This is a genomic window from Coprobacter fastidiosus, assembly GCF_030296935.1.
In the GTDB taxonomy this organism is placed as follows: Bacteria; Bacteroidota; Bacteroidia; order Bacteroidales; family Coprobacteraceae; genus Coprobacter; species Coprobacter fastidiosus.
The window spans coordinates 2,998,914-3,056,584 of sequence record NZ_AP028032.1 but is presented as its reverse complement, the minus strand read 5'-3'; the positions used below and the strand labels follow the sequence as shown (position 1 = coordinate 3,056,584).

Genomic DNA, 57,671 nt, shown 5'->3' with positions numbered 1-57,671 from the left:
CGTTCGGATTTGAAAAATCTGGAAGACGGATTTAAACATATACAAGAGGTCTTTCCCGAGTTCAAAGTTTGTATGGTACATGGCAAAATGAAACCGGCTGAGAAAGATGCTGAAATGCAGAAATTTGTTTCAGGAGAAGCCCACATTATGGTGGCGACTACTGTAATCGAAGTAGGTGTAAATGTTCCGAATGCCTCGGTAATGATCATAGAAAATGCCGAACGTTTCGGATTATCGCAATTGCACCAATTACGAGGACGTGTAGGACGGGGAGCAGATCAATCATATTGTATCTTGATGACTTCGCACAAGCTCTCCCAAGAAACACGAAAACGACTCGAAATCATGGTACGCACAAACGACGGCTTCGAAATATCGGAAGCCGATCTGCAATTGCGAGGTCCGGGTGATATGGAAGGTACTCAACAAAGCGGCATCGCTTTCGACTTAAAAATCGCAAACATCGCTAAAGACGGACAAATATTGCAATTAGCCCGTGATATTGCGAATGAAATTTTAGATAAAGATCCTGAATTGTCTCTGACAGAAAACTATGTCCTGAACCGCCAATTACAAAAAATATTCAAAAAGAAAATCAATTGGAGTCTGATCAGTTAAAAGTCTGTCCAAATCTTCATTTCTTAAATTGTTCAAACATGTTGCAAAACATATTTTGATACAAACATCTAAAATACAAATAATTATCATCAAATAAAGCATTATTTTTCTTTCCGCTACCGTAAAAGATGTTAATCAGAAAATCCTTTTTCCGGACAAAATCATTACCTTTGAAAATGTGAGCCTAAATCTAGGCACATAGCGTATCGATTACGATATCCACATTTACATTATCCATGTTCCGGGAAATCCGGAAAAGTAAGACAAAAAATCATCGGAATGAAATTGATTGGATTAAAACAATTTATTATTACAGGCTTATTCACAGTGATCCCCTTTGGTTTAGTTTCAGCGCAAACCTCAAAGCCGGCCACTAAAAAACATACCTCCATTCAAGAAGACCTTATCGCCTACAATAAAGTAATTCCCCGCATTATGAATGTGGTGGATTCGGCCGCTCTAAAAAAAAGGCTGGAACAGGAATATAACGAATACCCCGCTCTTGATCTTTACGGAGATAATTGGAATACAGAATGGGTAAATCCTTATAAATCGACTGTGCAATTTCCCGACTCGTTTTCAATCGACGTCTCTAACTATTGCATGCCAGTTCCGGGATACAAAACCTCTGATTACGGTCCTCGCTGGCGCAGAATGCACAGAGGAGTAGATTTGAAACTTCAAGTAGGAGATACCGTAAGGGCCGCATTTTCCGGAAAAGTAAGAATTACGAAATATGAAGCCAGAGGATACGGCTATTATGTCTTATTAAGGCATCCAAACGGATTGGAAACAATTTACGGGCATCTTTCAAAAATATTGGTTCGCCCCAATCAAATTGTCAAAGTAGGTGATCCTATTGCATTAGGAGGCAACACCGGAAGATCAACAGGTCCTCACCTCCATTTTGAAACGCGTTTTTTAGGTTTGGATATAAATCCGAACGAAATTTTCGATTTTGTCAATCAAGTTCCCCATACCGATACTTATGTATTCAGAGCAAAAACATCCGTAAAGAATGTTTATTCGGCACGCACTGCAGCATCGAAAAGCGGAAATAACGGAAGCAAATATGTCACTTATAGAGTGAAAAAAGGAGATACGCTCTCTTCTATTGCCGTCAAATACCGTACAACAGTAAATACATTATGCCGATTGAACGGTATCAGTAAAAATAAGATATTGCGATTGGGACAACCTATTCGAGTAAAATAAAAGAAGTGAAAATTTGACATTCTGATTAAAAGCTGTTATCTTTACCGAGATTTTGAAAAACAGGAAAGATATGATAATTAATATTTATCTGAATAGTGGCATACCGCATTCAAGCATGTCGAATCCCGACAGCAATTTCCCGTTTTTCGTAGACAATGAACTTAAAATTTTTATTATATAATGCGTTGGCTTTATTGCTAACGCATTTTTTTTGATCGGACAACAAGAATTTAAATAATATCCATTTATGCAGAAATCTATTAAAAAAGTACTGGTATTAGGATCCGGCGCTTTAAAAATCGGACAAGCGGGAGAATTTGACTATTCCGGATCTCAAGCGTTAAAAGCATTAAAAGAAGAAGGAATCAAGACAGTCCTTATTAATCCTAACATCGCGACAATACAAACGTCGGAAGGGATTGCCGATCAAGTATATTTCTTACCTGTAACCCCTTATTTCGTAGAAGAAATTTTTAAAAAGGAACAACCCGACGGCATTCTTCTCGCATTTGGCGGTCAAACAGCACTGAATTGTGGTACAGAACTATATAACAAAGGGATTCTGGATAAATACAATGTAAAAGTATTGGGTACTTCGGTAGAAGCGATAATGAATACCGAAGACCGGGATTTATTTGTTAAAAAACTAAATGAAATCGGAGTAAAAACACCGAAAAGCATCGCTGTAGAATCTATGGAAGATGCTTTCAAAGCAGCCGAATCGATCGGATATCCTCTGATCATACGTTCGGCATACGCTTTAGGCGGTATGGGTAGCGGTTTTTGCTATAACGAAAAAGAATTAAAAGAACTTGCCGAAAACGCATTCTCCTACTCAAACCAAATTTTAGTAGAAGAATCCTTGAAAGGATGGAAAGAAATTGAATTCGAAGTTATCCGAGACAAAAACGATCACTGTTTTACCGTTGCGAGTATGGAAAACTTCGATCCGCTGGGTATACATACCGGTGAAAGTATCGTTGTAGCACCGACTTGTTCTCTTGACGAAAAAGAACTGGCTCTATTACAAGACCTTTCTAAAAAAACTATCCGCCATCTGGGTATCGTCGGAGAATGCAATATACAGTACGCCTTCAATTCCGAAACAGATGATTATCGGGTAATCGAAGTCAATGCCCGGTTGAGCCGTTCTTCAGCTTTAGCCTCAAAAGCGACCGGTTATCCTTTAGCATTCGTCGCTGCAAAACTCGCTCTGGGTTATTCCCTAGATCAAATCGGAGAAATGGGAACTCCCAATTCGGCATACGTAGCACCGAGTCTCGACTACTATATCTGCAAAATTCCCCGCTGGGATTTGAACAAATTCGCCGGAGTATCCCGACTGATCGGATCGAGCATGAAATCGGTAGGAGAAATCATGTCTATCGGTAAAAGTTTTGAAGAAATCATTCAAAAAGGTTTAAGAATGATCGGACAGGGAATGCACGGTTTTGTAGGAAACAGCGACCTGAAATTCGACAATCTGGCAGAAGAACTCTCCCACCCGACCGATATGCGTATCTTCGCCATTGCCGAAGCATTCGACAAAGGTTATACGATCGAGAAAATACATGATCTGACAAAAATAGACCCATGGTTTCTCGGTAAGCTGAAAAATATCCACGACTATAAATTAAAACTTCAGACATACGATCATATAGAAGATATTCCTGCAGACGTAATGCTCGAAGCAAAACGTCTCGGATTCTCCGATTTCCAGATTGCCCGTTTTGTAGAAAACCCACAAGGGAATATGGAAGCTGAAAATATCCGTACCCGTAACTATCGGAAGAAATTAGGAATACTTCCTTCGGTAAAACGGATTAACACGGTTGCGTCAGAACATCCCGAATTGACCAACTACTTGTATTTGACGTATGACGGAAGCGATCATGACATTCCCTACTACAAAAACGACAAATCGGTTGTCGTGCTCGGATCAGGAGCATATCGCATAGGTAGTTCGGTAGAATTCGACTGGTGTTCGGTAAATGCCGTGCAAACAGCTCGTAAATTAGGATATAAATCGATAATGATCAACTACAATCCTGAAACCGTATCGACAGACTACGACATGTGCGACCGGCTTTATTTCGATGAGCTGACCTATGAACGGGTACTCGATGTGATCGACTTGGAATCTCCTAAAGGGGTCATCGTATCGGTAGGCGGACAAATTCCGAATAACCTGGCAATGAAATTACATCGTCAGCAAGTACCTATTCTCGGAACATCTCCAGTCTCCATCGACCGTGCAGAAAACCGTCACAAATTTTCCAGCATGCTCGATCAATTGGGTATAGACCAACCGGCATGGAAAGAGCTCACCAGTATGGACGAAATCGATGCTTTTATCGAAAAAGTAGGATTCCCGGTATTGGTACGTCCGTCATATGTACTTTCCGGAGCTGCCATGAATGTTTGCTACGATAAAGAAGGATTGAGAAACTTCCTCGATCTCGCTGCTCACGTATCAAAAGAATATCCCGTTGTAGTTTCTCAATTTTTGCAGAACGCCAAAGAGATAGAATTCGATGCCGTAGCCAAAAACGGAGAAGTTGTGGAGTATGCCATCTCCGAACATGTCGAGTTTGCAGGAGTACATTCAGGAGATGCGACTCTGGTTTTCCCGGCTCAGAAAATCTATTTTGAGACTGCCCGCCGTATAAAGAAAATCAGCCGGCAGATCGCAAAAGAATTGAATATCAGCGGACCTTTCAACATTCAGTATCTTGCCAAGAATAATGAAGTGAAAGTTATCGAATGTAACTTGCGGGCATCTCGAAGTTTTCCGTTCGTTTCTAAAGTATTGAAGCGCAACTTTATCGAAACGGCAACCCGCATTATGCTCGACGCCCCATACTCACAGCCCGATAAATCGGCTTTCGATGTTGATTGCATCGGCGTCAAAGCCTCACAATTCTCTTTCGCCCGGTTACAGAATGCCGATCCTGTATTAGGTGTGGATATGGCATCTACCGGAGAAGTCGGATGTATCGGAGAAGATTTCAATGAAGCTCTTTTGACTTCTATGATTGCAGTAGGGTATAACATTCCCCAAAAGAGCGTAATGGTCTCTTCAGGATCGGCAAAATCTAAAGTCGATTTATTGGAAGCTTGCCGACTACTCGATCAAAAAGGGTATGATTTATATGCCACAGCCGGAACACAAAAATTTCTAAAAGACAATGGCGTAAAGAATGTGCAAGTTGTCTCATGGCCGGATGAAAATAAAGAAAACAACGTCATGGACATGATCTCGGAACATAAATTCGAATTGGTCATCAATATCCCTAAAAATCATACTAAACGGGAACTGACCAACGGTTACAAGATACGCCGTGCTTCGATAGATCACAATATTCCGTTACTGACAAATGCCCGTCTGGCAAGTGCATTTATAGAAGCATTTTGTAACATAGGAATGGAAGACATAGAAATCAAAAGTTGGAAAGAATACAGATAAAAGATTATTTCAAGAACCTTTTAAGTACAAAACTTAAAAGGTTCTAAATCATACGATAAAAAGTAAGGCAGATAAAATATCCGCCTTACTTTTTATCGTATGATTTAGAAAACTCCACTACAACACGCCTTGTGCCATCATTGCTTTTGCAACTTTCATAAATCCGGCAACATTAGCACCCTTGACATAGTTAACAGTACCATCCTCTTGTTTTCCATAACGTACACATTGAGTATGGATGTCGAACATAATCTGTTTCAAACGAGCATCGACTTCTTCTGCCGTCCAGTTTAATTTGATAGAGTTCTGAGTCATTTCGAGACCACTAACAGAAACACCTCCGGCATTAGCCGCTTTACCCGGAGCATAAAGAATCTTCGCTTTCAAGAATTCATCGATAGCCTCAGGAGTCGAAGGCATGTTCGCACCTTCCGACACGGCAAAACATCCATTTGCAAGCAAAGCACGAGCATCATCTCCATCCAATTCGTTCTGAGTAGCACTCGGCATGGCGATGTCGCATTTTTCTCCCCAAGGACGACCGCCTTCTACATACTTGCAACCATACTGTTCTGCATATTCCTTTATACGTCCGCGATACAGATTTTTCAATTCAAAGATATACTTCAATTTGGCTTCATCAATACCGTCAGGATCATAAATATAACCGTTACTATCAGACATGGTGACAACTTTAGCTCCGAGACTGATCAATTTTTCTACTGTATATTGAGCTACATTTCCCGATCCCGATACCGTAACGACTTTACCTTTAATATCGATATTCCGGGTTTTCAACATTTCAAGGAGGAAATATACATTACCATAACCGGTAGCCTCAGGACGAATCAAAGAACCTCCGAATTCAAGTCCTTTACCGGTAAAAGTCCCTGTATTTTCACGAGCCAGTTTTTTATACATACCATACATATAACCGACCTCACGTCCTCCAACTCCGATATCACCGGCAGGAACATCAGTTTCCGGTCCGATATGACGCCACAATTCAGTAACAAAAGCCTGACAAAAACGCATGATTTCCGTATCGGATTTTCCTTTCGGGTTAAAGTCCGAACCTCCTTTACCACCCCCCATAGGCAATGTTGTCAAAGAGTTTTTAAAAGTCTGTTCGAACGCAAGGAATTTAAGGATAGATAAGTTTACGGATGAATGGAAACGAATCCCCCCTTTGTACGGTCCGATTGCATTATTATGCTGTACACGATATCCCATATTGGTTTGTACCTTTCCCTTATCGTCCAACCAAGTTACACGAAACGAAAAAATACGATCAGGAATACACAATCTTTCGATAAGATTGTAACGGTCAAACTCAGGATGTTCATTGTAGGCATCCTCGATAGTTGACAACACTTCTTCCACAGCCTGATGATATTCAGGTTCATTCGGGAAACGTCTTTTCAATTCACTCAGTACGTTTTGCGCATTCATTTTCTTAATAATTTATAGTAGTAAATAATTCAAATTACGATCCCATTTTTGCATAAAGCAAGCCTTTATTCCCTTTTCGCTTCTGACTTTTTACTTTTCAACTGCTCATTAGTAATAAAAACGCAAGAAATAGAGGCTATATCTTTTATTTTGACGCAAATTTAAAACAAATAATTTGATAATTGCAAGAAATAACAGAAAATAAATAACAAAAAGCGCAATAAAATTATTTTTAATGGCAAAAAGTTTCGTTTTTACTTATTTATTAGAAATTTTGACACAAAGGGAAATACAATATACTCAAATATTCTGTCTAAATTTTCTTACAACATTGTTTTGTCGGAAAATTTAAGCGGGCTCTTAATCGGTTATTAAATTATATTTCATATCTTTAATGCATCTGGAATTATTTTATAAAGTCATAATATGCCATCATCTAACTACACATAAATTACACACTTATGAAAAAAATTTTTCCAACACGCAAAAAGGGCATTTCCTTTCTACCAAAAAAATGGATATTAGCAATCTGTTTAGTAAGTATTGCCGGAAATACTCCGGCTACACAGCCCCCAAAATCAGGTAAGGCATACGTTGTCTCCAACGCACATCTGGATACCCAATGGTTATGGACTGTGAGGACATCGATCATAGATTATATTCCTCGTACCATTTATCAGAACTTAGCGCTTATACACGACTATCCCGATTATATTTTCAATTTTGAAGGAGCTGTAAAATATAACTGGATGAAAGAGTACTATCCCCTTGACTACGAAAAAGTAAAAGAGGCTATAAAAAACGGGAGATGGCATGTATCCGGTTCTTCTTGGGATGCCAATGATGTAAATGTTCCGTCTCCCGAATCCAGTTTCAGGAACATATTGCTCGGACAAGAATTTTATAAAAAAGAATTCGGACTGAAATCGACTGACATTTTTTTACCCGACTGTTTCGGTTTCGGTTACACGCTTCCTTCTATTGCCAAACATTGCGGCCTCATAGGCTTCTCCACTCAAAAATTGGGATGGCGCAAAAAACCGTTTTACGGAGACTCGAAAATACCTTTCACCATAGGACGCTGGAAAGGTATTGACGGAGCAGAACTGATATGTGCTTTAGATTGTGGTAGTTATGTACATAATTTTAAAGACGATGATCTTACAAAAGATAATGATCTGATACAAAGTGTAGAAAGAGATCCGATGCATACGGCATACCGCTATTTCGGTGCCGGAGACAGAGGGGGTTCTGCAATGCCTGTCTCCGCTATGGCAATAGAAAAAGCCCAAGTTTCAGGAGACGGACCGATAGAAATTGTCTGCGCATCTTCCGACCAACTATACAAGGACTATCTACATTCCGGAAAAGTAAAAGAGTTACCGGTATTCGACGGCGAATTGCTAATGGACGTACATGCTTCGGGATGCTACACCTCCCAATCGGCAATGAAACGATTCAATCGCAGAAACGAACAATTAGCAGATGCAGCAGAACGGGCATCCGTAATGGCCGAATGGCTCGGCGCTTTACCTTATCAAAGTAAAACCTTGACCGAAAGCTGGCAGCGTTTCATTTGGCATCAATTTCATGACGATCTTACAGGAACAAGTATTCGGGAAGCATATCCTTTTTCTTGGAATGATGAGATTCTTTCCCAAACTCAGTTTATGCAGGTGATGAACACGGCAAGCGGTGCAGTTATTTCAGGAATGAACACAAAAGTCAAAGGTATTCCGGTCGTAATCTATAATCCGGCTGCTTATGCCCGTAAAAATATTGCCGAAGCTTTTATCCCCACAGATAAATTTCCTTCAGGTATAAAAGTTTACACTCCCGACGGAAAAGAAACTCCCGCACAAATACTCGGATATACCGACGGAAAAGCCCACATCTTATTCACGGCAAATGTCGATCCGGTGAGTTATAGCGTATACGACATTCGTTTATCCGGAAAACAAAAAAATACGAAAACTCTGATAACCACTGCAAACTCTATCGAAAACAGTATTTACAAGGTCACTCTAAACTCCAATGGCGATATATCTTCGATCATAGACAAAAGAGTCGGCAAAGAACTTGTTAAAAATGGAAAGGCTATACGTCTCGCTTTATTCCGAAACAATATGTCGAACGAATGGCCGGCATGGGAAATCATTAAAAGCGTAATAGATGCCGAACCCGAATCCATAAAAGAAGATGTCAAAATCACAATAGAAGAAAATGGAGGTTTACGATCTGTGCTGAAAGTAGAACGTAAATACGGTGACAGTAAATTTACTCAACGCATTTGCCTCACCGAAGGTGCTGCTGATGATCGCATCGACATCATTACCGATATAGACTGGGCAACAAAGGCTTCATTATTAAAAGCCGAATTTCCGCTATCTGTATCCAATAAAGAAGCTACTTATGATTTAGGATTAGGAAACATAAAAAGAGGCAACAACACAGAACTTGCTTATGAAGTTTACGCACAACATTGGGCTGATCTTTCTGATAAAGACGGATCTTACGGTGTCTCAATTCTAAACAACTGCAAATACGGTTGGGACAAGCCTGACGATAATACGCTTCGCCTGACTTTGCTGCACACACCGGGTTCTGACAAACGATATGCTCATCAAAGAACTATGGATTTCGGACACCACCAGATCATTTACTCCATAGTAGGACATACTCAATCTCTCGAAAATGCAGGAATCATACAAAAAGCTGAAGAGTTGAATCAACCGTTAATAACTTATATTGCACCTAAACATAACGGAGTATTAGGAAAAACAATATCATTCGTAAATTCAGATACACCTCAAGTAGCCGTCAAAATGCTGAAAAAAGCCGAAAACGGGAACGGATACGTCTTACGGGTTTATGAAACAGCCGGAAAAGAAGTGAAAGATGCACATATTTCTTTCCCGACAGATATAGAATGGGCTCGTGAGGTGAACGGGATCGAAGAAAATGTCGGAGATGTACCTGTATCCGGGAACTCGATTTCTATCAGTTGCAGTAAGTTCCAGCCTAAAACTTTTATTGTGAAACTGAAAGATCCGAACCACAAATTACAATCGGCAGAGAGCAAAAGTATTGCTTTGAGTTATAACGCAAACGGCATATCGACAGACTATTTTGCCGAAATAGCTGATGTAGATGGAAATAAATGCTCTTATGCTGCAGAATTATTACCTGCAGTCTTAGAGGTAAACGGGATACCTTTCAAAATGGGAAAAGCCGGGATAAACAATATAATTAAATGTAAAGGCGACACAATCGACATACCTCAGGATAAAACATACGACAAAGTGTATATACTTGCTGCCGCAACAGACAAAGATCGTACAGCCACATTCCATATAGGAGATCAAGCTGTCGATCTGAAAATCCCGTACTATAGCGATTTCTATTCACAATGGGGATTACAGAATTTCAGTGAAGGGTATGTAAAAGACGGTGTTATCGCCCATGTAGGCACACATCGCCACCATCAGGTATTAGGACTTGAAGGTTCTAACCAATATGTATTCCGCAACGAACCGTATCAATTTACCTATATCTATCGTCTGGAATTAGACATACCGAAAGGTGCGTCCCAAATTATCCTACCCGATAACGAAAATATCGTTGTATTTGCCGCAACAGCAAGCATCGATCCTGCTAATAATATAAAACAGGCAATAGAACCGAGAGCTTTGCCTAAACAAACTCGGGTAATCGAATATGCTAAGAATTAAGTAAAAGGAAAACTTCAAGACCAGACACCCTGATGGAATAATTCATCAGGGTGTCTGGTTTTTATTATATATTCACAAGCATTTCTTATACAGGATGTTGTGTCTATTCCCATTTTATATTAATTTTGAAGCCCAAAATAATGTTGATTTTTCATCACTTTAGATTAGAATAAATTGTCTATGTATAAATATACGGACAATCAAAAGATAAAGCCAACATTCACAGAATAGTTATATCTATTTAGAGCCTGTTTAAACTTTATTCGGGTCAGTTTTGAGAATTTCTTCCGAGTATGTTTTTCTGTTTTTACGAGGAGGATAGCGGGCTATCTGACAAGGGAAAACAGGGGAAAAGACCGGAAGAGAACACAAAAAAAGACCTGATAGTATTTTTTTATTGGAAAATTTAAACAGGCTCTTAATCCCACTTAAAAAGATAAATTTTAGTGCGTAATTAATACTATAATATTATAGTACATCTAATAATATATTTATATTTTATTGATTTATAAACTAATATGAACATTGAATTTTTCAAAAATATAAATTTTAGACTTTTGCTATTTTATTTTCTGACTGCAATTTGCGCTGCAATATCCATAGAAATATTACAATACAACATAATGCAAAACGAAACATCTGCATTTACATTAATAGTCAGAAAATTCAGAAGCCTGTTCGATGCGTGTATGCTCATGCTTCCTTTTTTTCTCATGAACAAACGGAAATGGATAATTTTCATTTTATTATTTCTCTTGGATATATTTTGTTTATCTCAAATATGGTATTTCAGGACATATCAGACTCTAATGCCCTTTTCATCCTATTTTTTATTCGATAACATTTCCGAGTTGCTGATAAAAAGCATTATCGGATCTATTCATCCGGGAGATATATGGGTCATTCTACCCACCATACTACTATTACTTTTGTACTTAGGATTTTATAAAAACAATATCGGCGCATACGAACCTCTCCCAAAACGTATTGCTTACGGTGCAATGATATTCATAATTTGTTCTTTCGGGTATCTTGCAACACCATTAAAAGCAGCGATAATAAAAGATCCGAACCGACCGTCTCCTTGGATAAGATGGACTGCATCTTTCGGACCGTCATTCTATGTCGAAGCAAACGGACTTGTTCCTTACTTTGTTTATACTTTAACTAAAGCGACAACAACTTCAAAAAAAATAACACCAGAAGAAAAAAACTATATCGACCGGTTCATTTTGTCAAAAGAAAAAAAACAAATACACAATACGATTCTTGATCATCCCCGAAAAAATCTGATCATCATTATCGTCGAGTCTCTCAATTCATGGCTATTAAACAGAACCATAGACGGAATCGAAATAACTCCCAACCTAAACCGTTTTATAAAAGAAGATTCTGTTATTTCGGCTTTGCATATTCTTCCCCAAGTAAAAGACGGCAGATCAAGCGACGGACATCTTATGATCAATACGGGAATTCTACCTCTGCAATTAGGAGCAGCGGCAACAACCTGCAAAACAAAACATTTTCCGTCATTAGCCGATGCCCTAAAACCTTATGGTTATTATAGCCTCAATATTATCAGCGATGCCGGAAACTTTTGGAATCAAAAAGAAATGTCTAAAGCCTTCTCATTCGACACGCTTTATGACAAAAAATGTCTGGAAAAAGACGATATGATACGCGGCAGTATCAGCGATAAATCTCTGATGCAACAAAGTTTTAGAATTATAAAAAATTTGCCCGAACCCTTCTTCTGTCAGATCGTAACCGCCTCGACACACATGCCTTACGACACTCCTATAAATAAAACCCGGATATCCGAGTCCAAGCAATTTACTTCTACGGTAAGAAACTGTATGGAGGCATTCCATTACACAGATCAGGCAATCGGTTCTTTTATCGATTCTCTGAAAAAGAACAATTTATATAAAAATTCAACGATAGTCATCGTCTCCGATCATGATGAATTAGGTAAAAACGTTTTAGACGGCAGAAAAAAAAGAAAACTATCTGATAGAGAAACCGCGATGATTATTCTAAATGTCCCACTTTCTCTAAATTATAAAAATATTATGGGACAAATCGACATATACTCGACTTTACTCGATGTCATGGGCTTGAACAATTATTCCTGGAGAGGAATGGGACACAGCATTTTACAATATCCCGTATCCAGTGCCGTACACTGGGACAAAAAATCGATATACGGAAATAGCGACTCTCCTCTTATACCTGATCAAATAAAAGCTTGGGACATATCAAATCTTATTTTATCCAAAGACTATTTCGGGTCTTTTGCCTCTCGTCCAAAATAAAAAGGTTCAAGATATTCTAAACGACATAGTCTTCTACCAAGAGCTTATTCAAAATTTTCGATAAGAAAATATCATCAGGTCATTTCTGTATTTTCTTCCGGTCTGCTTCTCATTTTCATTTTTCAGATTGCCCGCTATCGTTCTTATAAAGAACTCAAATAAATTTATTACCGAAAATAAAAAGGGAGAACATAATGCTCTCCCTTTTTCAATATAACATAGATGAAAATCAATCTTCTACTTCAACACCCCACTGTTGTTTTGCAAGACGTTTGTAGTTATTATATCTCCATTTTGCATTATCTTGAGCAGCTTGGAATAATTCGGCGGCTTCGTTCGGATACTGTTTCATTACAGAAGCGTAACGAACTTCTCCCTTCAGGAAGTCTTGGAACTTATCCCATTGCGGTTCTTTGCTGTCCAATGTAAACGGATTTTTGCCTTCTGCCTCGAGCATAGGATTATAACGCCACAAATGCCAATATCCGCATTCAACAGCAGCAGCTTCTTCGGCCTGAGCTTTACCCATACCTTTCTTCAAACCGTGGTTGATACACGGAGCATAAGCGATAATAATAGAAGGTCCGTCGTAAGCTTCAGCTTCGCGAATAGCTTTCAGAGTCTGAGCCTGATCAGCACCCATAGCGATTTGTGCGCAATATACATAACCGTAAGTAGAAGCGATCAAACCGAGATCTTTCTTGCGTACACGTTTACCGGCAGCGGCAAATTTAGCAATAGCTCCTACCGGAGTCGCTTTAGAAGCTTGACCACCCGTATTCGAATAAACTTCTGTATCCAATACGAGGATATTTACATTCTTACCGGATGCAAGAACATGGTCGAGACCACCGAAACCGATATCATAAGAAGCTCCGTCACCACCGATAATCCATTGAGATTTCTTGATGAGATATTTGCTCAATGAAGCGATCTCCTTACAAATTTCACACTTATCGGCTGCAGCTTTTACCATCGGTGTGATCTTAGCTTCCAGTTCGATAGAACGTTCGGTATTTTCCTTATCGGCGATCCATTCGGTAAACAAAGTCTTCATTTCTTCGGGACAACCGCTTTCGATAGCCTGATTCATCAACTTAACGATACGTTCACGCATTTTGTCAACGGCAAGATACATACCGAAACCGAATTCACAGAAATCCTCGAACAAAGAGTTCGCCCATGCCGGACCGTGACCTTTTTCGTTTGTCGTATAAGGAGTCGAAGGGATAGAACCTGAATAGATCGAAGAACATCCTGTTGCATTAGCAACCATCTCACGATCACCGAACAATTGAGAAATCAATTTCACGTACGGAGTTTCACCGCAACCCGAACATGCACCGGAGAATTCGAAGAGAGGAGTAGCGAACTGTGAGTTCTTCACATTAGCTTTGATATCTACAAGATGTTGTTTGCTCTTCACGTTATTAACGCAATATTCCCAGTTGGCAGCTTGAGGCAATTGAGATTCAAGATCGGTCATAGCCAAAGCTTTACCATTCTTATTACCCGGACATACGTCAACACAGTTACCACAACCCAAACAGTCGAGAACATCTACCTGCATGCGGAATGTCATGCCGTCAAAAGCTTTTCCCACCGCTTTAAGCATCGGGAAATTCGCACCTGATTGTTCTGCCGCATCAAGAACGAACGGGCGGATAGAAGCGTGAGGACAAACATAAGCACATTTGTTGCACTGTATACAGTTTTCAGCTGTCCATACCGGAACAAAAGCTGCGACACCACGTTTCTCGTATTTAGCTGTCCCCTGATGCCAAGTACCGTCTTCAAGACCTTTAAATGCTGATACAGGAAGCAGATCGCCATCTTGTGCATTGATAGGACGAACAACTTCGTTGATGAACGCCGGATCATTGTTCGGCAGCACTTCATCATCCGGCAGATTCGCCCATGCAGGATCTACGGTAAGTTGTTTATATTCACCGCCACGGTCAACGGCAGCATAATTTTTGTTTACGACATCTTCACCTTTTTTACCGTAAGATTTTACGATGAACTTCTTCATCTGTTCGATAGCCAGATCGACAGGAATTACACCAGTAATACGGAAGAAAGCAGATTGCAGGATCGTATTGGTACGATTACCCAAACCGATTTCCTGAGCTATCTGAGTCGCATTAATATAATAAACACTTATGTTTTTCTGTGCGAAATAGCGTTTTACTTTATTCGGCAAATGCTTTGCCAGTTCTTCCTCGTTCCAGATCGTATTCAACAAGAAAGTTCCGTTCTCACGAAGACCGCGAGTCACATCATACATACGCAAATAGGCCTGTACATGACAAGCGACAAAATTCGGAGTATTTACCAAATAAGTAGAACGAATAGGGCTATCTCCGAAACGAAGGTGAGAACAAGTGAAACCACCCGACTTCTTAGAGTCATAAGAGAAGTATGCCTGACAATGCTTATCGGTATTGTCACCGATAATTTTTACGGAGTTCTTGTTAGCACCGACTGTTCCATCAGCGCCCAATCCGTAAAACTTAGCTTCAAACATACCTTCGCCACCCATGGCGATTTCTTCTTTTTGAGGTAAAGATGTAAAGGTTACATCATCAACGATACCGATAGTAAAGTTATTTTTCGGCATCGGCAAAGCAAGATTCTCAAATACGGCCAATATCTGAGACGGAGTAGTATCTTTAGAACCCAAACCATAGCGTCCGCCTACGATTTCAGGAGCATTTTCTTGTCCGTAGAACACATCTTTAACATCCAGATATAAAGGTTCTCCGGTAGCGCCAGGTTCTTTTGTACGATCCAGAACGGCAATACGTTTTGCAGTTTTAGGAACAGCGGCCAAGAAATGTTTTGCAGAGAACGGACGATACAAGTGTACCGAAACCAAACCTACTTTTTCACCTTTGGCTGTCAGATAATCGATAGCTTCACGGGCAGCTTCCGTTACAGACCCCATAGCGATAATCACACGGTCGGCATCTTCAGCTCCGTAATAATCGAACAGACCGTATTTACGTCCGGTAATTTTCGAAATTTCATTCATGTATTCCTCTACGATAGCCGGAACAGCTTCGTAATAGTTATTACATGACTCCCGATGTTGGAAGAAAGTATCCGGATTTTCAGCCATACCGCGAGCCACCGGATTTTCGGGGTTCAAGGCACGGTTACGGAATTCTTGAAGAGCTTCTTGATCGATCAACGGAGCAAGATCTTCATTTTCCAACATTTCTATTTTCTGTATCTCATGAGAAGTACGGAATCCGTCAAAGAAGTTGACGAAAGGCACACGAGCTTTAATAGTCGATAAGTGAGCGACTCCGGCAAGATCCATAACCTCTTGAACCGAACCTTCTGCCAACATAGCGAATCCGGTCTGACGGGTCGACATTACATCTTGATGATCTCCGAAGATACAAAGTGCATGAGATGCCAACGTACGGGCAGAAACATGAAATACACAAGGAAGGAATTCTCCGGCAATTTTGTACATATTCGGGATCATCAACAATAATCCCTGAGATGCAGTATAGGTCGTAGTCAAAGCTCCGGCCTGTAAAGAACCGTGTACAGCACCCGCTGCACCGGCTTCCGATTGCATTTCTTGAACTAATACGGTTTCGCCGAAGATATTTTTTCTTCCGGCAGCAGCCCACTCATCCACGTATTCTGCCATGGTTGAAGAGGGTGTGATAGGATAAATAGCAGCCACTTCACTGAACATATACGAGATATGTGCAGCCGCTTGATTACCATCACAGGTCAACATTTTCTTTTGTTTGGTCATATTCTAAATATATATTTGAGAATTTAAAAATGCAATTACAATATTACTGAAATTAATATAAAAATCCGAACAACCACAGCGGAATTTTATTCTCCCTGCCGATTTCGGTACGATCTATCGTATAATAAATATCGGGATTTATTCTTCCCCGTATGTTTTCGCTCTCTATCTTAAAATTATACTTCTGATTAACAAGGAAATGCGTATTCTTTTCACCTTTATTCAACCGGTTATCCTTATGCAAAGTATTATAAAAGAATGTCTCCCGAACCGCTTGCTCTTCTACTTGAGCCGGACGAATCGGGTACATCAGATTCGTATTGTGCATATATACCATTGCCGGCTTTTTGGGAAATTCCTCATCAACAGGATACAACATATTGATAAGTCGGGCATCTTTCAGATATTTGATATAGTTCACAACTGTAGCCCTCGACGTCTGTATCTCTTTGCTCAACTGACTCACATTCGGAGCAGAAGGTGCATTTACGGCTAACAAATATAAAAGCTTACGCACTTTCGGTAAATAAGTAAGTTCTATCTGTTTGATGAAAAGGATATCTACCTCCATCATCATATTCATCGTTTTAATCAAATTTTCCGAGAAATTACGCTTCTCCAGAAAAAAAGGATAAAAACCGTGATGCAGATAGTCTTGAAAATATGCCAAAGGTTTCACCTTATTACATATTTCCGATGCAATAACCGTATGATTGCATAACAACTCGTCCAACTTCACCGAAGGGAAATCCGTCCCCGCCATCAGGTTTAAATATTCCCTAAAAGAAAATCCCCTCAGATTATAAGAATCCGCGACACCCGAAAGCAAAGGATTTTCCTCTTTTAACCGCATCACAGAAGAACCGGAAAAAACAATCTTCAACTCCGGAAAGTGATCATAACAATATCTCAACTCTTCTGACCAGCCGGGATATTTAAATACCTGATCGATCAATAAAGTTTTTCCTCCCTTTATTCTGAATTCATCGGCAAAATCGATTAATGTCCGTTCGGTAAAATAAAGATGGTTCAGATTGATATAAAGGCAAGAACGATCGGTACCGAAATTTTCCTTAGCATATTGCAGCAAAAACGTAGTCTTTCCGACCCCCCGACTGCCTTTGATACCTATAAGCCGGTGACTCCAGTCGATCTCCCGCATCAGTTCTCTCTTTACAGGAGAGTTTACATGCTCTACCAGATATTTATGTGTTCTAAAGAATGCTTCCACGCTATTGTTCTGTAAGACGGGGCAAAGATAAGAAAAAATTGATTTTTTGCAAAGTAGAGATTACAATTTGTACTATTTTTTCTGAAAGTTTTTCGTCTCTCCTCTCAAAAGAAAAAGAGAAGAAAATATTACATTTTGCTTGTTTTGGTCTATTTTTAATTTCAAATGTTCTTTTATTCATCTTATTGAGTTTCAATATTTTATTCACCAGCTCGAATATTAAAAAAATTTGTGATTTCAAACATATCTTCTTCTTTGCATCAAAAACGGAATCACTTTTTCGAAACCCCTATAATGACAGATATTTATCTCTATTTATATAATAATTTACTCCTTTCAAAATCACTTGTTTATAAATATTTTATTCAGTTAAAAAATGTATTCAAAACCACGCTCCGTATTTATTGACCTATCTTTGCATCAAATCTTAATTACATTAATTATGAATAAGTTTACTCGAAAAATGATGCTTGCAATCGCATGTATAATTGCAGGTTGTATAAATGTTCAAGCGCAATACCAATTGCCGAATCCCGGATTTGAGGGAACATGGAAAGAAACAACTTGGGGAGGCTTTCTCGGCAAATCAACAGAAAATGCCCCCCAATATTGGCATTCTTTCGGGACTGCTGCCGGAAATCTACAAAGTATGACAAAAGCCTCTGTTTCTCAAAGTACCGACACCCGTACAGGATCAGGCAGTTGCGCAAAAATTTCCGCAACAAACCCTATAGGTAATGTCGTAGGAAATGGAACACTTACCACCGGCAGAATGAATGCCGGTAGCATGACTCCGACTGACGAAACGGGGAATTACAATTTTACTGATCTTGAAAATGAAGAGTACCAACAAAAATTTACCGGTCTCCCTGATTCCATCTCATTTTGGGTAAAGTCGAAAATGGCAAGTTCGACCGAAGAAGCCCGGATGGCAGCAATCCTGCATGACAATTTTCGTTATCAAGATCCGACAAAAGACGAGACTATTCTCAGCCACAAAATTGGATCTGCAGAATTGAACTATACAACGACCAATGAACAATGGGTACAAAAGACCGTTAATTTTGAATATACTCAAAATGCTACACCCTCATTTTTATTACTAACTTTCACTACAAATAAAACTGCGGGTGGAGGAAGTAAAGAAGATGTAGTATATATCGATGACATCGAATTTATCTACAATTCAAAATTAGAATCATTGAAAATCGGAGGCGTAGCGGTTGACGGATTTGATAAAGATACCTATAACTATACGATAACAGGTGACGGAGTCGTTCCTACCGAAGACCAAATAGAAGCCGTATCGGACGGTAAAGGGGCATCGATAGAAACTACAATTAACGAAAATGTCGTTACAATCGTTGTAAAGGGAAACGATTACAGCGAAAACAATAATAATACTCATACGTATACATTGACTTATCAAGATACTCGCTCTCAATTATCTTCGTTAAGTATTAACGGCACAGCATTAGAAGGATTCTCTAAAGACAAATATGATTACACCGTCAGCGGAGAAGTTCCTGCAAAAGATCAAATTATTGCAGAAGCTGACGGAAAAGGAGCTACTGTAGATATAGAAATCAACGAAAAAGTAGTCACGATTACCGTATCGGGCAGCAATATCGCAACCGATCCCGAAAATAAACACGTATATACGCTCACTTTCGATTATGAACAGGGAATCGAAAATAACGGAACAATCGAAAACTTAAAGATATATAGTATAAACGGAAATGTATTTGTTCAAGGCTATACAGGTACTGTCGAGATTTATCTCTTAAATGGAGGTAAAGTTGCTCAAAAAGAGGTATCCGGAAGCGCAACATTCTCATTAGAACCGAATACGTACATTATCCGTACCGGAACTAAAACAACAAAAGTAATAGTAAAATAATAACATCGTGTTTATCTTAATATAATAGAAAAGGCGTCAAATGACGCCTTTTCTATTATATACCTCTCTGCTTTCATAACTATCAAGAATCTAATATCTCCTCCTTTTTAAAAGGGAAAACTTCAATACGACAGAATCTGCTATTGAGAGCCTGTCTAAGTTTTCCAATAAAAAAAATACCATCAGGTCATCTTTGCGCTTTCTTCCGATCTTTTTTCCCGTTTTCACTCGTCAGATAACCTGCTATCCTCCTCGTAAAAACTAAAAACACTTTTAAAGAAGCTATTCAAATAAATTGTTAAAAAACAATTTTGCAATGTTCATATTACAATTATATACTATTTTTGCAAAGTCAAGATTACAATATTTATTTAAATGGAAACAAAAGATCTCAAATTCGGAGAATTAGACGAAGGTTTTACCATAAAAGAAGCCATAGAAGAAGCTAAACGATGCCTCAATTGCAAAAACCCCTTATGTATTAAAGGCTGTCCCATCGAAAACAACATACCGGGATTTATTCATCAGTTATCTATGGGAAACATCGGTGCAGCGATGCACATCATCAATGAAAAAAGTAATCTTCCGGCAATATGCGGACGAGTATGTCCACACGAAAAACAGTGTGTCGGTCATTGTGTTTTAAATGCCAAAAAACGTCCGATACAAGTAGGAAAGTTAGAGCGATTTGCAGCAGACTTTGACGGAAATATGGGTTTAATACGAGACAAAATACCCCAAAAAACGAGAGGAAAAGTTGCCGTTATCGGATCAGGTCCGGCCGGTCTGACCGTAGCAGGAGACCTGGCAAGAGAAGGATTCAATGTCATGATTTTTGAGGGAGAACAAGAAGCCGGGGGTGTATTGATGTACGGAATTCCTGAGTACAGGCTGCCTAAAGATGTAGTGCGCAAGGAAGTAAAAAAAATCGAAGCCTTAGGAGTAACGTTTATTACGCAATGTATGGTAGGTCAAGCTATTACGGTAGATGACATGTTCGAACAAGGCTTTGATGCCGTATTTATCGGTTCGGGGACAGCATTGCCCAAATCTCTCGATACTCCGGGATATACACTAAGAGGCGTCACACAGTCTTCCTACTTTCTCCGCATGGCGAGTTTGTGCAACACCGGAAGTATAGGAAGAGAAGAAGTTCCGGTAAAACAAGGCGACATAGTCGGCGTCATCGGAGGGGGAAACGTAGCTATGGATGCCGCCCGAACAGCTCTGCGCATGGGTGCAGGAAAAGTATATGTATTGTTCAGAAGAACAATAGACCAAATGAGTGCACTACAAACAGAATATAACGAGGCAGTCGAAGAAGGCGTCGAATTTTTATGGGAAACCACAGTTACCGAATTTATCGGCTCTAACGGTAAACTGGAAAAGATCAGAGTCAAAACTCCGGAAGGTGAAAATTTTATGCCGATAGATCGGATTTTGTTGGCAATAGGTTCTCGTCCGGCAAATAGGATCGTTTCCACGACGTCCGGTATAGAAGTCGATGACACAGGATATGTCATTACCAAAGAACGCCCTTACGGAATGACTACCCGAAAAGGTGTATTTGCAGGCGGTGATGTCGTACACACTCCGCAAACCGTCGTTCTGGCAATGAAAGAGGCGAAACAGGTTGCTAAAGGTATTGCCCAATTTGTAGATGCTAAAAAGCTTTTAGAAGAATAATCATTTTTACAATACGACTATACTTACATTGCGTCCATTAACAAGGGGAAATTTGCCTGATAACCTGCCTGAATTTCCGATGCAGAAAACATCATCAGGTCACTTTTGCGTTTTCTTCCGGTTTATATCGAAAATCCGACCCGAAACAAAATTCAGGCAGACGTCTTGATCCGAATAAAAATATTCATCGGTCGATACGCTTTATCGAATAGTTTTTCGTAATATTGCGTCAGAAAAATAACCAAACCGCTATGCTTACATTAGATAAGATTTATCAGGCTTCTTACGTACTGAAAGAGGTTATCCGTCATACTGATCTTATATATGCTCCGCAAATCAATCCGGACAGTCAAATATATCTGAAACCGGAGAATCTGCAACTGACCGGTTCTTTCAAAGTAAGAGGTGCTTATTACAAAATATCCCAACTTACCGATGAAGAAAAAGCTCACGGCGTTATCGCCTGTTCTGCCGGGAATCATGCTCAAGGCGTAGCTTTAGGGGCTACTAAAAACGGAATAAAATCTTTGATCTGCCTTCCGGCCGGAGCTCCTATTTCAAAAGTAGAAGCTACAAAAAAATACGGGGCAGAAGTGTGTCTCGTCGAAGGAGTTTATGACGATGCTTATCAAAAAGCATTACAACTGAAAGAGGAAAAAGGTTATACGTTTGTTCATCCGTTCGATGACGAGAATGTTATTGCCGGACAAGGAACTATCGGACTCGAATTATTAGAAGAACTCCCCGATGTAGATGTAGTGATCGTCCCTGTCGGTGGCGGAGGACTGATTTCCGGTGTTGCTTTTGCCATAAAATCGCTGAAACCCAACGTTAAAGTCTACGGTGTACAGGCAAGCGGAGCTCCCAGTATGCTCAATTCTATAACTAATCAGAAAATAGAACGTCTCAACTCGGTATCGACAATTGCCGACGGTATCGCCGTAAAAGAACCGGGTATTCATACCTATGACATCTGCAACAAATATGTCGATGGGATCGTTACCGTAACCGATGATGAAATCTCTACGGCAATATTGACGCTTATCGAACAGCAGAAACTGATAGCCGAAGGAGCTGGTGCTGTATCGGTGGCAGCCGCCATGTTCAATAAAGTTCCTGTCAAAGGGAAAAAGGTGATTTGCCTTGTATCCGGCGGAAACATCGACGTAACGATTCTTTCCCGTGTCATCAACCGAGGGCTTCTCAAAACCGGAAGATCTTATACGCTTACGGTAGAGCTGGCAGACCGTCCCGGTCAATTGGTCGGCGTAACCGGAATTATTGCCAGAATGGGGGCTAATGTTATTTCGGTCCATCACGAACGGGCGGGCAGCAAAGACATAACAGGCTGCTATTTGCAAGTCGTTATGGAAACCCGCAATCACGAACACATCGAAAAAATCCGGCAGGAGCTGATTCGGGAAGGTTATCATGTTATTTCTTAAACACGGATATTTATGAAACACAGACTTTTCACAAGCCTATCTCTTCTTCTATTATATTTATTAATCTTACCGGCTTGTCAACCGAAAAAACAGAATACGGATAATAACGGGAACAGAGAAAACCACGAAAGATTTCCTCTTTCCGAATGGGTCATCGAAGATGAATCGGACTCGGCAAGCTTTACATTCCTGCACGATACGTTAGAGATCGTTTCTCCCAAAGGTCTCACCATGTGGTATAACCGGGAACTTTCGGGTAACTACAAAATATCCTACTCCATATCTCTACGCATGGACGGACGAGAAAGCGACCGGCTCGCCGACATGAACTGTTTTTGGGCTGCATCCGATCCTTTGCATCCCGATTCGCTTTTCTTCCGGTCGGAAGAACGGCACGGTATATTCAAAAATTATAACTCTCTAAATCTTTATTATGTAGGATACGGAGGGAATGACAATACGACAACCCGTTTCCGGAAATATCACGGGAAATTCTATGGTACAGAGGACGATAACCGAGTAAAACCGTTGTTACAAGAATATACAGACGAAAAACACCTGTTGAAGCCGAACAACTGGTATAATGTCGTTATCACGGTGCAGGACGGTGTCTCACAATTTTCGGTAAATGGTGAAGAACTTTTCCGACTGGAAGATAAAGAACCGTATGAAAAAGGATATTTCGGAATACGGTTATTAGAAAACCGGGCACAAATAACGGCATTCAGCGTAGAGAAACTCTGATTTTTTTAATCCAAGACCGGAATTAATTTCCCCGATCATCATTTAAACCAGATATCGACTTGTCCGACCTTAGCGCTACCCTGCCATATAGGACCGCTTTTCAATAATCGGACCGCTTCTCGATCTAATGAAGGACATAGAGATTTTCCAACTTCGATATTTACCGGACGACCTTGTTTGTCTATTTCGAAAGCCAAAGATACTTTACCCGAAATATTTCGGCAAGTATCTGCCGGAAGCCGCATCTCCCGTTTCAGATATTTACGGAACTCTTTCCACCCCACGATCGGCTCTAAACCGCTGGATTTTACTATCACCGATTCGCTTAAAGCCATCGGATTTTCCGATAGGACAACCGACATAGGAGAATTCGGATCGGCGCAGATTGAAGCAGTTTCAAATCCTACGAATGAAAATTGTAAAGAATCTTTTCCTGAGACCGGTATCGAAAATCTGCCATCCGATCCGGTAACAACCCCTGTTTTTGAGTTTTTTATCTGTACGGCAACTCCTGCCAAAGGGTTACCCGACTCATCGGTAACAATCCCGGTCGCTTCATGAGCAGCAGTAACAAGCGGTCGTGCTGCAGCAACAGCACGTTTACTCATAGCCATGACTTTTACCTCGTCTTTCGGTGCATCGGCAAGTCTCACCTCATCTTCCGAAACGACATCTGTACTCATCGCCAAAGACTCTTCAACCACACCCTCTTTATTTTTCTGTCGGATAACAGGTGCATTATGTGCCTTTTTTATTTCATCATCACTACGAACCATTTGTTCGGTCTCTCTCTCTTTTGCCTCAGCGATCAGGGGCGGAACGATTTTAGTCTCGACACTTTTTCCCGTATCCGCCCAAACAGCCTCCGCTTGTCCGGCAGTAGTATCCATTGCCGTCATTTCGACTTTTTCTTTTCGGTAAAAAAAGAAATTGACCGCAAACAGAATCAAAAGCCCGGCAACCAGACCTGCTAAACGACGAAAATCGGCCCTCTCTAATGACGAACGGGAAACTTTACGATGCAAATTCTCCAAATGACGAGAATGGTCGCCCGGTACGGCATCATACCCGTCGATCGCATCATTCAGAAAAGGGTCGTTCAACGCTTCCTTCTCCAAATCCCGGGCAGCCTTGCCCCTTCTCCGGCCTCGTATGTATTGCTTCAAATTCATTCGTCACCCTGTTTTAAGATACAAATTTTCAAGTTTCTTTTCCCATTCTGGATATAACTCTTTACATGGTTCAAAGAATAACCTGTCCGACTTGCAATATCGGCATACGACTGTTCTTGCATAAAGAACAATTCGATGCATTCTCGCTGCTGCGGAGGTAACTGCCTCATACATTTCTGCAACGCCGGCAAACGAGAATCCTCCTCATCGTCACTTAATAGATGCACGATATCCGCCGATTCCACAAAATCGGCATCAAGATTTACCGGAATTTCCCGTTCCTCTTTCCGCAAGAGTTGAAAACAATGATTTTTTACCACGCTATATAACCATGTACGAAATAGGGTAATCTCATACCGTCCTATTTTTTCGGTCAACTCCTCAAAAAGCTGCATTACGGCATCTTCTGCTTTCTCGGCATTTCCCAGATATTTCAAACAGACTCCGTACAATAACGGAATATAACGGTTATACAGTTCGCCGAAATATTTCGTATCACCCGTTCTATTATACCGAGCAAGCAACTCTTCATCGGGCAAAGACGATATGTGCGGTTTAAAAAACGTCGATTTGATTTTTCGGTAAAGATAAGGGTTACAGTTCAAAACGACAAAAGAAAAATTTTTTTTCATCCCGTTTATGGAATTATGGCAAGCCGAAACATCTATATAGCAAACAACAAAAATAACGTATTATCTAACTTTTAAAATTGTACATTATGAAAACCCTTAAAATTAAATCGATATTTAGCACAATCTTGTGCGTTATCTGGATTTCCGGACTATCCGCTCAATCCTTAACCGTAACGGGAACAGTAACCGACGAAAACAACCGACCTCTTATCGGAGCAAATGTTTCGATAGAAAAAAGCCGGAAAGGAACAGTAACAAACGAACACGGAAAATATTCGATCGAAGCGATACAAGGTGACATCATCCGTTTTTCTTATATCGGATATAAAACCCAGAAAGTAAAAGCCAACCGAAAAATAATCGATGTCAAACTATATCCTGACAACAATTTGTTGATGGAAGAATGTGTCATAACGTCGGATGAAGTAAGTAACCGGGCAATCAGTAGTAAACAAATGGCTGTCAGAAATCTCGGTATGCCGGCGCTTATCTACGATCGATATGCAAACCGGGAAGAGTACAGCCATAATGCCGAAAACCGATTCAAATCTCCCGTCAAAGATCCCCTATCGACATTCTCTATCGATGTGGATGCTGCTTCGTACAGCAATATAAGAAGATTTATCAACCAAGGTGAAATGCCTCCGAAAGATGCCGTACGCATCGAAGAGATGATCAATTACTTCAATTATAATTACCCGAAACCAACCGGAAATGATCCGGTACGAATCACAACGGAAGTCGGTATCTGCCCGTGGAATAAAACTCATCGTCTGGTACAAATCGGATTAAAAGCCCGGGAAATCGAAAGCCAAAACCTCCCGGCATCGAATTTCGTATTTCTGATCGATGTATCGGGTTCTATGTTCGGACCGACACGTCTCGAACTCGTAAAATCCTCTCTGCGGCTGCTGGTGAACAACCTGCGTGAAAAAGACCGGGTAGCCATCGTCACCTATTGCGGAGATGCGCGGGTCGCCCTACCTTCTACTCCGGGAAATGAAAAACAAAAAATCAAAGATGCTCTCGAAACTCTCACTGCGGGAGGATCAACCGCCGGAGGTGCAGGCATAAAAGAAGCTTATCGCATTGCTCAGAAAAACTTTATCGCACAAGGAAACAACCGGATCATACTCTGCACCGACGGAGATTTTAACGTCGGCGCATCCAGCGAAACAGAATTGGAGAACCTGATCGAATCGAAACGAAAAGGCGGAATCTTCCTGACTGTTTTAGGTTATGGAATGGGAAATTATAAAGACAACAAGATGCAGATACTGGCTCAAAAAGGGAATGGCAATCACGCTTATATCGACAATATTCAAGAGGCGAACAAAGTCTTGGTAAACGAATTCGGCAGTACGATGTATGCTGTCGCCAAAGATGTAAAACTGCAAGTAGAATTTAATCCGGCAAAGGTACAGTCATACCGTCTCGTCGGATATGAGACTCGGATATTGAATGACGAGGACTTTAACGATGATACTAAGGATGCCGGAGAAATGGGTGCAGGACACACGGTCACAGCCCTTTATGAAATCATCCCCACCGGAATATCAGGTAATATTCCGGGAAGTATCGATCCGTTGAAATACCAGACCGAAACGAATATAAACACGCAAACAAGCAACTCTTCGGAACTACTGACCGTGAAACTCCGGTACAAAACTCCGGAAGAAGAAAAAAGTAAAAAAATAGAAAAGAGCGTAACGGATATGGGTAAAGATAACGTATCACCGGATTTCCGGTTCGCTTCGGCAGTCGCCATGTTCGCTCAACTACTCAAAGACTCGGATTTCAAAGGCGAAGCTACTTATGACAAAGTCATCGAGACTGCCAATAAAGGTCTTTCTTTCGATCCGGAAGGATACCGTGCCGAATTTGTCCGTCTTGTACAAAGTGCAAAAGGATTGAATAAACAAGCTCTGAACTTTATAAAAAATTTATCATTAACTATTTTACCCCTCTATACAATCAAAAAAATACACTCAAACACATTTTTACAATAAAAATTTTGATATATAAAAATATTTAGTTAATTTAGGTGCAGAAATAAAAAATTAGCCATAATATATTAGATAAAATAATTTATATCATAATAAAATTTCATACAAATTATAATAACCAAATAGACGCACAGAGATTATACAAGCCTATAAAATCGTATAAACACTTTTTTAATAGAGATTTTCGAGAACCATTACCATAAAACGCAACCTTTATCAAATCTGAATATATGAAAGATTCGGTCATTCTGTTAGCAAGTATTTTAGGATGCCTTTCTCTAAAAGCACAAAATACTTTGTACAAATCGGAGAATGCTCCCAGACCGGGAGACAAAATCATAAAAGAGCGGATTTCCTATTTCGATCCCGGAGAAAAAGGAGATAAAAAAATCTGGTATTTCGATCATCTCACGACAGAAAAAGAGCGATATGAACTAAAATACAGCGGTAACGACAGTTTACTGACGGGACATGAGCATTTAACTTTTTACAGATACCAAATGCAAGGAGACTCCCTGTTAATTACGGGAATGGAAAACCGCACGATGATACAAAAATCATATTTACCGGAATTATCGGTGAAATATCCGTTCCGTTTCGGAGACCGTTTCGAAAGTTATTTTTACAATGTCGGTGAATATCAACATAATCTCGACCTCACCGTATCGGGAAAGAGCATTGTAGAAGCCGATGCCGAAGGCATGTTGATAATAGGCGAAGATACATTAGAAAACATACTGAGGGTACACACCCTGCGCAAATCTGTTTCCGAAATAAAGATTCCCGAATGCAGCTATATGTCTGAAGATTCGGTCACGGCAAAGCTACGTTCCCGCCCCGACAGCATAGATTACCGGATAGCCAACGATACGCTCGTCATACTCACCGACACTTACCGTTGGTATGCCGCAGGATACCGTTATCCTGTTTTTGAAACAATAGAAAACAAATTGATACGGAACGGAAAAGAAGAACCCCATTTCCGCACGGCATTCTACTATCCCCCCGATGAACAGTATTACACATTGCCCGAAGATATGGAAAACCTGTTGCGCCGTGAAAAAATAGAAGCAGAGAAACTTGCCGCAAAAGACAGTTCTGAAAACGAAAGTGTCATACCCAAATCGAAAATAAACGAATATAAACTATCCGGCAATAAAGCCGGAGGAGATCTGATTCTGGAATATACTTTGACTGAAAGCGCAGATGTGGAAATAGCTCTGTGCAATGCCCAAGGACAGTTATTGAAAATGTATCCCAAAGAGACACAGCAGGCAGGTTATTACCGCAAGGAAATAAAGATAAACGGTTCTATCTTCGAACGCTATGTAATACGATTTATCATCGACGGACAACCGGCAGGAGAAAAAATATGGTCTGAATAAAACTACTTATCCCATGAAAAGAATACACATCACCCGCACATTACACTTGTTAACGGTCGCTTTATGCATATTTTTCCCTGATAAAGGAAATGCAGACAACCCGATAATTATCAAACAGCCGCAAATAGTTCCGGTTTCGCCCGAAGCAGAGGCCGTACGAAAATATGTCAGCTATCCGGTCGATTACTGTACCGGACTGGTCGATATAACCATCCCGCTATATACCATAAAAGCAGGCGACATAGAACTTCCCATAACCTTATCTTATCACTCGAGCGGACTCAAGGTGCGGGAATTGAGCGGATGGGTAGGAAGCGGATGGACATTAAATGCCGAACCGTCGATAATGCGGGAAATAAACGGAATACCCGACGACGCTCCTAACGGAGGTTTCCGTACAGGTAAATACCTTACGGAAAAAAACTCTTTCGATAAAATGAAAGAAAACGAGAAAGTCAAATTTTTCAAACGGATAGAGAACAAAGAGATCGACAGCGAGCCCGACCGTTTTTTCTTCAAGTTAGCGAAACAGCGCGGATCATTTTATATCCCGGTGATTTATGACAGTCGGACTTCCAACCGTTCTATATACCCGAAATTTCTTATCTGCCCTTATGAACCGGTACGAATCAACAGTGGAATTTTCGACTTCGAAGAGAACGGATTTTTGATGTCCGACCAAGACGGAATATCATACTCATTCGGAGGAGAATATAACAACCTCACCGAAAAGACCGGAGATTATAGCACACGGTGGCTATGTAAAAGAATGTCTTCCGGCTCTACCAAAGCTGCCATAACATTCAGTTACTCGGGATTTATGGCCAAACCCATATTATCCGGCGAATACCCATCCAACTACGTTGTCATGGAAGATGACAAATACGGCTATCGGCTCATCATAAAACGAGGAAGCCAAACATCATACGGAACGATCAACAGTGACGGTACGGTGAGCATAGGCGCAAGCTATACAGGAGATCAGCCTTATAGGGTTCAAAGTCCGTATTACGCAGATTATATAAAAGAACGAAAAATCAAAACGATAAACTTCGATCACGGCTCTGTCTCTTTCGATATGGATAGTCAAGGCAATCTTGGAGAGATGATCGTGAAAAGTAAAACCGGACAGGTGATCAAACGCATAAAGTTCTACGTATCCCCGTACAATTCGAGCCCATATAAAACAAAACTCGATTCTATCGCTATTACAGATGCCGGAGAAACGAAGAAAAAATATTACCGGTTCACCTACTTCAAGCCAGAAAATGTCCCGGACGAAGCCAGTTATGCCATGGACCACTGGGGATATTATAACGGGAGGCAAAAAACACAAGGGTATGACCTGGAGATTTACGCTCCTTACGGAAGAAGATACACCTATAAAGACCGTACAGGAGAGCATTATTTTACATTCGGCAGTAATGCCCGAGAATGCAGGGAATACTACATGAAAGCGGGAATCCTCACCCAAATTCTCTCTCCCGAAGGCGTATCCACTACCTTCGATTATGAGATAAACCGACACGGGAAAAGCATAGAACGGTATATGGACGGACACAAATCCGATACGATTTTCTACACCGGAGGACTACGCATACAAAAAATAACCGAAAGTAATATGAGTGGAGGATCGTCGAGAACGCGTTCCTTTTATTATAGATCTTATAAATTCCCTGATGCCCGTTCTACCCGCTCTATCGAACACTCCGGAGACGGCTGGGGCATTCCTAAAATCGGCCTTTCGGAACGGGATTATTGCGTAGAACAACGCATGTTGAAAATAAATCCTACAACCGGAACTCAAGAAGAGTGCCGGTTGCGGACATGGGCTTTCGCTCCCGTATCGAACATCACGTTCGGAAACGGAAGTTCGGTATTGTATCCGTATGTAACAGAACGAATCGCCACCTCTTCGACAGAAATAAGGACAGAATATACTTTCGATACGCCTTCTTGGAACATATTCGGCGGAGGTCGCAACGACCCGTTCGACCCCAAATATCAAATTAGACAAGACATCAGCCGTCCTTTCGATCCGGATAACGGTGATGACATGTATTACTATGGCGGTCGTCTCATAAAAAAGGAGATATTCGAAAATGACAAAATAGCGGAAAGGCACGAATATGAATATTCGGGATACCAAGGTCCGAAAGATAAAGAGTATTATTATGTTGCCATATCACGTCCCTATAAGACCCGGGTATGCAATTTGGAAGAATACCAATCTAAGTATCAAGAACAGTACAAAGAGTGCGGATGGGGAAAGACAATAGCGACAACCCGCCTGAAACGGGAAAAAATCACACGTTACTCCGATACAGGAGAAGCTGCAAATACGATTACCCAAGAGTATATATACCGGCCGAATACAGAGTTTCCCGAAGAATACTTCGACGATAGTCCGGATTTAAATACCCAATTCCGGGCTACCGCTCACCTGAATCCTCTTGCCATGAAAACGACTACAGGTGACGGGAAAGAGGTTATAGAACGGTTCAACTACGCAAACGAGGCTCCCAGTTCTCCGTTATATGGGTACAAGCGTATATACAATAACGACTCTACCATGACTGCCTGTTCTTATTCCGGACAAAAACCGTTGAAAGCCCGCACATGGAATGACAAACTGCAAGCATACGAAGACCGCCTTTGCTATACTTATGACAGCTATGGGAACGTAAGTTCCGTAACGACCGACGGACGTACCTATACCTGCTACCTTTGGTCATATTGCAACCAATATCCCATAGCAAAAATCGTCAATGTCACTTATGATGCATTACTTTCGGCATTAGGGAAAGACAAGGCTTGGGTAGAACAGCTCGGAAATATGACATCTCCCGATACCGAAATGGAGACGATCAACTCTCTCAGGCAGAAACTTCCCGAAGCGCAGGTATATACTTATACGCATCGCATTTTGGTCGGAGTAACCTCGATCACCGAACCCGACGGAATGACGACTTATTTCGAGTACGATACATTCGGACGTGTCGTCCGTTCCTATATTTTAGAAAACGGAGTACCCAAGACATTATCCACCAATGAATATAACACTCCGAAATTCTGACAGATAGATATGACAAACGTTGACTGATATATATAAATCTAAAATGTTCGGAAAATCATGAAAAATCGAAATTATTTTCTTATTTTTATTTTTGCCTGCTGCTCGGGGGTTGTCTGTACGGCAGAAGGGCAGAATAAAAACAAACACTATATAAAAAACCGGATCATGACCACCGAGGACGGAAACAGTTTCAGGGAAAAGGTGTTGTATTACGATATTTTCGGAAAACATACGGAAACCGTGCAGGTAGGCGCTTCTCCGCAAGGGAAAGACCTGCACTTCACCTTCGGTTATGATATTCTCGACAGACCTGTCAGTGAATCGTTGCCGCTGCCTGACGGAAATCGAAATTATTACGGGGATGCATTCCCTTATTCCGGATGTGTTTACGGAAACTCCTCTTTGAATCGGATTCGTGAATCTTACGGACCCGGAGCGGCTTGGAGGGATAACGGGAAATCAATCAAGACTGAATATCTCGTCAATGCAGATTCCGGAGACCTGTCTTGTGCTGAGTTCCGGGCGGAAGATAACGGAGAGGATGTCAGACTTATCCGAAGCGGATTGTATGCTGCCGGTGAACTGTCGGTAGCCCGGACAACGGACGAGGATGGGAAAGTCGTATATACTTTTACCGATTTCGAAGGGAAATTGCTCCTGACACGAAGAATGAACGGGACTGAACCGCACGATACGTATATCGTGTACGATGACCGGGGGCGTAAACGGATCGTTTTGCCGCCTCTGGCAGCCGATGAATTGACAGCTACGGCGAGCTGGGGGTGTAACAGTTCCGAGGTAATTAAAAAATACGGGTATGTGTATCGTTATGACGGTCGTGACAGGGTGATCGAGAAAAAGTTGCCTGGCTGCGATCCCGTGCATTTCGTTTATGATCGTTCCGACCGCCTTATTCTGAAACAAAACGGGAACAACCGAAGAGACGGGGTATGGCAATATTATCAATATGACGGACTGGGGCGGGAAGTGATCTGGGGGGTACTGCCCTCATCGGCCGCTAGGGAAGATTGGGAGGTGATATTCCGGGATACGGTTTGTTGCGAACGTTTTATCGGCTTAGGACAGGACGAGAATTTCGGATATACCAATACGGCCGCTTTTAATGAATCCCGGACTCCCTTGATCGTCAGCTATTATGACAGCTATGCTTTTGAAGCGTTGTCGGATTCGTTCTTGACTTATGTCGATAAGCCTGATTTCGGTAAACGTATCGAGCGGCCCTCCGGTAAACTGACCGGACAGATCATCGCTCTTTTAAATAATCCCGAACTGAAAGAGCATGTGACCCATTATTATGATAATCGAGGAAGGGTTATTCAGACCAATGCCTGCTCTGTTTCCGGATTCCACAATTACAGCTTTACCAAGTACGACTTCATCGGGCAGCCTATATCCGTGCGGAAAGAGCATTACTCCATATATCCCGCTAAGGCTATACTTGAACCGGAGGCGACTTATGACCATACGATCGTCTATGATTATGAATATGACCATGCAGGACGGCTAACCCGGTTATATCAGACTTTTGACAAGAACGAAAGAATCAAGATTGCCGAATATCGATATGACGAAGCCGGAAGGTTGGTCGGGAAAGTGCTGCACGACGGAAAGTTCGATTGTAAGTACGATTATAATATCAGGGGATGGTTGACAGAAATCGACGAGCCTTTTATGAACGAGAAGATATATTATAACGAAGATCTTCCGGAGGGTGTCGAGCCTCTTTATAACGGGAATATCGCCGATGTCTATTATTCGGCTCACGACAGTGCGCACTTCAGACTGTCTTATGACGGGCTGAACAGACTTACCGCTTCTCAACAATATACTCGGGACGGCGTCAAAACTGCTGCGGCCGAGGCTTTTACTTACGATAAAATGGGGAATATCACTTCTATCGTCAGAAGTACGCAAAATCCTCAACCCGATTATATTAACCGAGTGCAATTGTTTTATGACGGCAACCGGATCATCAGAGGGGAAGGTTCGCCTTACTATGGAGACTACAACGATATGGTATATCCCAATTACTCGGGAAGGGATATCGAGTATGAGTATGATCCGAACGGAAACTTGATCAAAAACTCGGACAACAGAATTTCCTTGACGACCTATAATCTGCTGAATCTCCCCCAAACCGTCGCCTTTTCTGACAAAAGCTTATCGGTTTTCTATTATATGGCCGACGGAAGAAAGATTCGGAACGCTACCGGGGCTTATTCGATAAGCACGGCTGTTCCTATCGACTCCGTAATCAAGAATACCGACCCGTATATCTCCTATATGTCCGAATGGAACGACGTGTATTGGTATCAGAGGACGCAACAGAAGTATATAAATACGCCTGAAGGGAATATAGAGGTCAGTACAGGTAGGAAGATGTCTTTTTCTTATTGTTACACCAGTAAGGATCATCTCGGATCAATTTGGCACTACTGGAACAATTTGAACAACAGCAGAGCTAATATTTATTATCCTTCGGGGATTATGCGGGAAAAGAGAAGGTCGCCTTACAATTACGGACTGACAGGCAAGGAGATCGTTTATGACAACGGGCTGGACGAGTACTTCTTCGGGGCTCGTACTTTGTTCGCGCCGATAAACCGTTTCAACCAGCCCGATCCGCTTTGTGAAGAGTATTATCATATAAGTCCATACGCCTATTGCGCTAATAATTTCATTAATGTGCTTGATCCGGATGGAAAGGATCCTATTTATGCTAAAAATTTCTGGGGTAAAATAAAACTAATTGGTGATGACGGACAAAAAAGTACAGGATCTTATCTTGTTCGTGGTTCCGTGGCACGAGAAGTAAAGGCTGCAACAAAATCGGGTAATTTTTATACTGGAAATTTGTCTGAAAGTAAAAATGTTATGCATATTCCCACAGGGCAAATTCAACAAGATGTACAACGCACCGCTACTGCAGCACTAAATAGCGGAACATCACCCGAAACAAGAGTTGAATATGGTGGACATGTACTATTTGGTGACACAAACGCTCGCATCTGGGATGCTGGGACTACTATGCAAACACAAATATTATCGGATGGCAGTACAGAAAAAAAATGGTCTGTTAAACCTTTTAAAATCGGAGGTAAGAACAACCAATTCGGTGGTCTAATAAGTCAGATTCAATTTTTCTGGCATATTCACCCAAACGGATCTACGCCTTCAAGAGGAGATATATGGTGGGTTGGAGAATTACGCAAATATGGCTTTACGGGAAATTCATTTCTTATTGATATTAATAATAATCGAGTTATTTTTTTCAATGAAAAAGGTAGCCTCATGAATATAAAATACGATGATTTTAAACGAATGGGTAAACAGGAGGATATAAAATGAAAAGTAAAATTATTATAGTGATACTTATACCTATATTGTTGGAAGGGTGTAGTTCTCAATTATGTTTACAGAAAAAGACAAACAAGTTAATAAAAGAATTACATGAAGAAGCAGATACAGTTTATCTATATTCGTCTGCCTTTAATAATTTTAATCTAATGTGGTATCACAAAAACAACTTTATATACTGCTTTGAAGTTAAACCATATAGGACTAAAAAAAACAAGCCCATTGAGGCAAAAAATATTTCTATAAACAAAGATAGTGTAAACAAATATTTTAACAATTTTATTTTAAAAGATATCCCGTGTTTTGAAAGTGTGCTTGATGGAGCATGGATTAAACTTTTGATCAAAAATAGAGAATCTTTATTCAGCAATATTGACACTGACTGTCTGTTCCGTAATAAATACTCTGTAAATAGCTTTCCATACAAATTACGATACGATCTTTCAAAAATTTGGAAACTAAAATAAAATGGGGAACATTATTTCTATCATCAGAGGAGAAGGTTCGCCTTACTATGGAGACTACAACGATATGGTATATCCCAATCTGGTAGGAAAGGATGTCGAGTATGAGTATGATCCGAACGGAAACTTGATCAAAAACTCGGACAACAGAATTTCCTTGACGACCTATAATCTGCTGAATCTCCCCCAAACCGTCGCCTTTTCTGACAAAAGCTTATCGGTTTTCTATTATATGGCCGACGGAAGAAAGATTCGGAACGCTACCGGGGCTTATTCGATAAGTACGGCTGTTCCTATCGACTCCGTGGTCAAGAATACCGACCCGTATATCTCCTATATGTCCGAATGGAACGACGTGTATTGGTATCAGAGGACGCGACAGAAGTATATAAATACGCCTGAAGGGAATATAGAGGTCAGCACAGGTAGGAAGATGTCTTTTTCTTATTGTTACACCAGTAAGGATCATCTCGGATCAATTTGGCTCTACTGGAACAGCTTGTCGAACAAATATTCTAATATTTATTATCCTTCGGGGATTATGCGGGAAAAGAGAAGGTCGCCTTACAATTACGGACTGACAGGCAAGGAGATCGTTTATGACAACGGGCTGGACGAGTACTTCTTCGGGGCTCGTACTTTGTTCGCGCCGATAAACCGTTTCAACCAGCCCGATCCGCTTTGTGAAGAATATTATCACATAAGCCCTTACGCCTATTGCGCTAATAATTTCATTAATGCGCTTGATCCGGATGGAAAAAAAATAAAACCTGCGGGAACTGCTGAATTAATAATGATACAAAATACATTGCCAAAAGATGCGCGCAATTACGTAAAATTGGATAAAAATAGATTGATTGACAGAACATTGTTAAACTCTTATGGTGGGAAAAGTCTAAATTTTAATAATCTAAAAACACTGGTTAATTCAAATAGAATGGTTGAAGTTATATTAGACAATAAATTTACATTTATGGACCAAAATGGGAGATTAGGAACTGTAACGATGTCATATAATGACTTTGATCCTAGATATGATTCAGAAGCAGATAAAGATTTAACAGGAGAAACAATGGGTGGACTCTCCACTGGAGAAAGTGGTTTTATGGGAAAAACCCTATTCCCTGATAAAGAGGGTATACAAAATTCACCAAATAATAACACTATTGTTATTGTCAATAAAAATTTATCGCCCGCAGGGGCAGCAGAAATTTATAGTCACGAAGCTAATGGACATGTTTTACTGTATATTAATAATGGTGGTAACCATAAAGGGGCAAGTCACCAGCCTGTTGATGGTGGATGGATTGAAGGGAATAAAATTTTAATGGAAATGATCATCAAGTCTAAAAAAGAAACTATAAAAAATATGCAAGCAAGATGAAAACAAGAGTTCATATACTTTTTCTTACCTTTCTACTTTATACTGTAACATTAAATGCTCAACGCTTGATACAGATTGATACTATTTCTGTTAATTATTTCAATGGAATTACTAAAAAAAACGAAATAATAGATAACTACCAGATAACAAATAATTCAGATGAGGATTACTTAACTTGGGTGTCATTAGTACCAATAAATAACAGAACTAATATTGAGTTGATACATGATTACTTTAAAAAAAGAAAAGGAGATTTCAATTTAATCGAAATGATGTGTGAAAATTTATTGAATAAGCAATCAATAAATATAGGATATTCATTTATAAAAAACATTACAGCAAATGAAACTTTTTCATATTTCATTGCTAAAAATGAAAAAGCATCAAATTTTTATAGCGAAAGAATCGTTCTTATAAAGAAAAAAGAAGTAGAGCAGTATTTAAAAATGGAAATTGGCAACCAGTATTTTTATCAATTTCCAAACATTTTTTTAATCGAAAAATAATTTATTTAAAACAACTCAACAATATATCAATAAACATTAAAACAAAAGATTAATAGAGATTTCTTTAATTCTTAATATCTCAAAAGAAGAAATAGCAAAATACTCTATCTGTTCCTGTAATGTAGACAGCGTTGACAAGAACGAAAGAATATTTTTTAACATCAATTTATGTATGCCTGATACAGATATTTGTTATTGGTTTGAATTATCTATTTCGAACAAAGGTAATATTGAAATAAAAGACACAACTTCAGATGAAGACGAAGATATGTAAATGCAATTTTTATAGAACAATAAAAACTGGCACTAATATATAATATATCTAAAACTGGAAGTGTAGTTTATAAAACAAGATAAACTATGAAATGGATTAGAATCGTTTTTATTATCATATCAATTATTCTATTATTTGTGATTATATATGCAATTATTAATTGTGAAGTCAGTTATAAATATGAGATAGAAGGTCGAAACGGAGATAAAGTCGATATTTTATGGGTGGGAGAATGGCTTAAAGAATATATCAGAATATGTAAATATTTTCTATGTTATATTATTGTGACTATCGTTTATATAATAACTTCAACATTAAAGAAAAAAATAAAGATTTTTCATTGATATAGATCCCTATCAACTTTTGGGAAATCTAAAATATTATTTTTCAAGACAATAATTATGAACGAGAAGATATATTATAACGAAGATCTTCCGGAGGGTGTCGAGCCTCTTTATAACGGGAATATCGCTGATGTCTACTATTCGGCTCACGACAGCGCGCACTTCAGACTGTCTTATGACGGGCTGAACAGACTTACCGCTTCTCAACAATATACTCGGGACGGCGTCAAAACTGCTGCGGCCGAGGCTTTTACTTACGATAAAATGGGGAATATCACTGCTATCGAATTGCCATCTTCTCAAAATGCGCAATATTTCGGATACCAACTCGGAATAAGAGATCTTTTAATAGCTCCTTTTTCTATTCTCGACAGATATACCAGAAGTATTCCTACTTTATATAAACGTTTAACTAAACAGTTATGAAAAAGATTATTTATATCCTATCGCTTATCGCTATCGGTTTGATATATTCCTGCTCTGAAAAAAAACAGAAATATAACAACGAACCCAGCAACTTCTTTTTTAAAGTTCCGGGAACAGATATCGGGATAACCACCTCTAAAGTACCAGGTGCTCAATTTTATGTCGTATTTGCAAAAGATAGCGTTCTACCTTCAGATACCGTTGACTATATAAAGTATGAAACCAATCAATCGACCGAATTAGAATTCGTATTTGACCCCCGTAACAAAAAAGCCATTTACATATTAGCTTCTGATGATATTACAGAAATTAATATTCTTAACGACAGTCTGGAAATACTACGAGAGGCTGAATTCGACTCTCTTTTTTTTGAACCTCGCTTTAGAACAGAACCTCCAATTCTAAAATATCCATATATCCAAGTAAATATATATCCGAGTCATTATACAATATCAATGACTAAATACGAACCTGTTAATAATTATATAAAAGAAGGTGACATTTATGGTGGTTGGTAAATCTTCTCATACAAGAAATTTTTGACCGAATTTTATATTAAAAAACGACATCCACAAATCATTCTTTCATCAAGAAAAAATACTCTAATAAAGCATTAGTCATCAACTAATTAAATCCTCATAAATAACTCTTATAAAAATTTTCACCAAATCTATTTTCTTGCTTCGAATAAGCTTCGTAACTTTATCCCCATACAAAGTAACAGTCATTATATTTATCATGCATCCATTTATACATTTACACGTCCATTCTCAATATTCTATTCTTGACGGACAAGCGAGTATACAGGCTTTGGTCGATAAAGCTATGCGTGACGGCATGCGGGGTATTGCCATTACCGATCACGGCAACATGTTCGGTATCAAAGAATTTTATAATTATGTAAATAAAAAAAATGGAGGTGTCAAAAGCGAGATAAAAGACCTGAAAAAAAGAATATCGGACATCGAAAACGGAAAAATAGAATGTGAAGACCGGGATGCCGAACTCTCACGCTGTAAGGCTGAGTTGGAAGAGAAAGAAAAAAAACTCTTCAAACCGATTATCGGTTGCGAAATGTATGTGGCAAGAAACCGCTTACAAGACAAAAACGGTAAACCCGATCAAAGCGGATACCACTTGATCGTTCTTGCAAAAAATCTGAAAGGGTACAAAAACCTGATTAAATTGGTATCAAAAGCTTGGACCGAGGGTTTCTATATGCGTCCAAGAACCGACCGTGTCGAATTGGAAAAATATCATGAAGGGCTGATCGTCGCATCTGCCTGTTTGGGTGGTGAAGTCCCGAAAAAAATAAACAAAGGTTTGCTCGACGAGGCAGAAGAAGCGGTACGATGGTACAAAAACCTGTTCGGTGAGGATTACTATCTGGAATTACAACGGCACAAAGCTACCGTACCGAATGCCAATCACGAAGCATATCCTTTGCAGGTACAAGCTAATACCAAAATTCTGGAATATGCAAAAAAATATAATATCAAGGTAATCTGTACCAATGACGTGCATTTTGTTGATGAAGAGCATGCAGAGGCTCACGACCGGCTGATCTGCCTGAGTACGGGAAAAGACCTTGATGACCCCAACCGCATGTATTATTCGAAACAGGAATGGATGAAAACAACCGAAGAGATGAACGCTCTCTTCGCCGATGTTCCTGAAGCCCTTATCAATACCAATGAAATACTGGATAAGGTGGAGTTCTATTCGATCGATCATGCTCCTATCATGCCGACATTCGCTATTCCTGAAGAATTCGGGACAGAAGAAGGATATAGGCAAAAGTTTACGGAAAAAGATTTGTTCGATGAATTTACTCAGGATGAAAACGGGAATGTCGTTATGGACCAGGTCGCTGCGGAAGCTAAAATAAATACTTTAGGAGGATATGACAAACTATACCGTATCAAACTGGAAGCAGACTATTTAAAGAAATTAGCTTTCGACGGGGCAAAAACTCGTTATGGAGATCCATTAAGCCCGGATGTAAAGGAACGGCTGATCTTCGAGCTCCATATCATGAAAACAATGGGTTTCCCGGGATACTTCTTGATCGTACAGGATTTTATCGCTGCAGCCCGTAACATGGGGGTATCGGTAGGTCCGGGACGAGGATCGGCTGCCGGATCGGCAGTTGCCTACTGTCTCGGGATTACCCAAATAGACCCGATACAATATGACTTGCTGTTCGAGCGTTTTTTGAATCCCGACCGTATTTCTTTACCGGATATAGACATCGACTTCGACGACGACGGACGAGGAGAAGTACTTCGTTGGGTAACCGAAAAATACGGACACGAAAAGGTAGCTCATATTATTACCTACGGTACTATGGCAACCAAAATGGCTATCAAAGATGTTGCCAGAGTAGAGAAATTGCCTCTTTCCGAATCAGACCGTCTCACAAAATTGATTCCCGACAGATTGCCTGAAATAGACGGTAAATCTCCTAAAATCAATCTAAAAAATTGTATTGCCGCAGTTCCCGAATTGCAACAAGCCTGCGAATCGGAAAATATGTTGATACGCGACACGATGAAATACGCTCGTATGCTTGAGGGAAACGTTCGGGGTACGGGTGTCCATGCTTGCGGGACGATTATTTGTCGAGATGATATTACCGATTGGGTTCCGGTAAGTACTGCCGATGATAAAGAGACCGGTGAAAAAATGCTGGTCACTCAATATGAAGGTTCGGTAATCGAAGATACGGGATTGATAAAAATGGACTTCCTGGGATTAAAAACACTATCGATTATCAAAGAAGCCGTAGCGAATATAAAATCTCACCGAGGCATCGATATCGATATCGACAAAATATCGATAAACGACGATGCGACCTATAAATTGTACAGCGAAGGGAAAACCGTGGGAACATTCCAGTTTGAATCGGCCGGAATGCAAAAATATTTGCGCGAACTGCAACCGACGACCTTTGAAGACCTCATCGCCATGAATGCTCTCTATCGACCAGGACCTATGGATTATATTCCGCAGTTTATCGACCGGAAACACGGAAGAGAGCCGATCGTATACGATATTCCGATTATGGAAAAGTACCTGAAAGATACTTACGGAATTACAGTGTATCAAGAACAGGTGATGCTTCTCTCACGGTTATTGGCTAACTTTACGCGTGGACAGTCCGATGCTTTGCGTAAAGCGATGGGAAAAAAATTAAAGGATAAACTGGATGCTTTAAAACCGCTGTTTATAAATAACGGACAAAAAAACGGGCACGATCCCAAAACTTTGGAAAAAATCTGGGCTGACTGGGAAAAATTCGCGTCGTACGCATTCAACAAGTCTCATGCGACATGCTACTCTTGGGTGGCTTACCAGACAGCTTACCTGAAAGCCAACTACCCTTCGGAATATATGGCAGCCGTGATGAGCCGCAATATCTCGAATATTACGGAAATCACCAAACTCATGGATGAATGTAAAGCTATGGGTATTAAAGTGCTCGGTCCGGATGTAAACGAAAGTAATTTGAAATTCAACGTTAACAAAGACGGCAATATCCGCTTCGGATTGGGAGCTGTAAAAGGTGTAGGAGAAAGTGCTGTCCGCAGCATTATGGAAGAAAGAGAGAAAAATGGTCCGTTCACCAGTATTTTTGATTTTGTGCAACGGGTCAATTTGAATGCTTGTAACAAGAAGAATATAGAAAGTCTTGCCTTATCCGGAGGATTCGACAGTTTTCCGGAAATAAAAAGAGAACAATATTTCGCTCAAAACAGTAAAGGTGAAGTTTTCCTCGAAACCCTTGTTCGCTACGGTAACAAATATCAAGTAGATAAAGCGGCTCAAATTAACTCTCTGTTCGGAGGAAGCGATGCTATAGAAGTAGCCAAGCCCGAAATTCCCGCTGCCGAAAGCTGGTCTGATTTGGAACGACTGGAAAAGGAACGGGATTTAGTAGGAATTTACCTGTCTGCACATCCTCTGGACGACTATGCTTTGACTCTCGAATATGGATGCAATACCCGAATGAGCGAACTGGAAGACCGTCAAGCCTTAATCAATAAAGATATTGTCATGGGCGGTATCGTAACAGGTTTCAGAGAAGGAATGACAAAAACCGGTAAACCATTCGGAATTCTAAAAATCGAGGATTATTCAGGATCTGCCGAGATACCTCTTTTCGGAAAAGATTTCGTCGATTTCCGGAAATTCGGATATAACGGCATGTATCTGCTTATCAAAGCAAAATGTCAACCCCGAAAATTCAATGAAAGCGTTCTGGACATACGAATCGTCTCGATAGAGTTATTGCAAGACGTAAAAAATAAATTATTGGAAAGTCTTACTGTAGTAATTCCGATCGACCAGATCAACAACGGTATAATAGAGCCGCTGACAGACTTGCTCAAACCCGATAAAGAATCGAATACCGAACTTTTCTTCGAAATCTATGATCCTGAAGAAAAATATCAAGTAAAGCTTTTCGCCCGATCACACAAGGTTAACGTAACAAAAGACCTAATCCGATTTATCGAAGATAACAACGGATTATCATTCAAGATAAACGGAATTTCCCGAAAAGAGATGCAACGCAATACCGAAGAGGCAGAAGACGAACTGGTACTATACGGGACAGAGGCATCGGCTTAAAAACATATTTATAATTCATCGAACAAATAGGATTGGTTTATTGTTTTTTTATAACTTTGTTAGACTTTTGAAAACCATTATAAATTAAAATTTTAATACTTCAAAATCATGGCATTACAAATTACAGATGCAAACTACAAAGAGCTTCTCGCTTCGGACAAGCTCGTAGTAATTGATTTTTGGGCGGAATGGTGCGGTCCATGTCGCAGTATCGCCCCAGCCGTTGAAGAACTGGCCGCCGAATTCGAAGACAAGGCGATTATAGGAAAATATAATGTCGATAACGACAATGAGTTGAGTGAAGAATACAGCATCCGCAGCATTCCTACTCTTTTATTTTTCAAAGAAGGCAAACTTGTCGATAAACAAGTAGGTGCATCTTCTAAAGCCGATCTGAAAGCAAAAATCGAAGCTAACTTATAAAATATAGAATATCAGAGAAAGATTGTATGGAGAATTTCATACAGTCTTTCTTTCTACCGACTCTCCTCCCAATTTGTTTTTAGAATTTTACCCATTAAAACTGAAAACATCATGAGAACTTTCATGTTAATCGTTTCGATGACGACCTTCATATTTACCGGATGTCATCAACAAAAGAAAAGCGAGAGTCTGGTTATCGAAATGACCAATCCCACAGACCGTTACCGGAATAATGCAGGTATTGTTATCAAACGTAGCCAATTAAATAATCCGGACTCTACATTACTACCTGTCCTTTACGATAACAACGGAAAACTAATCGTTTCTCAACTTGATGACATAGATCAAGACGGGCAATGGGACGAACTCGCATTTATCTGCAATTTTGCTCCGAATGAAAACCGTACTGCAACACTTACATGGGTAACTTCGGAGAAATATCCGACTTTTAAAGATTCTATACAAACGTCTGCAGGTAAAGAGTCATTTAAACAATTTACCGCTTCAGGAGACTCTATTCTGCAAGAAGCTGACTCTATCGGATTAGGTGAAATAGCAGTCTATTCGAACAAGGCAACCTACCCTATAGGAAAACCGAACTATTTATTGATAAGCGAAGGTCCGGTAAGAAGAATTTACGGAATAGACCGAAAAGAAAGTAAAGTATCTGCCGGCCGTATAGCAGAGATGGTAACAATCTGGGCAGGACATAAAGGTTATGAAAAGGAAATAGCATTAATAAATATGCCTCCGAACACACTCCTACTCACAGGCATAAAAGATAATGTTCTGAATCGAGATACCACTTTCCGAGCTTACGAATACGGTTATGTCGCTCTAATGGCGCATACTTTAGAAAAAAAATCATACTATACGGGAATGGCGATCATTATTCCTGATGAATATTATACCCGACGTGGCTATACTGCTTATAAAGGTCTTAATCTGTGGTATGCAGAATTGAAACCGAATGCAGAAAACAAAGTGACTTTTTATGTATACGGTGCCAAAGAAAAAGATAACGAAGGATTTCGCAGCGCCGACTATTTTGAAGAATTTATCGATTACGAAACTCTCTACATCGATAACCCGATAGAAATAAATCTTGTAAATTGATATATGGACGAAGGCCGCCTCAAACAAAAAGTACAAACCGTAATCGTATCTTGTTCTGTCATTCTGATGACTGGAAAATTCATTGCATTTTTTATGACTAATTCGGTCGGAATTCTGACCGATGCGATGGAAAGTATTGTAAACGTGGCTGCCGGATTCATCGGTTTATACAGCCTTCATCTTGCGGCAAAACCTAAAGATGAAGGTCACCCTTTCGGTCATGGGAAAATAGAACTTATTTCAGCTTCTATAGAAGGTCTCCTCATTATTCTCGCCGGGGTATTAATCGTTTTTGAAGGCATCAAGCGACTGTTCATTCCCTCTGTAATCGAAAAATTGGATATCGGTATTTACATAATCGCCGGTGCCGGAATTATCAACTATTTATTGGGATATTATAGTATCCGCACCGGAAAAAAATATGATTCTATCGCTTTGGTTGCCGGAGGAAAACATCTGCAATCCGACACTTATTCGAGTATAGGCTTAGTCATCGGATTAATTCTGATGTATATTACCCGAATAAGATGGATAGACAGTGCCTTGGCATTAATTTTCGGAACTATTATTATTTTCACGGGAATCTCCATACTTAAAAAAACGGTTGCCAACCTCATGGACAAAGCTGATAAAGAAATTCTCAGCATAATCGCCGACATAATATCAAAAAACAGGCAACCCGACTGGATAGACATCCACAACCTGAAAATGGTAAAATACGGCAGTTATTATTACATAGACTGCGATCTCACTCTTCCTTGGTATTATAATATAGAAGAAGGTCATTCGGCTTGTATAAATCTGGAAAAGACTATATGTAAAGGGTTTACCGATAAAGTTTCATTCTCGGTACATTCAGATTCCTGTGCTAAATCTTATTGCAGACACTGTCAAGTGACGAACTGCACATATCGTAAACAAACATTCGTTTCACCTCTACAACTTACGCTCAAGGAAATTACAGAGAGCGATGAAGAACGTAATGAATAAAATTCTCTACAAAAAGAAATCTTTAGAACTATTCAGAAAAAGAAATCCTTGCACGTGTGAACAACTCCCATATCTCCGATTGTTATAGTAAAACAGTGTAATCTGTAATTACTGAATAATAATGAGAGCATACGATTGCAAAATCGGGGGTTCCTATGCTTCTCCAGTTATATTTCCTTCATAACCGGAACCGGAAGGATAAAATTTCTGAATATGAGAAAACTTATTCTTGCATCTGTCATGATGCTTATGGCAACAGCCTTTTCTTTCGGGCAAATGGATATTGGATTCGGCCCTAAAATCGGATTAAATCTGACGAACATGACAAACTCAAACATGAGGATAAAACCGGGCATAGTAGTCGGAGCGTTCGCAAATATGCGAATAAATGACTACTTAGGGGTTCAACCTGAAATATTATTTTCCATGCAAGGGACTAAAAAAAATGATTATACACTGAAAATGAATTATTTTAATATCCCGATCATGGCAAAAGCCTACATGTGGAAAGGTCTAAATCTCGAACTCGGACCACAGTTCGGATTCCGGACAAAAGCTTCCAGTGAAGAAGGAGATATAAGTGTGAATGTAAAAGATGAAACAAAAGTTTTCGATTTTGCAATCGGTGTTGGATTGGCCTATGAAACGGAAATGGGACTTACTGCGGGATTCAGATATCTGATCAGTGCAACCAAAGCCATCGATCATGAAAAAAACAAGAACAGTGTATTTCAACTTACTTTAGGATGGATGTTCTAAAAAAAGAAAGAACATAGTTTTTAGAAAAAAGTGTCAAAACTCAACAAGAGAAAATGGACTTTTAATTTGAAACTTGACATCTTTCACCGATTATAAAAAAGCCGTATCACTACTCGAAAAATAGAATTGATACGGCTTTTTACGTTTACCAGTTACAATCTAATAACTTTTCAAAGTGTTCATCTTAGAGCCTATCTAAATTTTCCAACAAAAAAATATTATCAGGTCATTTTTGTACTTTCTTCCGGTCTTTTTCCCCATTTTTTCTCGTCAGATAGCCCATAAAAATGATAAAATATCCTCGAAAGAATCTCTCAAAACTGACTCAAGTAAAATTTAAACAGACTCTTAATTTTGACACTTATTAATTTTTATAAAATGCGAAACGATAAAACCATCCGGTCTATTATACCAATATACAACATTTACTCTAACAAAATTAAAATAACTTAAGTAGAAAAATAGACCACAAAAACCCAAAAAAAGACAACTATATTCTTATTTTATTATATTATTTTTGTTGCATAATCAACTATGGGATATACAACCATATCGTTGCGGAGGCCATATCCCTGCCATAATTATAAATTATTTCCACTGGAGGCCTCCCGGTAAATAAAAACTTGATATATATGAAAAGATTTGTACTTGCATCTGTCATGTTATTTTTAGCTACCGCCTTTTCTTTTTCTCAAGAAATCGCATTCGGAGTAAAAGCGGGGTTATCTCTTTCGAACCTGACAAATAGTAGTTTGAACGTCCGTCCGGGACTCGTAATCGGAGGTTTCGCCAACATTCGTTTTAATGATTATGTTGCTTTGCAACCGGAACTACAATATGCCATGCAAGGAGGTAAATACGATGATCTGACAACTAAACTGGACTACATTCAAATTCCGGTTATGGTAAAAGGATATATGTGGAAAGGATTAAATATCGAAGCTGGTCCGCAATTCGGATTCCGCACGGTCGGTAAAGAAAAAATCAACGGTAAAAATTACAGCATAAAAGATGCCACGAATGTTTTTGATTTCGCAATCGGTGTAGGATTGGGATATGAAACCGAAATGGGACTTACAGCCGGTTTCCGGTATCTAATCAGTGCAACTGATGCCTTTGACGGCGCTGACGCTAAAAATAGCGTATTCCAGCTTACCTTAGGATGGAAATTCTAATATATTAAGATATCTATAAAAACAGGCCGGGAAAATTTTCAGATTTTCCCGGCCTGTTTTTATAATTAGAAAATTTAAATGAACTCTAAAAGCCTGTCTGATAATTAAAAATAGAAATCATATTTCTTTTTTTCGCTATATTTGTCAAATACAACATATACAATTAAAAGATTCATCCCAAATAAAAAGTTATGACACATAAACATTTTAAAATTATATTAGTAACATTATTATGTTTATGCGGAAAAGAAATTTCCGCAAAAAAAATCGAAGTACAATCACCCGATGGTAAACTGAAAGTAAATATTGAATTGAAAGACAAAATATATTACTCAATATATTCGGGAAAAGATCTGTTGTTGGACAATTGTTCATTATCAATGATACTGAACAATGAAGTGCTAGGAGAGCAACCGAAATTACAAGCCATGAAACGAGGCAAGATCGATGAAAGCATAAAGCGAGAGATTCCTCTGAAAAATGCGATTGTCGAGAACCACTGCAATACTTTATATCTGAAAATGAGGGGAAATTATGCCATTGAATTTCGTGTATTCAATAAAGGATTGGCCTACCGTTTTATTACAAACAAAAAGGGCGAGATTGAAATTATGGGAGAAAATTTCGCTATCCATTTCCCTGCAGATTATTTGGCTCATCTATCTCAGCCGGATGGTTTTAAAACATCATACGAATATCCATATACACATGTTCGAACTAAAGATTACAAGCATACAGACCGAATGAGTTATCTACCCGTACTTCTGGAGACAGATAAACAATACAAAATATTGATATCCGAGGCAGACTTGCAGGATTATCCTTGCATGTTTTTGCAAAGTACGGGAAATAACGGCATGCAATCTCTTTTCCCAAAGTGTCCGCTGGAGTTTGGTGAAGATGGTGACCGTAGTCTGAAAATACTAAAAGAGGCAGATTACATCGCCAAAACATCCGGTAAAAGAAATTTTCCATGGCGTTTCTTTGTAATCTCCGACAACGATAAAGATATTGTAGCCAATGAAATGGTCTATATCCTTTCTTCTCCTTGCGAACTGGAAGATTATAGCTGGATTAAGCCCGGGCAAGTAAGTTGGGAATGGTGGCATGACGCCCGTTTATACGGCGTCGATTTCCGTTCCGGTTACAATATGGATTCTTATAAATATTATATCGATTTCGCTTCGACATTCGGCATCCCCTACATCATTATGGACGAAGGCTGGGCAAAGAGTACCCGTGACCCGTTTACTCCGAATCCGACAATCGATTTGCAGGAATTAATTAAATACGGTCGAGAACGTAATGTAAAGATTGTATTGTGGTTGACTTGGCTGACTGTAGAAAACCACTTCGATTTGTTCAAGACTTTTGCCGATTGGGGTATTGCCGGTGTAAAGATCGACTTTATGGATCGAAGCGACCAATGGATGGTAAACTATTATGAGCGTGTAGCAAAAGAAGCTGCAAAACATAAATTATTCGTAGACTTTCATGGTTCGTTCAAACCCGCAGGATTAGAACGCAGATATCCGAATGTGCTTTCGTATGAAGGTGTGTTGGGTATGGAACAAGGAGGTAACTGTAAACCGGAAAACTCTATCTACCTTCCATTCATGCGTAATGCGGTAGGGCCCATGGATTTTACTCCCGGTTCTATGTTCTCCGCACAACCGGAAGATAACCGATCTACTCGTGCTAATGCAATGGGATCGGGAACACGAGCCTACCAAATGGCCTTGTTTATCGTATTTGAAAGCGGATTGCAAATGCTGGCCGATAATCCGGTATATTATTATCGTGAACGCCCTTGTACCGAATTTATAGCCAATGTACCCGTAGTTTGGGATGAAACAAGAGTATTAGATGCTAAAGTCGGAGAATATGTTGTTATTGCCCGTCGCAATAAAGATAAATGGTTCATCGGTGCTATCACCAACGACACAGGACGTACTATTGAAGTAAATCTGGACTTCCTCCCGGAAAATAAAAAACTGCACCTGACCTATTTTGAAGATGGCATCAACGCAGACCGTCAGGCAATGGACTATAAAAAGAAGGCAACAGAAGTGACAAATTCTACAAAGCTAACCATGAAATTGGTACGTAACGGCGGATGGGCCGGCAGGATCGAATAGAAACTCTCAAAAAAACGATAGGACACCCCTTAATTAACGGATGTCCTATTATTTTTCTATATTAGCACGAATTTATATCAAACCATATCTCAATGCCTATCTGAATTTTTCAATAAAAATATTATCAAAAGAAAATTCTCTCCGATCCGTGCAAGATTCAAACAGGCTTCTAAAGGCTCTCTAAAATTCTTTTCAAAACTACTTGTGCCGATATTTCCCGATTGGCAGCCTCAGGAATAACTATCGATTGAGGGCTCTCAATCACTTCATCGGTGACGATCATATTTCGTCTTACCGGCAAACAGTGCATAAAATATGCATTATTCGTTAAAGCCATTTTCTCCGCATCTACAGTCCAAGACCGGTCGGTATTAATTACTTTTCCATAATTCGGATCGGTATAAGCCGACCAATTTTTGGCATAAATAAAATCCGCACCTTCGAATGCTTTACGCTGATCATATTCCACACGAGCCTTACCGACAAATTTAGGATCGAGTTCATATCCTTCAGGATGCGTAATTACAAAATCATAATCCGTCTCATTCATCCATTCGGCAAAAGAATTAGCAACTGCCTGAGGCAAAGACTTAGGATGCGGAGCCCATGTCAATACGACTTTGGGACGAGCCGTTTTTTTATACTCCTCTATTGTAATCAAATCGGCAAAACTTTGTAAAGGATGGCGAGTAGCCGCTTCCATACTGAACACCGGACGACCGGAATATTGTATGAACTGATTGATAATCTTTTCTTCATAATCATCTGCCTTGTTCTCGAAACGGGCAAAAGATCGTACACCGATCACATCACAATAACAACCGATCACAGGAATAGCTTCGAGCAAATGTTCGGTCTTATCACCGTCCATAACCACTCCCCGCTCGGTCTCAAGCTTCCATGCCCCCTGATTGATATCGAGCACCATCACATTCATACCCAAATTCATTGCAGCTTTTTGAGTACTCAAACGTGTGCGTAAACTGGAATTGAAAAATATCATTATCAGGGTCTTATTCTTACCCAACTCTTTATATCCGAAACGATTGGCTTTCACTTCGAAAGCTTCTTTCAGGGCAATATTCAAATCGCCCAAATCCTTTACATTGGTAAAATGTCTCATAAGTACGTTTTTAATAAATTCAGTCCGAGAACAAACCCCTACTACGCTTCAGTAATCATCGAGTTTGTCCGTCTCCCTGTATAATATATTTATAAGTCGTAATTTCCGGTAACGCCATAGGTCCTCTGGCGTGCAATTTTTGTGTACTGATTCCGATTTCCGCCCCGAAACCGAATTGACCGCCATCGGTAAAAGCTGTAGAAACATTCGTATATACACATGCTGCATCCACTTCTTTACAAAAACGCTGCATAGCTGCGTCATTCTCACTGACAATAGATTCGCTGTGTCCCGACGAATAGCGACAAATATGCTCCAAAGCTTCGTCAATGCCAGCGACCGTTTTTATGGCCATTTTATAGTCCAGAAACTCTGTTCCGAAAGATTCTTCATCAGCCGGTTGCAAAAGCTCTGCCGGGTATTTTCCTTGTAAAGCCGAATATGCTGCCGGATCAGCATATATAATCACCCGGCTTTTTTCTAATGGTGCGCATAATTCCGGTAAATCGGCGAGACGAGATGAATCTATCACAAGACAATCAAGAGCATTACATACACTCACCCTTCGGGTCTTGGCATTATTAATAATCGCAGCCCCTTTCTTCACATCTCCTGATGATTCGAAATAAGTATGACAAATGCCTGCTCCTGTTTCAATAACCGGAACGCGAGCATTATCCCGAACATAGTCGATCAGGCCTTTACTTCCCCGAGGAATAATTAAATCGACATAATCAACCGCTGTTAACAACTGCATTGTAGCCTCCCGGTCATTAGGGAGCAAATATACTGTATTTGAATCGATTCCAAACTTTATCAACACCTTGTTAATAACGTTTATAATTGCAGTATTAGAACACGCAGCATCCGATCCGCCTTTTAAAATACATGCATTCCCAGATTTCAGGCAAAGAGAGAAAACATCGAAACTGACATTCGGACGTGCTTCATATATAATACCGATCACACCGAACGGGACAGAAACTTTAGTAATCGTCATCCCATTAGGACGAGTCGTCTCACTCAGCACTTTTCCCAAAGGTGAAGGTAATTCCGCTACACGACGCATATCTGCGGCAATATCCGCAAGACGTTGTTCCGTCAACATCAGACGGTCATATTTCGGGTTATTTTTATCCATTTTCATTAGGTCCCGTGCATTTTCTGCTAAAATATATCCCGACTGAGCCTCTGCTTCATCGGCTACCGCACGCAAAACAGAGTTAATCGTAGCTTCATCCAACAGGTTCAACTTACGAGAAGCAGCCCTTACCGCCTCAAATACAGATTTCAGAGAAGTCATATATCACTTATTTATTGTAGACAAAAATAGTAAAAAAGCGATATTCTATGACAAAGAATATCGCTTTTATTCTCTATTTATCAGAAAAAGCTCAATATAATTATAACTATTGCATTATTGCACCGGTAAGATTTCAATCCAATAATCATCCGGATCGTGGATAAAATAGAGTCCCATATCCGTATTTTCATAACATATACATCCCATCTCCTTATGAAAACGACGGGCTTCATCGTAATCCCCCTCTACCCGAATACACAAATGACTCTCATTATCCCCCAGTTCATAAGCTTCTGTACGATCTCTTAGCCAAGTAAGTTCAAGTAAAAACGAAGAAAATCCATCTCCCAAATAAACTAAGATGAAAGAGCCGTCTTCGGCCTCTTTACGACGAATTTCTCTTAAACCCAGAGCTTTATTATAAAAAGCGATGCTTCTCTCGAGATCGATCACATTTATATTAAAATGATCAAAATGTCCCTTTATTACCATAATCTTCTTGTATTTATTTTATTATAAAATCATTTAATTGTAATCAAATTAGTTCGATAAAATTAAGAATCTATTTAAATTTTCCAATAAAAAAACTCAATAATCAGGCAATTCTACTGTTTCACCGGGGAAAGACCATCCGATAAATAAAGAACCGTTTTTCTCAGCAAACGAGCGAAATGCTGCAGCTTTTTCATACTGGTCATGAAAGTGCATCGGAGCAAAACAACTGACAGCAAAACGACAAACAAATTGTTCTGCCCCGAGCATATATTCCCGCCCTAAACGGGGATCTATCGGAAACATCACTAAATCGAAACGATTCGTAACTCTCGCTAATATCTCCAATTCATGCAGATAAGCAGCTTCATATTCCGCTGATTCCTCCATCGTCGATTCTTCTTTCCAATGCCAATTATTTAAATCTCCTGCATGAAAAATAAGTTTTTCCGCTACCTCTATTAAAAAAGAACATCCTACATCGGTAGAGCCGAAAGCCTGAATACAAAGCGTATTATCATGATACAATTCAGATGGAGAAAGATAGACAGCACCATCAAACCGAACATGTCGATCTTCCAATATATCCCGAGAAAATATATATTGAATATCCGGACGATGCTGTTTCCACTTTAAAATCTCCGGATTAAAATGATCTGAATGAGAGTGTGTAGATAAAACATATAATTTCCCTGCTCGATGCAATAAAGAATCATGAACTATACCGTCATTTTCACCGTCAGAATCTCTATAATAGTCGATTATTATCGTAAAATTCTCCCCTTCTATTGCAAAACCGCTATGGTAAATATAGGTCAATCTCATATTAAAAAGTTTATATTCAAAGATAACACTTTAGAAGAAAGAATAAATGCGTGATTTCACATAAAAAAAATTAATAAACAAATAATACGGAATGCCATTCAAGGTACAAATTCATTATAATACAACTCTTTAAATCAGAATTAATATAAGCCTATTTTACCTCGTTTTAGTCATGATTTAACACAAAAATTAAGTGCACATATCGAATATTAAGCAATAAATAATCCTCAATAACGCATATTGATTAGCGTACAAAAATACTTTTGCAAGTGTTTCTTAATCATTTCTTAACCAATAATAATTATGACATGAAAAGTACAATTTGTAAAATTGCGATCAGCGTAATTTTGAGTTGCTTCATTTTATTTCCTCTTTCTGCGAAGCAACTTTTCGTATCTCCGGAAGGAGATGATTCTGCAGACGGATCATCATCCGGAAACGCATTTAAAACTCTGTCCAAAGCTGTAGATGCAGCGGAGGAAGGCGATGAAATCGTCCTTTTGGGAATTATAGACATAAGTCAAGAGCCTGCTGATAAAATTTATAACAGCGACGCTTATAATAAGAACAATCAAGGTGTCAAAATTCTGGATAAAGGATTAACAATCAGCGGTGACCCGAACCAAACCCGAACTAAAACCGGCTTTACGGGAAACAAAACGACAACATGCCTGCGACTGGACGGGCTGAATAAAAAAGTAACCATCCGAAATTTGACTATTAAAGAAGGAAATCCTACATCCGATAAAGGAGCCGGCTGTTTCATTCGGAATGCTAATGTGGAATTTGACAATGTTTCTTTCCAGAATAATCAAAACTACGGTAAAGTTTATGATGATTCCCACAAATTCGGAGGAGCTATTTTTATGACAGCTACCGATTTGGAAAAATACGAAGTTACCGTTCGCAATTGTCTGTTTATGGGTAACAGCAACAAAGACGGGGGATGCATAGGCTCGCAAGGCGGTAAATTAAGGGTGTATAACACCTCGTTTGTAAGCAACGATTGCAGTGATGTAAGCGGATCGGAAGGTGCATTCTTCGGGACTGAACCGCAAGAAGCCGTAGATGTATATTTTAGAGATGTTAAAGTCGTTTCTAATTATGTTTCGAATCGTGGCGGTGCTATATATATGAAGCATCGTACCGACAAAAAGAACCTAAAAATGGTATTCGAAAATACTACTTTCAATCTTAACAAAGCCAATGGAGATAACGGAGGCGTACTGTTTTTTGAAAACGACAGAGCCAATACGACCGATGAGATACTCTTTGTAAATTGTACCATGTACGGAAACTATTGTAAACAAAAAGGAGGCGTGTTTTACTTAGGTAAAGGTATGGAAAACTCTACATTCGATGTGGTAAACTGTACGATGACCTATAATACCACCACCGGAAATGAAGGTAACGGCGGTGCTGTTTATATCATGAACGACTGCAAAAAACTGACGAAACGTTTCTACAATTGTATCATAGAAAACAACAAATCGGGCGATGTTACCAATATGGTAAATTCGGATTTTATGGTTCAATACCCGAACATAGAACAATCCGAATTAGAGATACAAAACTCGTTTATAGGACATGACAGTTACGACAACATGCAAAAAAGAACTGCTGAAGGAACGGACTTTACCAAAAACAACTATTTCGACTATTTTGCTAACAGCGGTTCTCTATCCGGTCTTTCCTCCTATTTCGATTACTATGCTGAAGAATGCTTTGCCATACCTTTGGATTCGAAAATATCGGATAAAGCAATGAACTACGGTAATGCCCAATACTTACAAGCCCTGAATATCAATACCGACCAAGTCGGAAAGATCCGGCCTTTTGCCAATGGTAAATGTTATGCAGGCTCTTGCGAAGCTACCGAAGAAGAACTCGACTATGACATATATGCTTTGGCTGTAGAAAAAACAGAAATAGAATCAGACCAAGAAGATGCAACGATAAAAGCTTACTACACAAACAACGGTTTGGTCGTAGAATCTACACAAACAATCGAAAAAGCCGAGATTTATAACTTGTCCGGAAAATTGATCGCATCGGAGAAATTGGCAGGACAAAATACTCGAGAAGAAATTTATGTAAACAATCTGAACCCGGATATTTACATTATTCGTGTAGTATCAGGCGGAAAAACATATTCCCAGAAAATCATGATCCGATAACGGTTTATATGAGAGATTTCAGCTAAAATAATATTCACACATTTATAACAAACCATGAAACATTTAAAAAACAGAAAAACAGAAAGTACCGGTGCATATCACCATCCGGTTCTCAGATTCGCACTGTTTCTGTTGATCGCATTTTTATCGTTCGGAACAACTTTTGCACAAAATTCAACGATAAAGGTCAATGGTACGGTTGTCGATGAAAACGGTGACGTGATCATAGGCGCCAATATATCCGTAGTCGGAGGTACAGCAAGCACCGTTACCAATATAGAAGGAAAATTCAGCATTCAGGTCAAAGAAAATTCTTTGATACGAGTTTCTTTTATCGGATATAAAGCACAAAATGTCCGTATAGACAAAAATAAAAAGGACATTAAAGTAACACTTGCCGAAGACACGAAAAAATTGGATGAAGTCGTTGTCACCGCTTTAGGAATAAGCCGGGATGCTAAATCTTTAGGATATGCCCGCCAATCTATCGACATCGGTACGACAACAGAAGTCCGGGATGCAAACTTGCTGAACATGCTGTCCGGAAAAGTATCCGGCGTGCAATTTATTTCGGCCGGCGGACCGACATCTTCAACACGTGTCGTTATTCGTGGAAATAACTCTCTTACCGGGAACAATCAGCCGCTATATGTCATAGACGGTATTCCTATTATGAACGAAATGGGAGAAGTCGATGACATGGATTACGGTAACGCCGCAAACAACATCAATCCCGATGATATCGAAAGCATCGAAGTATTGAAAGGCGCTAATGCAGCCGCCTTATATGGATCGGACGGTGCAAACGGAGTTATTCTGATCACGACAAAAAAAGCTTCTCGCAAAGCCGGACTCGGTGTTTCGTATGGGTTTAACATGATGTTCAACACATTATATCAATACCCGATGTACCAGAATGTTTACGGAAGCGGTAACTCCGGACAACTACATACGGGAATCAACACATACGATAAAAGCTGGTATGCTCCTTCATTACCCTACGGAATGGCAAACCTTACGACCGATTACTCGCAATTATGTTTCGGTATGCCGATGCTGGGATTTGATGTAATCGGACGCAACGGACAAGTAAAAAAATATGTCCCCGGAGACAATAATATCAGCGGACTCTATCAAACCGGTTATATGATGACCAACAGCGTATCGATCGATAAAGTTGCAGAAATTGCATCTATCCGTTTCTCTTATACCAATACCCACGGGAACGATATATTGGAAGGATTTAACGAACGAGACAGACACGCTTTCAACCTACGCACTACGATGAAACTAAAAAAATGGTTAAGTATCGACGTCAATACCCGTTATACGATAGACAATGTGGATAACCGCGCATTCCGTAATAATTCAAACCGAAACCCGATTTACATGCTGACCCAAGTTCCTCGTGACGTATCGTACGAAGAATTATCCGATTATAAAAATCCGGACGGTACGCCTCACTCTTTCCGAGGATTCCAAAATCCGTATTGGTCGATGCACGAAACCTCGAATGCAGATACCAAACAATGGTTCTTCGGTGATATTACATTGAATTTCGATCTTTACAAAGGATTAAGACTCAGATTACGGGGAGCAACGGATATACAGACCGGATCGGGATGGACATTCTCCAACTACAACTCTCCGTTCGATGTCGACGGACAATACGACGAATTTCAGGAAAATTCATATAACAACAACTACGAAGCCTTGTTGATGTATAACAAACGAATTAAAAAGTTCAGCATCAATGCCAATTTCGGAGGTTCGGTGCGTACGCAACAAAGCAAAAAGATCCAAGACCGGGTAAATGCACTGATGCAACCTGATGTAAAGAGCCTCGAAAACAATGCCGCTCAAATAAAAGCGACTACAGGATATAACAAA

General features: G+C 39.8%; 39 protein-coding genes (2 of these 39 cut by a window edge). 29 read left to right on the top strand and 10 right to left on the bottom strand.

Going from position 1 to position 57,671, the window contains the following annotated elements:
* The 3 genes from recG to carB form a co-directional block, all read left to right on the top strand.
* A protein-coding gene (recG, locus tag QUE35_RS12045) for an ATP-dependent DNA helicase RecG (RefSeq protein ID WP_009317816.1) crosses the window boundary here: on the top strand, positions 1-618 show its 3' end. 1,479 nt of this gene lie to the left of the window's left edge; 618 of the gene's 2,097 nt are visible here — the last part of the coding sequence; its start codon lies beyond the left edge, outside the window; its stop codon occupies positions 616-618.
* 279 nt (positions 619-897) lie between these two features.
* The gene (locus QUE35_RS12040; protein ID WP_031258232.1) at positions 898-1,833 is read left to right on the top strand and encodes a M23 family metallopeptidase; all 936 of its coding nucleotides are present in this window, start codon (positions 898-900) and stop codon (positions 1,831-1,833) included.
* Positions 1,834-2,080: 247 nt separating this feature from the next.
* Positions 2,081-5,299 (top strand): carbamoyl-phosphate synthase (glutamine-hydrolyzing) large subunit, encoded by a 3,219-nt coding sequence (gene carB / locus QUE35_RS12035; RefSeq protein ID WP_022600298.1) that lies wholly within the window; start codon positions 2,081-2,083, stop codon positions 5,297-5,299.
* A gap of 117 nt (positions 5,300-5,416) precedes the next feature.
* On the opposite strand, the gene QUE35_RS12030 is transcribed toward carB, so the two are convergent.
* On the bottom strand, positions 5,417-6,751 hold the full coding sequence (locus QUE35_RS12030; RefSeq protein WP_009317819.1) for an NADP-specific glutamate dehydrogenase: 1,335 nt from the start codon (positions 6,749-6,751) through the stop codon (positions 5,417-5,419).
* 461 nt (positions 6,752-7,212) lie between these two features.
* Between QUE35_RS12030 and QUE35_RS12025 the strand changes: the two genes are divergently transcribed.
* Positions 7,213-10,482: an alpha-mannosidase gene (locus QUE35_RS12025; RefSeq protein WP_022602343.1), complete on the top strand. Its 3,270-nt coding sequence runs from the start codon at positions 7,213-7,215 to the stop codon at positions 10,480-10,482.
* Between the two features lie 518 nt (positions 10,483-11,000).
* Positions 11,001-12,797 carry an LTA synthase family protein gene (locus tag QUE35_RS12020; protein WP_022602345.1) on the top strand — a complete coding sequence of 599 codons (1,797 nt, stop codon included), beginning with the start codon at positions 11,001-11,003 and terminating at the stop codon, positions 12,795-12,797.
* 229 nt (positions 12,798-13,026) lie between these two features.
* Here the strand turns inward: QUE35_RS12020 and nifJ are convergent, their stop codons facing one another.
* The 3 genes from nifJ to QUE35_RS12005 are packed head-to-tail and all read right to left on the bottom strand — an operon-like array spanning position 13,027 to position 17,987.
* A complete protein-coding gene (nifJ, locus tag QUE35_RS12015; protein WP_022602346.1) occupies positions 13,027-16,575 on the bottom strand; it encodes a pyruvate:ferredoxin (flavodoxin) oxidoreductase in 3,549 nt (1,182 codons plus the stop codon).
* 52 nt (positions 16,576-16,627) lie between these two features.
* Positions 16,628-17,806, bottom strand: a complete 1,179-nt coding sequence (locus QUE35_RS12010; RefSeq protein ID WP_022602347.1) for an ATP-binding protein — start codon at positions 17,804-17,806, stop codon at positions 16,628-16,630.
* A 1-nt stretch (position 17,807) separates the two neighbouring features.
* Complete coding sequence (locus tag QUE35_RS12005) at positions 17,808-17,987, bottom strand: hypothetical protein (protein ID WP_147411981.1); 180 nt, start codon at positions 17,985-17,987, stop codon at positions 17,808-17,810.
* A 261-nt stretch (positions 17,988-18,248) separates the two neighbouring features.
* On the opposite strand from QUE35_RS12005, the gene QUE35_RS12000 reads away from it, so the two are divergent.
* From QUE35_RS12000 to QUE35_RS11985, 4 genes are all read left to right on the top strand, one after another.
* On the top strand, positions 18,249-19,706 hold the full coding sequence (locus tag QUE35_RS12000) for a hypothetical protein (RefSeq protein WP_122329735.1): 1,458 nt from the start codon (positions 18,249-18,251) through the stop codon (positions 19,704-19,706).
* Between the two features lie 375 nt (positions 19,707-20,081).
* Complete coding sequence (locus QUE35_RS11995) at positions 20,082-21,392, top strand: FAD-dependent oxidoreductase (RefSeq protein ID WP_022602353.1); 1,311 nt, start codon at positions 20,082-20,084, stop codon at positions 21,390-21,392.
* Positions 21,393-21,643: 251 nt separating this feature from the next.
* Positions 21,644-22,837, top strand: a complete 1,194-nt coding sequence (ilvA, locus tag QUE35_RS11990) for a threonine ammonia-lyase (protein ID WP_022602357.1) — start codon at positions 21,644-21,646, stop codon at positions 22,835-22,837.
* Positions 22,838-22,849: 12 nt separating this feature from the next.
* Entirely contained in the window at positions 22,850-23,581 is a 732-nt protein-coding gene (locus QUE35_RS11985; protein WP_022602358.1) for a DUF6250 domain-containing protein, read from the top strand.
* A gap of 38 nt (positions 23,582-23,619) precedes the next feature.
* On the opposite strand, the gene QUE35_RS11980 is transcribed toward QUE35_RS11985, so the two are convergent.
* The gene (locus QUE35_RS11980) at positions 23,620-24,753 is read right to left on the bottom strand and encodes an energy transducer TonB (RefSeq protein ID WP_022602360.1); all 1,134 of its coding nucleotides are present in this window, start codon (positions 24,751-24,753) and stop codon (positions 23,620-23,622) included.
* Entirely contained in the window at positions 24,750-25,385 is a 636-nt protein-coding gene (locus QUE35_RS11975; RefSeq protein ID WP_022602361.1) for an RNA polymerase sigma factor, read from the bottom strand. The genes QUE35_RS11980 and QUE35_RS11975 overlap by 4 nt, the downstream gene beginning before the upstream one ends.
* 86 nt (positions 25,386-25,471) lie before the next feature.
* Between QUE35_RS11975 and QUE35_RS11970 the strand changes: the two genes are divergently transcribed.
* The 18 genes from QUE35_RS11970 to QUE35_RS11890 all read left to right on the top strand — a co-directional run bounded on the left by QUE35_RS11970 (position 25,472) and on the right by QUE35_RS11890 (position 49,861).
* A complete protein-coding gene (locus QUE35_RS11970; protein ID WP_022602363.1) occupies positions 25,472-27,394 on the top strand; it encodes a vWA domain-containing protein in 1,923 nt (640 codons plus the stop codon).
* Between the two features lie 227 nt (positions 27,395-27,621).
* On the top strand, positions 27,622-28,776 hold the full coding sequence (locus QUE35_RS11965) for a hypothetical protein (RefSeq protein ID WP_022602365.1): 1,155 nt from the start codon (positions 27,622-27,624) through the stop codon (positions 28,774-28,776).
* A 13-nt stretch (positions 28,777-28,789) separates the two neighbouring features.
* Positions 28,790-31,852, top strand: a complete 3,063-nt coding sequence (locus QUE35_RS11960; RefSeq protein WP_022602367.1) for an RHS repeat domain-containing protein — start codon at positions 28,790-28,792, stop codon at positions 31,850-31,852.
* Between the two features lie 165 nt (positions 31,853-32,017).
* Positions 32,018-35,221 (top strand): RHS repeat domain-containing protein, encoded by a 3,204-nt coding sequence (locus QUE35_RS11955; protein ID WP_183037565.1) that lies wholly within the window; start codon positions 32,018-32,020, stop codon positions 35,219-35,221.
* Positions 35,218-35,697, top strand: coding sequence for a hypothetical protein (locus tag QUE35_RS11950; RefSeq protein WP_022602401.1), 480 nt, complete (start codon positions 35,218-35,220; stop codon positions 35,695-35,697). Before QUE35_RS11955 ends, QUE35_RS11950 begins: the two co-directional genes overlap by 4 nt.
* 1 nt (position 35,698) lies before the next feature.
* A complete protein-coding gene (locus QUE35_RS11945; protein ID WP_122329737.1) occupies positions 35,699-37,078 on the top strand; it encodes an RHS repeat-associated core domain-containing protein in 1,380 nt (459 codons plus the stop codon).
* Positions 37,075-37,584: a hypothetical protein gene (locus tag QUE35_RS11940; protein ID WP_022602249.1), complete on the top strand. Its 510-nt coding sequence runs from the start codon at positions 37,075-37,077 to the stop codon at positions 37,582-37,584. The genes QUE35_RS11945 and QUE35_RS11940 overlap by 4 nt, the downstream gene beginning before the upstream one ends.
* A 52-nt stretch (positions 37,585-37,636) precedes the next feature.
* Entirely contained in the window at positions 37,637-37,858 is a 222-nt protein-coding gene (locus QUE35_RS13770; protein ID WP_122329738.1) for a DUF4738 domain-containing protein, read from the top strand.
* Between the two features lie 86 nt (positions 37,859-37,944).
* Complete coding sequence (locus QUE35_RS11935; protein ID WP_122304760.1) at positions 37,945-38,202, top strand: hypothetical protein; 258 nt, start codon at positions 37,945-37,947, stop codon at positions 38,200-38,202.
* Positions 38,203-38,259: 57 nt separating this feature from the next.
* Positions 38,260-38,628, top strand: coding sequence for a hypothetical protein (locus tag QUE35_RS11930; protein WP_122329739.1), 369 nt, complete (start codon positions 38,260-38,262; stop codon positions 38,626-38,628).
* Complete coding sequence (locus tag QUE35_RS11925; RefSeq protein WP_022600576.1) at positions 38,625-39,146, top strand: hypothetical protein; 522 nt, start codon at positions 38,625-38,627, stop codon at positions 39,144-39,146. Before QUE35_RS11930 ends, QUE35_RS11925 begins: the two co-directional genes overlap by 4 nt.
* A 220-nt stretch (positions 39,147-39,366) precedes the next feature.
* On the top strand, positions 39,367-43,260 hold the full coding sequence (gene dnaE / locus QUE35_RS11920; protein WP_022600574.1) for a DNA polymerase III subunit alpha: 3,894 nt from the start codon (positions 39,367-39,369) through the stop codon (positions 43,258-43,260).
* 108 nt (positions 43,261-43,368) lie between these two features.
* Positions 43,369-43,683 (top strand): thioredoxin, encoded by a 315-nt coding sequence (gene trxA, locus QUE35_RS11915; RefSeq protein WP_009317857.1) that lies wholly within the window; start codon positions 43,369-43,371, stop codon positions 43,681-43,683.
* 111 nt (positions 43,684-43,794) lie between these two features.
* Complete coding sequence (locus QUE35_RS11910) at positions 43,795-44,799, top strand: DUF4861 family protein (protein WP_022600572.1); 1,005 nt, start codon at positions 43,795-43,797, stop codon at positions 44,797-44,799.
* A gap of 3 nt (positions 44,800-44,802) precedes the next feature.
* Complete coding sequence (locus tag QUE35_RS11905; protein ID WP_022600570.1) at positions 44,803-45,789, top strand: cation diffusion facilitator family transporter; 987 nt, start codon at positions 44,803-44,805, stop codon at positions 45,787-45,789.
* A gap of 213 nt (positions 45,790-46,002) precedes the next feature.
* Complete coding sequence (locus QUE35_RS11900) at positions 46,003-46,548, top strand: porin family protein (RefSeq protein WP_009317860.1); 546 nt, start codon at positions 46,003-46,005, stop codon at positions 46,546-46,548.
* A 632-nt stretch (positions 46,549-47,180) separates the two neighbouring features.
* Positions 47,181-47,723: a porin family protein gene (locus tag QUE35_RS11895; protein WP_031258320.1), complete on the top strand. Its 543-nt coding sequence runs from the start codon at positions 47,181-47,183 to the stop codon at positions 47,721-47,723.
* A gap of 191 nt (positions 47,724-47,914) precedes the next feature.
* Complete coding sequence (locus QUE35_RS11890) at positions 47,915-49,861, top strand: glycoside hydrolase family 97 protein (protein WP_022600566.1); 1,947 nt, start codon at positions 47,915-47,917, stop codon at positions 49,859-49,861.
* Positions 49,862-50,030: 169 nt separating this feature from the next.
* Here the strand turns inward: QUE35_RS11890 and QUE35_RS11885 are convergent, their stop codons facing one another.
* From QUE35_RS11885 to QUE35_RS11870, 4 genes are all read right to left on the bottom strand, one after another.
* Positions 50,031-50,984, bottom strand: coding sequence for an N-acetylornithine carbamoyltransferase (locus QUE35_RS11885; RefSeq protein WP_022389674.1), 954 nt, complete (start codon positions 50,982-50,984; stop codon positions 50,031-50,033).
* Between the two features lie 55 nt (positions 50,985-51,039).
* Positions 51,040-52,287, bottom strand: coding sequence for a glutamate-5-semialdehyde dehydrogenase (locus QUE35_RS11880; RefSeq protein ID WP_022600564.1), 1,248 nt, complete (start codon positions 52,285-52,287; stop codon positions 51,040-51,042).
* 114 nt (positions 52,288-52,401) lie between these two features.
* Positions 52,402-52,779, bottom strand: a complete 378-nt coding sequence (locus QUE35_RS11875; protein ID WP_009317870.1) for a VOC family protein — start codon at positions 52,777-52,779, stop codon at positions 52,402-52,404.
* Between the two features lie 96 nt (positions 52,780-52,875).
* The gene (locus QUE35_RS11870; RefSeq protein WP_022600563.1) at positions 52,876-53,604 is read right to left on the bottom strand and encodes an MBL fold metallo-hydrolase; all 729 of its coding nucleotides are present in this window, start codon (positions 53,602-53,604) and stop codon (positions 52,876-52,878) included.
* Between the two features lie 308 nt (positions 53,605-53,912).
* Here QUE35_RS11870 and QUE35_RS11865 point away from each other — a divergent pair, with 308 nt between their 5' ends.
* Both QUE35_RS11865 and QUE35_RS11860 read left to right on the top strand, forming a co-directional pair.
* Positions 53,913-55,781, top strand: coding sequence for a T9SS type A sorting domain-containing protein (locus QUE35_RS11865; protein WP_022600562.1), 1,869 nt, complete (start codon positions 53,913-53,915; stop codon positions 55,779-55,781).
* A gap of 54 nt (positions 55,782-55,835) precedes the next feature.
* Positions 55,836-57,671, top strand: the 5' portion of a protein-coding gene (locus QUE35_RS11860) for a SusC/RagA family TonB-linked outer membrane protein (protein ID WP_022600561.1). Its footprint extends 1,482 nt past the window's final position; only the first 1,836 of its 3,318 coding nucleotides appear in the window; its start codon is at positions 55,836-55,838; its stop codon lies off the right edge, out of view.

Excerpts from the sequence above, each read along its gene's own strand:
- QUE35_RS12040 (WP_031258232.1), top strand. The coding sequence starts at position 898 with ATGAAATTGATTGGATTAAAACAATTTATTATTACAGGCTTATTCACA.
- carB (WP_022600298.1), top strand. The coding sequence starts at position 2,081 with ATGCAGAAATCTATTAAAAAAGTACTGGTATTAGGATCCGGCGCTTTA.
- QUE35_RS12030 (WP_009317819.1), bottom strand. The coding sequence starts at position 6,751 with ATGAATGCGCAAAACGTACTGAGTGAATTGAAAAGACGTTTCCCGAAT.
- QUE35_RS12025 (WP_022602343.1), top strand. The coding sequence starts at position 7,213 with ATGAAAAAAATTTTTCCAACACGCAAAAAGGGCATTTCCTTTCTACCA.
- QUE35_RS12020 (WP_022602345.1), top strand. The coding sequence starts at position 11,001 with ATGAACATTGAATTTTTCAAAAATATAAATTTTAGACTTTTGCTATTT.
- nifJ (WP_022602346.1), bottom strand. The coding sequence starts at position 16,575 with ATGACCAAACAAAAGAAAATGTTGACCTGTGATGGTAATCAAGCGGCT.
- QUE35_RS12005 (WP_147411981.1), bottom strand. The coding sequence starts at position 17,987 with ATGAATAAAAGAACATTTGAAATTAAAAATAGACCAAAACAAGCAAAA.
- QUE35_RS12000 (WP_122329735.1), top strand. The coding sequence starts at position 18,249 with ATGAATAAGTTTACTCGAAAAATGATGCTTGCAATCGCATGTATAATT.
- QUE35_RS11995 (WP_022602353.1), top strand. The coding sequence starts at position 20,082 with ATGGAAACAAAAGATCTCAAATTCGGAGAATTAGACGAAGGTTTTACC.
- ilvA (WP_022602357.1), top strand. The coding sequence starts at position 21,644 with ATGCTTACATTAGATAAGATTTATCAGGCTTCTTACGTACTGAAAGAG.
- QUE35_RS11985 (WP_022602358.1), top strand. The coding sequence starts at position 22,850 with ATGAAACACAGACTTTTCACAAGCCTATCTCTTCTTCTATTATATTTA.
- QUE35_RS11980 (WP_022602360.1), bottom strand. The coding sequence starts at position 24,753 with ATGAATTTGAAGCAATACATACGAGGCCGGAGAAGGGGCAAGGCTGCC.
- QUE35_RS11975 (WP_022602361.1), bottom strand. The coding sequence starts at position 25,385 with ATGAAAAAAAATTTTTCTTTTGTCGTTTTGAACTGTAACCCTTATCTT.
- QUE35_RS11970 (WP_022602363.1), top strand. The coding sequence starts at position 25,472 with ATGAAAACCCTTAAAATTAAATCGATATTTAGCACAATCTTGTGCGTT.
- QUE35_RS11965 (WP_022602365.1), top strand. The coding sequence starts at position 27,622 with ATGAAAGATTCGGTCATTCTGTTAGCAAGTATTTTAGGATGCCTTTCT.
- QUE35_RS11960 (WP_022602367.1), top strand. The coding sequence starts at position 28,790 with ATGAAAAGAATACACATCACCCGCACATTACACTTGTTAACGGTCGCT.
- QUE35_RS11955 (WP_183037565.1), top strand. The coding sequence starts at position 32,018 with ATGACCACCGAGGACGGAAACAGTTTCAGGGAAAAGGTGTTGTATTAC.
- QUE35_RS11950 (WP_022602401.1), top strand. The coding sequence starts at position 35,218 with ATGAAAAGTAAAATTATTATAGTGATACTTATACCTATATTGTTGGAA.
- QUE35_RS11945 (WP_122329737.1), top strand. The coding sequence starts at position 35,699 with ATGGGGAACATTATTTCTATCATCAGAGGAGAAGGTTCGCCTTACTAT.
- QUE35_RS11940 (WP_022602249.1), top strand. The coding sequence starts at position 37,075 with ATGAAAACAAGAGTTCATATACTTTTTCTTACCTTTCTACTTTATACT.
- QUE35_RS11935 (WP_122304760.1), top strand. The coding sequence starts at position 37,945 with ATGAAATGGATTAGAATCGTTTTTATTATCATATCAATTATTCTATTA.
- QUE35_RS11930 (WP_122329739.1), top strand. The coding sequence starts at position 38,260 with ATGAACGAGAAGATATATTATAACGAAGATCTTCCGGAGGGTGTCGAG.
- QUE35_RS11925 (WP_022600576.1), top strand. The coding sequence starts at position 38,625 with ATGAAAAAGATTATTTATATCCTATCGCTTATCGCTATCGGTTTGATA.
- dnaE (WP_022600574.1), top strand. The coding sequence starts at position 39,367 with ATGCATCCATTTATACATTTACACGTCCATTCTCAATATTCTATTCTT.
- trxA (WP_009317857.1), top strand. The coding sequence starts at position 43,369 with ATGGCATTACAAATTACAGATGCAAACTACAAAGAGCTTCTCGCTTCG.
- QUE35_RS11910 (WP_022600572.1), top strand. The coding sequence starts at position 43,795 with ATGAGAACTTTCATGTTAATCGTTTCGATGACGACCTTCATATTTACC.
- QUE35_RS11905 (WP_022600570.1), top strand. The coding sequence starts at position 44,803 with ATGGACGAAGGCCGCCTCAAACAAAAAGTACAAACCGTAATCGTATCT.
- QUE35_RS11900 (WP_009317860.1), top strand. The coding sequence starts at position 46,003 with ATGAGAAAACTTATTCTTGCATCTGTCATGATGCTTATGGCAACAGCC.
- QUE35_RS11895 (WP_031258320.1), top strand. The coding sequence starts at position 47,181 with ATGAAAAGATTTGTACTTGCATCTGTCATGTTATTTTTAGCTACCGCC.
- QUE35_RS11890 (WP_022600566.1), top strand. The coding sequence starts at position 47,915 with ATGACACATAAACATTTTAAAATTATATTAGTAACATTATTATGTTTA.
- QUE35_RS11885 (WP_022389674.1), bottom strand. The coding sequence starts at position 50,984 with ATGAGACATTTTACCAATGTAAAGGATTTGGGCGATTTGAATATTGCC.
- QUE35_RS11880 (WP_022600564.1), bottom strand. The coding sequence starts at position 52,287 with ATGACTTCTCTGAAATCTGTATTTGAGGCGGTAAGGGCTGCTTCTCGT.
- QUE35_RS11875 (WP_009317870.1), bottom strand. The coding sequence starts at position 52,779 with ATGGTAATAAAGGGACATTTTGATCATTTTAATATAAATGTGATCGAT.
- QUE35_RS11870 (WP_022600563.1), bottom strand. The coding sequence starts at position 53,604 with ATGAGATTGACCTATATTTACCATAGCGGTTTTGCAATAGAAGGGGAG.
- QUE35_RS11865 (WP_022600562.1), top strand. The coding sequence starts at position 53,913 with ATGAAAAGTACAATTTGTAAAATTGCGATCAGCGTAATTTTGAGTTGC.